Origin of the sequence: Caballeronia novacaledonica (genome assembly GCF_900258035.1) — a bacterium.
Lineage (GTDB): Bacteria > Pseudomonadota > Gammaproteobacteria > Burkholderiales > Burkholderiaceae > Caballeronia > Caballeronia novacaledonica.
Genome location: NZ_OGTP01000035.1, coordinates 1 through 51699, shown reverse-complemented (window position 1 = coordinate 51699; position 51699 = coordinate 1). Strand labels below are relative to the sequence as shown.

General features: G+C 62.9%; 50 protein-coding genes. 18 read left to right on the top strand and 32 right to left on the bottom strand.

Annotated elements, in window-relative coordinates; genetic code table 11:
• Positions 1–225 precede the first annotated feature (225 nt).
• Positions 226–1860 carry an NAD(P)/FAD-dependent oxidoreductase gene (locus NOV72_RS29930; protein WP_106858135.1) on the top strand — a complete coding sequence of 545 codons (1635 nt, stop codon included), beginning with the start codon at positions 226–228 and terminating at the stop codon, positions 1858–1860.
• 50 nt (positions 1861–1910) lie between these two features.
• On the opposite strand, the gene NOV72_RS29925 is transcribed toward NOV72_RS29930, so the two are convergent.
• The 3 genes from NOV72_RS29925 to NOV72_RS29915 all read right to left on the bottom strand — a co-directional run bounded on the left by NOV72_RS29925 (position 1911) and on the right by NOV72_RS29915 (position 5968).
• Positions 1911–3452, bottom strand: coding sequence for a UxaA family hydrolase (locus NOV72_RS29925; protein WP_106858134.1), 1542 nt, complete (start codon positions 3450–3452; stop codon positions 1911–1913).
• 10 nt (positions 3453–3462) lie between these two features.
• Positions 3463–4749: an MFS transporter gene (locus NOV72_RS29920; protein WP_106858133.1), complete on the bottom strand. Its 1287-nt coding sequence runs from the start codon at positions 4747–4749 to the stop codon at positions 3463–3465.
• Positions 4750–4843: 94 nt separating this feature from the next.
• Positions 4844–5968: a mannitol dehydrogenase family protein gene (locus NOV72_RS29915; RefSeq protein WP_106858132.1), complete on the bottom strand. Its 1125-nt coding sequence runs from the start codon at positions 5966–5968 to the stop codon at positions 4844–4846.
• A 218-nt stretch (positions 5969–6186) separates the two neighbouring features.
• Between NOV72_RS29915 and NOV72_RS29910 the strand changes: the two genes are divergently transcribed.
• Positions 6187–6885 carry a FadR/GntR family transcriptional regulator gene (locus NOV72_RS29910; RefSeq protein WP_106858131.1) on the top strand — a complete coding sequence of 233 codons (699 nt, stop codon included), beginning with the start codon at positions 6187–6189 and terminating at the stop codon, positions 6883–6885.
• Between the two features lie 48 nt (positions 6886–6933).
• On the opposite strand, the gene NOV72_RS29905 is transcribed toward NOV72_RS29910, so the two are convergent.
• On the bottom strand, positions 6934–7254 hold the full coding sequence (locus NOV72_RS29905) for a DNA-binding protein (protein WP_106858130.1): 321 nt from the start codon (positions 7252–7254) through the stop codon (positions 6934–6936).
• Positions 7255–7633: 379 nt separating this feature from the next.
• Here NOV72_RS29905 and NOV72_RS29900 point away from each other — a divergent pair, with 379 nt between their 5' ends.
• Positions 7634–8509 carry a class I SAM-dependent methyltransferase gene (locus NOV72_RS29900; RefSeq protein WP_106858129.1) on the top strand — a complete coding sequence of 292 codons (876 nt, stop codon included), beginning with the start codon at positions 7634–7636 and terminating at the stop codon, positions 8507–8509.
• Here the strand turns inward: NOV72_RS29900 and NOV72_RS29895 are convergent, their stop codons facing one another.
• Complete coding sequence (locus NOV72_RS29895; RefSeq protein WP_106858128.1) at positions 8510–9067, bottom strand: DUF1415 domain-containing protein; 558 nt, start codon at positions 9065–9067, stop codon at positions 8510–8512.
• Entirely contained in the window at positions 9060–9710 is a 651-nt protein-coding gene (locus NOV72_RS29890) for a TetR/AcrR family transcriptional regulator (RefSeq protein ID WP_106858127.1), read from the bottom strand. Before NOV72_RS29890 ends, NOV72_RS29895 begins: the two co-directional genes overlap by 8 nt.
• A gap of 122 nt (positions 9711–9832) precedes the next feature.
• On the opposite strand from NOV72_RS29890, the gene NOV72_RS29885 reads away from it, so the two are divergent.
• The gene (locus NOV72_RS29885) at positions 9833–11116 is read left to right on the top strand and encodes an MFS transporter (protein ID WP_106858126.1); all 1284 of its coding nucleotides are present in this window, start codon (positions 9833–9835) and stop codon (positions 11114–11116) included.
• Between the two features lie 68 nt (positions 11117–11184).
• On the top strand, positions 11185–11781 hold the full coding sequence (locus tag NOV72_RS29880; RefSeq protein WP_106858125.1) for a nitroreductase family protein: 597 nt from the start codon (positions 11185–11187) through the stop codon (positions 11779–11781).
• Positions 11782–11787: 6 nt separating this feature from the next.
• Here NOV72_RS29880 and NOV72_RS29875 read toward each other — a convergent pair whose 3' ends face one another.
• Positions 11788–13275 (bottom strand): MFS transporter, encoded by a 1488-nt coding sequence (locus NOV72_RS29875; protein WP_245933212.1) that lies wholly within the window; start codon positions 13273–13275, stop codon positions 11788–11790.
• Positions 13276–13477: 202 nt separating this feature from the next.
• On the opposite strand from NOV72_RS29875, the gene NOV72_RS29870 reads away from it, so the two are divergent.
• Entirely contained in the window at positions 13478–14728 is a 1251-nt protein-coding gene (locus tag NOV72_RS29870; protein ID WP_106858124.1) for an Hsp70 family protein, read from the top strand.
• A 75-nt stretch (positions 14729–14803) separates the two neighbouring features.
• On the opposite strand, the gene NOV72_RS29865 is transcribed toward NOV72_RS29870, so the two are convergent.
• Complete coding sequence (locus NOV72_RS29865) at positions 14804–15007, bottom strand: cold-shock protein (protein WP_007000074.1); 204 nt, start codon at positions 15005–15007, stop codon at positions 14804–14806.
• A 389-nt stretch (positions 15008–15396) separates the two neighbouring features.
• Between NOV72_RS29865 and NOV72_RS29860 the strand changes: the two genes are divergently transcribed.
• Positions 15397–16989 (top strand): APC family permease, encoded by a 1593-nt coding sequence (locus NOV72_RS29860; protein WP_106858123.1) that lies wholly within the window; start codon positions 15397–15399, stop codon positions 16987–16989.
• A 57-nt stretch (positions 16990–17046) separates the two neighbouring features.
• Here the strand turns inward: NOV72_RS29860 and NOV72_RS29855 are convergent, their stop codons facing one another.
• From NOV72_RS29855 to hemA, 6 genes are all read right to left on the bottom strand, one after another.
• Positions 17047–17832: a DODA-type extradiol aromatic ring-opening family dioxygenase gene (locus NOV72_RS29855; RefSeq protein WP_106858122.1), complete on the bottom strand. Its 786-nt coding sequence runs from the start codon at positions 17830–17832 to the stop codon at positions 17047–17049.
• 95 nt (positions 17833–17927) lie between these two features.
• A complete protein-coding gene (locus tag NOV72_RS29850; RefSeq protein ID WP_106858121.1) occupies positions 17928–18530 on the bottom strand; it encodes a UbiX family flavin prenyltransferase in 603 nt (200 codons plus the stop codon).
• 10 nt (positions 18531–18540) lie between these two features.
• Positions 18541–18852, bottom strand: coding sequence for a Grx4 family monothiol glutaredoxin (gene grxD, locus NOV72_RS29845; RefSeq protein WP_035509911.1), 312 nt, complete (start codon positions 18850–18852; stop codon positions 18541–18543).
• Positions 18853–18936: 84 nt separating this feature from the next.
• Positions 18937–19761, bottom strand: a complete 825-nt coding sequence (gene prmC, locus NOV72_RS29840; RefSeq protein ID WP_106858120.1) for a peptide chain release factor N(5)-glutamine methyltransferase — start codon at positions 19759–19761, stop codon at positions 18937–18939.
• A complete protein-coding gene (prfA, locus tag NOV72_RS29835; RefSeq protein ID WP_106858119.1) occupies positions 19758–20840 on the bottom strand; it encodes a peptide chain release factor 1 in 1083 nt (360 codons plus the stop codon). The genes prmC and prfA overlap by 4 nt, the downstream gene beginning before the upstream one ends.
• 96 nt (positions 20841–20936) lie before the next feature.
• Positions 20937–22232 carry a glutamyl-tRNA reductase gene (hemA, locus tag NOV72_RS29830; protein ID WP_106858118.1) on the bottom strand — a complete coding sequence of 432 codons (1296 nt, stop codon included), beginning with the start codon at positions 22230–22232 and terminating at the stop codon, positions 20937–20939.
• A 320-nt stretch (positions 22233–22552) separates the two neighbouring features.
• On the opposite strand from hemA, the gene NOV72_RS29825 reads away from it, so the two are divergent.
• The 3 genes from NOV72_RS29825 to NOV72_RS29815 all read left to right on the top strand — a co-directional run bounded on the left by NOV72_RS29825 (position 22553) and on the right by NOV72_RS29815 (position 25386).
• Positions 22553–22825, top strand: a complete 273-nt coding sequence (locus tag NOV72_RS29825) for a hypothetical protein (protein WP_106858117.1) — start codon at positions 22553–22555, stop codon at positions 22823–22825.
• A gap of 83 nt (positions 22826–22908) precedes the next feature.
• A complete protein-coding gene (locus tag NOV72_RS29820; RefSeq protein WP_106858116.1) occupies positions 22909–24738 on the top strand; it encodes an aminopeptidase P family protein in 1830 nt (609 codons plus the stop codon).
• Positions 24739–24762: 24 nt separating this feature from the next.
• Positions 24763–25386 carry an HAD family hydrolase gene (locus tag NOV72_RS29815; RefSeq protein ID WP_106858115.1) on the top strand — a complete coding sequence of 208 codons (624 nt, stop codon included), beginning with the start codon at positions 24763–24765 and terminating at the stop codon, positions 25384–25386.
• Between the two features lie 18 nt (positions 25387–25404).
• Here NOV72_RS29815 and NOV72_RS29810 read toward each other — a convergent pair whose 3' ends face one another.
• The 4 genes from NOV72_RS29810 to ychF all read right to left on the bottom strand — a co-directional run bounded on the left by NOV72_RS29810 (position 25405) and on the right by ychF (position 30032).
• Complete coding sequence (locus tag NOV72_RS29810; RefSeq protein ID WP_106858114.1) at positions 25405–26532, bottom strand: DUF748 domain-containing protein; 1128 nt, start codon at positions 26530–26532, stop codon at positions 25405–25407.
• Positions 26533–26677: 145 nt separating this feature from the next.
• Positions 26678–28345: an energy-dependent translational throttle protein EttA gene (gene ettA / locus NOV72_RS29805; RefSeq protein ID WP_106858113.1), complete on the bottom strand. Its 1668-nt coding sequence runs from the start codon at positions 28343–28345 to the stop codon at positions 26678–26680.
• A gap of 143 nt (positions 28346–28488) precedes the next feature.
• A complete protein-coding gene (locus NOV72_RS29800; protein WP_106858112.1) occupies positions 28489–28809 on the bottom strand; it encodes a DUF3761 domain-containing protein in 321 nt (106 codons plus the stop codon).
• 128 nt (positions 28810–28937) lie between these two features.
• Positions 28938–30032, bottom strand: a complete 1095-nt coding sequence (ychF, locus tag NOV72_RS29795) for a redox-regulated ATPase YchF (RefSeq protein WP_106858111.1) — start codon at positions 30030–30032, stop codon at positions 28938–28940.
• A 200-nt stretch (positions 30033–30232) separates the two neighbouring features.
• Here ychF and NOV72_RS29790 point away from each other — a divergent pair, with 200 nt between their 5' ends.
• The 4 genes from NOV72_RS29790 (at position 30233) to NOV72_RS29775 (ending at position 34883) form a co-directional block, all read left to right on the top strand.
• Positions 30233–31405 (top strand): UbiH/UbiF family hydroxylase, encoded by a 1173-nt coding sequence (locus tag NOV72_RS29790; protein WP_106858110.1) that lies wholly within the window; start codon positions 30233–30235, stop codon positions 31403–31405.
• A gap of 49 nt (positions 31406–31454) precedes the next feature.
• The gene (locus NOV72_RS29785; protein ID WP_106858109.1) at positions 31455–32186 is read left to right on the top strand and encodes a DsbC family protein; all 732 of its coding nucleotides are present in this window, start codon (positions 31455–31457) and stop codon (positions 32184–32186) included.
• Between the two features lie 158 nt (positions 32187–32344).
• Entirely contained in the window at positions 32345–34144 is a 1800-nt protein-coding gene (locus tag NOV72_RS29780; protein WP_106858136.1) for a M61 family metallopeptidase, read from the top strand.
• Between the two features lie 142 nt (positions 34145–34286).
• Complete coding sequence (locus NOV72_RS29775; protein ID WP_106858108.1) at positions 34287–34883, top strand: FMN-dependent NADH-azoreductase; 597 nt, start codon at positions 34287–34289, stop codon at positions 34881–34883.
• Between the two features lie 53 nt (positions 34884–34936).
• On the opposite strand, the gene NOV72_RS29770 is transcribed toward NOV72_RS29775, so the two are convergent.
• From NOV72_RS29770 to NOV72_RS29750, 5 genes are read right to left on the bottom strand one after another with little or no spacing between them, the layout of a single operon-like run.
• Positions 34937–35716 carry a uracil-DNA glycosylase gene (locus tag NOV72_RS29770; protein ID WP_106858107.1) on the bottom strand — a complete coding sequence of 260 codons (780 nt, stop codon included), beginning with the start codon at positions 35714–35716 and terminating at the stop codon, positions 34937–34939.
• Positions 35713–36363 carry a CYTH domain-containing protein gene (locus tag NOV72_RS29765; protein ID WP_106858106.1) on the bottom strand — a complete coding sequence of 217 codons (651 nt, stop codon included), beginning with the start codon at positions 36361–36363 and terminating at the stop codon, positions 35713–35715. The genes NOV72_RS29770 and NOV72_RS29765 overlap by 4 nt, the downstream gene beginning before the upstream one ends.
• A gap of 19 nt (positions 36364–36382) precedes the next feature.
• Positions 36383–37168, bottom strand: coding sequence for an indole-3-glycerol phosphate synthase TrpC (gene trpC, locus NOV72_RS29760; RefSeq protein ID WP_106858105.1), 786 nt, complete (start codon positions 37166–37168; stop codon positions 36383–36385).
• 11 nt (positions 37169–37179) lie between these two features.
• Positions 37180–38214 carry an anthranilate phosphoribosyltransferase gene (gene trpD / locus NOV72_RS29755; protein ID WP_106858104.1) on the bottom strand — a complete coding sequence of 345 codons (1035 nt, stop codon included), beginning with the start codon at positions 38212–38214 and terminating at the stop codon, positions 37180–37182.
• A gap of 4 nt (positions 38215–38218) precedes the next feature.
• Complete coding sequence (locus NOV72_RS29750) at positions 38219–38803, bottom strand: aminodeoxychorismate/anthranilate synthase component II (protein ID WP_106858103.1); 585 nt, start codon at positions 38801–38803, stop codon at positions 38219–38221.
• Here NOV72_RS29750 and NOV72_RS32485 point away from each other — a divergent pair.
• Positions 38784–38936, top strand: coding sequence for a hypothetical protein (locus NOV72_RS32485; RefSeq protein ID WP_181291192.1), 153 nt, complete (start codon positions 38784–38786; stop codon positions 38934–38936). The genes NOV72_RS29750 and NOV72_RS32485 overlap by 20 nt on opposite strands.
• Before the next feature lie 661 nt (positions 38937–39597).
• On the opposite strand, the gene NOV72_RS33170 is transcribed toward NOV72_RS32485, so the two are convergent.
• From NOV72_RS33170 to rpe, 4 genes are all read right to left on the bottom strand, one after another.
• A complete protein-coding gene (locus tag NOV72_RS33170; protein WP_106858102.1) occupies positions 39598–39861 on the bottom strand; it encodes a DUF5625 family protein in 264 nt (87 codons plus the stop codon).
• A gap of 905 nt (positions 39862–40766) precedes the next feature.
• On the bottom strand, positions 40767–42263 hold the full coding sequence (gene trpE, locus NOV72_RS29735; protein WP_106858101.1) for an anthranilate synthase component I: 1497 nt from the start codon (positions 42261–42263) through the stop codon (positions 40767–40769).
• Positions 42264–42611: 348 nt separating this feature from the next.
• Positions 42612–43352, bottom strand: a complete 741-nt coding sequence (locus NOV72_RS29730) for a phosphoglycolate phosphatase (RefSeq protein WP_106858100.1) — start codon at positions 43350–43352, stop codon at positions 42612–42614.
• A complete protein-coding gene (rpe, locus tag NOV72_RS29725; protein ID WP_106858099.1) occupies positions 43349–44044 on the bottom strand; it encodes a ribulose-phosphate 3-epimerase in 696 nt (231 codons plus the stop codon). Before rpe ends, NOV72_RS29730 begins: the two co-directional genes overlap by 4 nt.
• Before the next feature lie 221 nt (positions 44045–44265).
• On the opposite strand from rpe, the gene apaG reads away from it, so the two are divergent.
• Complete coding sequence (gene apaG / locus NOV72_RS29720) at positions 44266–44640, top strand: Co2+/Mg2+ efflux protein ApaG (RefSeq protein WP_035510926.1); 375 nt, start codon at positions 44266–44268, stop codon at positions 44638–44640.
• Positions 44641–44737: 97 nt separating this feature from the next.
• On the top strand, positions 44738–45982 hold the full coding sequence (gene mltA / locus NOV72_RS29715; protein ID WP_181291191.1) for a murein transglycosylase A: 1245 nt from the start codon (positions 44738–44740) through the stop codon (positions 45980–45982).
• Between the two features lie 63 nt (positions 45983–46045).
• On the opposite strand, the gene paaK is transcribed toward mltA, so the two are convergent.
• The 4 genes from paaK to paaN form a co-directional block, all read right to left on the bottom strand.
• Positions 46046–47350 carry a phenylacetate--CoA ligase PaaK gene (gene paaK / locus NOV72_RS29710; RefSeq protein WP_106858097.1) on the bottom strand — a complete coding sequence of 435 codons (1305 nt, stop codon included), beginning with the start codon at positions 47348–47350 and terminating at the stop codon, positions 46046–46048.
• Positions 47351–47419: 69 nt separating this feature from the next.
• Positions 47420–47806, bottom strand: coding sequence for a hydroxyphenylacetyl-CoA thioesterase PaaI (paaI, locus tag NOV72_RS29705; protein ID WP_245933213.1), 387 nt, complete (start codon positions 47804–47806; stop codon positions 47420–47422).
• A 64-nt stretch (positions 47807–47870) separates the two neighbouring features.
• A complete protein-coding gene (gene paaG, locus NOV72_RS29700; RefSeq protein ID WP_106858095.1) occupies positions 47871–48662 on the bottom strand; it encodes a 2-(1,2-epoxy-1,2-dihydrophenyl)acetyl-CoA isomerase PaaG in 792 nt (263 codons plus the stop codon).
• A 144-nt stretch (positions 48663–48806) separates the two neighbouring features.
• Entirely contained in the window at positions 48807–50516 is a 1710-nt protein-coding gene (paaN, locus tag NOV72_RS29695) for a phenylacetic acid degradation protein PaaN (RefSeq protein WP_106858094.1), read from the bottom strand.
• Between the two features lie 137 nt (positions 50517–50653).
• Here paaN and NOV72_RS29690 point away from each other — a divergent pair, with 137 nt between their 5' ends.
• The gene (locus tag NOV72_RS29690; protein ID WP_106858093.1) at positions 50654–51430 is read left to right on the top strand and encodes an enoyl-CoA hydratase; all 777 of its coding nucleotides are present in this window, start codon (positions 50654–50656) and stop codon (positions 51428–51430) included.
• Here the strand turns inward: NOV72_RS29690 and NOV72_RS32580 are convergent.
• Positions 51370–51699 (bottom strand): hypothetical protein (locus NOV72_RS32580; protein ID WP_216858900.1); only part of this gene is annotated, 330 nt, incomplete at its 5' end. The two genes, NOV72_RS29690 and NOV72_RS32580, sit on opposite strands and share 61 nt — an antisense overlap.

The following is a 51699-nucleotide window of genomic DNA, read 5'->3' as shown; positions in this document are numbered from 1 at the left end:
CGAACAGGACCGTGAAACGACTCCACGCCGATGATAGTGCGGATTCCCGTGTGAAAGTAGGTAATCGTCAGGCTCCTTATGCTGCAAACAAAAACCCCACCCCATAAAGGTGGGGTTTTTGCGTTGGAAACGCGCGATAACGAAGCGACTAAAGTCGCGTCTCCCAAGCGCTAGAATGCCCTCTACGTTTCCTCGAAAAGCACGGCCAGCGCCGTCGATGTCCCCATGCTACGTCTAAGCGAAATCAAGCTTCCGCTCGATCATCCCGAATCGGCTATTGAATCCGCTGTCCTCGCACGTCTCGCGGAGATTGGCGTAGCGGCAAACGAACTCGTCAGCTTCCACGTATTTCGCCGTGCGCACGATGCCCGCAAGCGGAGCGATATCAAGCTCACCTACATCATCGATGTCGAACTGCAAGATGAAGCATCGGTATTGACGCGCCTCGACGCACGTCCGCACCCGCAATGCAGCGTGACGCCCGATATGGCGTACCGTTTCGTGGCGAAGGCGCCTGCGCGCTCGACGTTACTGCGCCCCGTCGTCATCGGCATGGGGCCTTGCGGGCTTTTTGCAGGCTTGATCCTCGCGCAGATGGGCTTCCGCCCGATCATCCTCGAGCGCGGTAAGGCCGTCCGTGAGCGAACGAAAGACACGTGGGGTCTCTGGCGACGCAACGAGCTCAATCCGGAGTCGAATGTGCAATTCGGAGAAGGCGGCGCCGGCACGTTCTCAGACGGCAAGCTCTACAGTCAGATCAAGGATCCGAAGCACTACGGCCGCAAAGTGCTCGACGAATTCGTCAAAGCCGGCGCGCCGGAGGACATTCTGTTCCTGAGCCGCCCGCACATCGGCACGTTCCGGCTCGTGAGCATGGTCGAGAAGATGCGCGCGCAAATCCATCAGCTCGGCGGTGAAGTGCGATTCCAGCAACGGGTCGAGGATATCGACATCGATAACGGCAAGGTGCGCGCGCTCAAACTATCGACCGGCGAAACGCTGCGCTGCGATCACGTTGTGCTGGCCGTTGGCCACAGCGCGCGCGACACCTTCGAGATGCTGCACGAACGCGGCGTGTACATGGAAGCCAAGCCGTTCTCGCTGGGCTTTCGCATCGAACATCCGCAAGGCGTGATCGATCGAAGCCGCTTCGGCAATTTTGCCGGTCACGAAAAGCTCGGCGCGGCCGATTACAAAGTGGTCCACCATTGCAGCAACGGTCGCGCGGTGTATAGCTTCTGCATGTGCCCGGGCGGCACGGTTGTCGCGGCAACATCGGAGCCGGGGCGCGTCGTGACGAACGGCATGAGCCAGTATTCGCGCGCCGAGCGCAATGCGAACGCGGGCATCGTCGTGGGCATCACGCCGGACGACTTTCCGGGCGGCCCGCTCGCTGGCATCGCGTTTCAACGCAAATGGGAAGAGCGCGCGTTCGAGTTGGGCGGCGGGGATTACTCAGCACCAGGACAGCTCGTCGGCGATTTCATCGCGGGGCGCGCGTCGACTTCGCTTGGTTCTGTGGCGCCATCGTACAAACCGGGCGTCAAGCCGACCGACTTGAGCACCGTGCTGCCTGATTACGTGATCGAAGCGATCCGCGAAGCCTTGCCCGAACTCGACAAGAAGATCAAAGGATTCGCGATGCACGACGCCGTATTGACCGGCGTCGAGACGCGGACGTCTTCGCCGATCCGCGTGCGTCGCGGGGACGACTATCAGAGCGTCAATACCGAGGGCCTGTATCCGGCCGGTGAAGGTGCGGGCTACGCCGGCGGCATTTACTCGGCGGCGATCGATGGCATCGAAGTCGCGGAAGCCGTCGCGCTGAAGATGATGGCCGAGCACGCGGCAACGGTCTGAAGCAAAAAGGGCGCATCGGCCGGTCCGCTGCGCCCTTCGCAAAGCTCAGGTCAGGTCACCACACCGACCTGCCAGGGCACAAACTCGCTCTGCCCGTATCCATGCAGCTCGCTCTTCGAGGCCACGCCTGACGCGCAGTCGAGCATCATCTGAAAGATCTGCTCGCCGAGCTGTTCGATCGTCGCCGATCCGTCGATCACGCCGCCACAGTTGATATCCATGTCCTCTTCCTGCCGCTCCCACAAGGCGGTGTTCGTCGCGAGCTTGAGCGAAGGCGAGGGCGCGCAGCCATAAGCGGAACCGCGGCCCGTCGTGAAGCAGATCAGATTCGCGCCCGACGCAACCTGTCCCGTCGCGGACATCGGATCGTAGCCGGGCGAATCCATGAACACGAAGCCCTTCGCATCGATCCGCTGGGCGTACTCGTACACTTCGACGAGGTTCGTCGTCCCCCCTTTCGCAACCGCGCCGAGCGACTTTTCGAGGATCGTCGTGAGACCGCCGACCTTGTTGCCGGCCGACGGATTGTTGTCCATCGCCGCGCCGTTGCGCGCGCAGTATTCTTCCCACCACTTGATGCGCGTGAGCAGCTTTTCGCCGACTTCGCGGCTTACCGCGCGGCGCGTCAGCAGATGTTCCGCGCCGTAGACTTCGGGCGTCTCGGAAAGAATCGCGGTGCCGCCGTGCGCGACGAGCTTGTCGACGGCCGCGCCCAGCGCCGGATTTGCCGAAATGCCCGAATAGCCATCCGATCCGCCGCACTGCAATCCGACGACAAGATGCGACGCCGGCACCGGCTCACGCCGCACGCGATTCGCATCGGCGAGCATTTCCTCGATCATCGCGATGCCGCGCTCGATCGTCTTTCGCGTGCCGCCGCTGTCCTGAATCGTGAAGCTGCGCAGCTTTTCGCCGTCTTTCAGACCGCTCGATTCGAGCACGCCCGAAATCTGGTTCGTCTCGCATCCGAGCCCGACGAACAGCACGGAATGAAAGTTCGGATGCACCGCGTAGCCGGACAGTGTGCGGCGCAGAATGCCGAGGCCTTCGCCCTGCATGTCGATGCCGCAGCCGAGTCCATGCGTGAGCGCGATCACGCCATCCACGTTCGGGTAAGCCGCGAGCGCTTGCGGATGCACGTCGCGCCGGAAGTGATCGGCGATGGCGCGCGCGACCGTCGCCGAGCAGTTCACGCTCGTCAGCACGCCGACGAAATTGCGCGTCGCCACGCGGCCATCCTCGCGGCGGATGCCCATGAACGTCGCGGGCTTGTCGACGAACGGCGTAGCGTGCGAATCGACGCCGAACTCGTGCTCGCGCGCGAAATCGGCCATCGACAGATTGTGCGTGTGCACGTGCTGTCCGCGCGAAATCGCCTCGCGCGCCACGCCGATGATCTGGTTGTAGCGCTTGACCGGCGCGCCCGCGGCGATGTCGCGGGTCGCGATCTTGTGTCCCGGCGGAATCAGCCCCGCGACGACGAGATCCTCCGACGCGATGCGCGCGCCGGAGAGCAACTGGCGCGTCGCGATCACGACGTCGTCGTTCGGATGCAGCCGGATGACCGCATGGTCGGTGGATGTGGTGGACATGATGTTGTTCTCAGACCGTGGAAGGTGCGGGGCCGTCGAGCCGGGCCTGCTCTTCTTCGGCGCGATTGAGCGGCTCGATCTTGCCGACGATTACAAGATAGCTGAACGCGCCGAGGAAGCAGAAGCCGCCCGCGACACACAGCGGAATCACGAACGAGCCTTTGGTGATTGCGAGCATCACGCCGGTGAAGGTCGTGATGACGATGCCCGCCAGGTTCGACGCGAAGTTCTGAATGCCGCCGATCGACGCGACGTGATCCGGCGTCGGCGCGACGTCGCTCGGCAGCGACCAGATGCTCGCGGCCGCGAACGCGAGGCTGGCGTAAGCGATGCCGAAAAACGCGAGCATCAGATAAATGTTGGAAACGAACGCGCACAGCGTGATGACCGACGAAAGCAGCATGCCGCCGACCATGCAGGTCTTGCGCGCGGCGGTGAGGCTCCAGCCGCGCTTGAAGAGCGAGTCCGACACGACGCCGCCGAGCCAGCCGCCCGGGATCGACATCAGCGCGGGAATCGTGCCGAGCGTGCCGAGCGACTTCAGCGAGAAGCCGTGCGCCTGCACGAGATAGCTCGGGAACCAGGTGATGAAGAAGTAGATGACGAAGTTCAGGCAGAAGAAGCCGAGCATCATGCCCCACAGCGTGCGGTACTTGAACAGCGACGCCCACGACACCTTGGTTCGCGGCGCGACCGGCTGCACCGGCGCGGCGTTGGTTTCGCCCGTGAGATCGCCCTTCGACTTGTTACGGTAGATCAGGAACCAGCCGAGAATCCACACGAAGCCGATCACGCCGGTGATGACGAACGACGCTTCCCAGCCGAACGAGCTGATGATGAGCGCGACAACCGGAATCGACAGCGCCGAGCCCACGCGCGAGCCGCTATCGAAAATGCTGGTCGCGAACGCGCGCTGCTCCTTTTTGAACCATTGCGACACGAGCTTCGCGCACGACGGATACGCGCCCGCCTCGCCGATGCCCAGCATCAACCGGCAGCCGAACATGCCCACGACGCTCGTCGCGACGGCGGTGAGCGCCGTGAACACCGACCACCAGCCCACCGCGAGCGGCAACGCGATGCGCGCGCCGACGCGATCCACGAACCAGCCGAACGGCATCTGCATGAGCGCGTAGCTCCAGAAGAAGCCGCTCAGGATGAAGCCCATTTCCGCCGGGCCGATGCCGAGCGCCTTTTCGATCTGCGGCGCGGCGACCGCGAGGTTCGCGCGATCGATGTAATTGATCGCGATTGCCAGAAACGCCAGAAATATCACTACCCAACGCATTTTGCGCATCGTTTGTCTCCTCAATGGGCGGCACTTCATGTGTTCCGGCCCGGCCCGCGATGCCGGCGCGGTGAGCCGTGATTCGAAAGCTGGGTACCGCTCTTCAGGCGGTTTCGAGCGCGCCGCGCAGGCGCTTCTGTTCGATGTCGAGATTCAGTTCGCGCGCGAGATCGATGACGGGCCGAAAGCGTCGGACTTTCTTTTCGCCGTGATTGCGCGCGATGTCCGCGAGCCGATGCACGAGAAACGGGTTCTCGAAGCGCTCACGGACGCTCGCGAGATAATCCGTCGCGACATCGCGCTGGCCGAGCGCCGCGAACACGGGCAGCACTTCGTCGCGCCACGTCGCTTCGAGCGGCTCGCGATACGCGGAATCGCGCATCGCATCGAGCACGGTCATGTCGGGCGAGCCGTCGCGCGTGCGCCAGATATCCGCGAGCATCGTGTGGCCGAGATTCAGCAGCAGGAGCTTGAGACGTTCGTAGTGCGCGAGATCGTCGGTCACGACGATGTCCTCGTGCTCGCACGGCAGCACCATGCCCGCCTGTCGCTCGATCGCCCACAGCGCGTACGGCTCCGCGATCGCGCCGACCGGCTGGATCGGCTCCGACACGATCCGGTCCACGAGCGAATTCACCCACACGCAATCTTTCGCGAGATAGCCGACGAACGACTCGCCGACGTTCCAGCCGCGCGCGACGTCGATGACCAGATCGCGCAGCGTGTCGCCGTTGCGCGAAACCAGTTCGCAGGGCAGAAGCGTCATCGCCGCCGCGCCCGCTCGAAATCGCGCATGCAGCAGCACGGCGAGCTTCGCGGCGAAGCCGCGCGGCGTGCGCCGACCGTCGAGCAGATCGGCGGTGTCTTCGTCGAAAAGCGCGTAACCGGCGTCCGCCGTGTTCGAGACGATCACTTTCACGTCGCGCTTCACGCGCTCGATCAGCAAAGGCCAGTCGTCGTTCGCATGCAGCGCCTCGGTGATCGAATCGCACTCGACGAGCGTATCGACGGTTTCGTCGCCTCGACGGCCGCGAATGCGAACCGGATAGCGCCCGGCCGCTCGCAATGCCTCGACGCGCGCGCGGCTGTCGGCGCTGGACGTGGTCTGAACGACGGTGATCTTGCCGAGCGCTTTCGCCGGATCGCGGCCCGCCGCCTCGGCGACGAAGAAATCGACGTGCGCTTGCAGGAAACGGCTCGTGCCGAATTGAAGAATCGGATTGCTCATCGTCGGGAGCTTGGGAAGTGTCGAGTGGGAACGGTTCCAGATTGCCGTAAAAAAATTGGCCACCTGGCCTTACCGGATTGCATACTAGTGTCTTGAAATGGAATTGGTCAAGCCACTTGTAAGCGGTCTGTGAAGGGCGAAAGCTCACCGCGCGGTGCGTCAACCGTTCCGCTGATTACAATCCACGTTTTCCCCGAGACGAAAGCAGGAGCCAGCACGTGAGCGTGAAACCAGCCGAGACGCGACGCCTGTATCTACAGATCGCCGACAAGCTGCGCGGATTGATCGAGCAGCAGGATTTCGCTCCGAACGGCCGCTTGCCGTCGGAGCGCGAACTGGCGCTGACGCTCGGCGTGTCGCGGCCATCCGTGCGCGAGGCGCTCGTGGCGCTGGAACTCGAAGGGCGCGTCGAGATACGCATGGGGTCGGGCGTGTATATCGTCGCGACGCCCGCGAACAAGCCGCCGACGACCGAAGCGGAACTGGGCGAAAGCCCGATCGAGATCATGACCGCGCGCAGCGTGATCGAGGGCGCGATCGCGGCGAGCGTCGCACCGTTCGCGAAGCCGAAGGAGCTAAAGGCGTTGCGAGCGGTGTACGAGACGATGGCCCGCGAAGTCGAAAACGGGCAAGTGCCGATGGCCGCCGATCGCGCGTTTCACATCGCCATCGCGCAGATGACGGGCAACGACGTGCTCGTGCGGACGGTCGGAAGTTTGTACGACGAGCGGCACAGTCCGCTATCGTCGACGCTGCGTGGGCACTTCGAAGGGGAGGAAACGTGGGCGGCCGCGCTGGGCGAGCATCGCGAAATTCTGGAAGCGCTGGAGTCGCACGACGCAATACAGGCTCAGGCCGCGATGCAGCGGCACATGCGTCATTCCGCGGCGCGTCTGATGACGAAGCGCAAAAGCTGAACCCGGCGCGCGCCCGCAGCGCGCACCGGTGGCGAAAACGTGTCGGCGTCAGCCCGGATAGGCTTCATCGACCTTCAGACCCGCTAGCTTGAAGATCACGCGCAACGTTTGCGGCGCGATCTCCCGGCGTGAGGCGAGCGTCGTCAGGACGAAATCCATCACCTTTGCGTATTTGAGCATCGTCAGGCACGTTTCGATGTCGGTGGAGCCGTCGCGCATCGACTCGGCGATGCGCAGCATCTCCACGGAAATCTCTCGGGCCATCTCGAGTTCGAGCTGCTGCTTTTCACTCCACGCGGGCATCGCGGTCAGTGCCGCGAGCATTTCCTGAAACTGTTTCTCTGCTTTTTTGTCGGGGATCGCATCCATCGCCGTCCTCTCATGTTCATGGCGTCGGCGAGTCGCATTCGCCGCGCTGTGCGTTAGGTGTTACGTAACAAGGCCGGGCGCGGGTGACGACGCTTCGCGTGTCGAGACGCGGCTTTGTTACCAGCTTGTTGCTCCTGCTGCTGCATCGGTACGCGGCCGAAGGCCACGCTGTGTCGTCTCTTCCAATGGCCTCTTTGTCGGACGATGCACAATCTGTTCCATGCAGCCTTGCTGCCACGCTTTGGCCCATCAGCCAGCGACCGAAACACGAGCGTCTTCGCGCTTTTGGGTAAACTTCCTCTTTTGAGACGGCAGAACCAGCGGTTAGCGCACATACGGCGCGAACATCTCCGCATTTTTTATTGATCGAACCTTTACGATGACCAGGAAGTCCTCCGCGTCGGCTCCGGGCACACCCGACCCCTCCACCAAACACGAGATTCGTCCCGGACAGTCGGTCGAATTGCTGAAGGAACTCCATATCCTCACGCGCGACGGCAAGATGAACCAGGACAGCCGCCGCAAACTGAAGCAGGTCTATCACCTCTATCAGTTCATCGAACCGCTTCTCGCCGACGTGCATGCGCGTCAGGGGGCCGTATCACTCGTCGACCACGGTGCCGGAAAATCCTATCTCGGGTTCATTCTCTACGATCTCTTCTTCAAGACTCTGCGCGATCGGTCACACATTTTTGGAATCGAGACGCGTGAAGAGCTGGTAAAAAAATCCGAGGATTTGGCGCAGCGCCTCGGGTTTACAGGGATGTCGTTTCTGAACCTGTCGGTGGCCGAATCAATTGATTCGGATCGTCTGCCTGATTCCATCGACATCGTCACCGCGCTGCACGCGTGCAACACCGCCACCGACGACGCCATCCAGTTCGCTCTGCAGAAGAATGCGAAGTACATCGTCGTCGTGCCGTGCTGTCAGGCCGAGGTGGCTTCAGTGCTCCGAAAGAACAAGGGGCATTCACTTTCGAAGAACGTGCTGACGGAAATGTGGCGGCATCCTCTGCATACGCGCGAATTCGGCAGCCAGATCACTAACGTGCTGCGTTGCCTGCAACTCGAATCGCACGGATATCAGGTGAGCGTGACGGAACTCGTCGGCTGGGAACACTCGATGAAGAACGAACTCATCGTGGCGCAATTCAAGGACCTGCCGCGCGGCCGGCCTGCGCAAAGGCTCTCGGACGTGCTCGAAACGTTGGGACTCGACGAATTGCGCGAGCGATTCTTCACGCCCGCGCACTGATCAAAGTTTGTCTTTCATCCACGCGTCGAAGCCGTCGTGGCCGAGACGGCGCAGCGTTTCCATATTGCGTTCGTAAATGTCCGATGCATCGGGAAACGCGGCGACGGCGCGGTCGATGCTCGCTTCGCGAATCAGATGGAACGTCGGATACGGCGCGCGATTCGTGTAGTTCTCGATATCGTCGGGCGCGGTGCCTTCGAACCGGTACTGCGGATGAAAACTCGCGATCTGCAATTCGCCCGCAAGCCGCAACTGGACGAGCAGATTCTCGGCGAAATAGAGCGCGTCGTTGTAATCGGCGAAATCCGCGAACGCATGCGGCGTGATGAAGAGCGTCGTGTCGATGACCTCGGCGTCCGTATCGTGCAAGAGACGAAGTTCATCCGTCAGTTCTACGACGAGATCGTCCACGCCGCGCGCCTCGCTCACCACGTAGCGAATCTGGTTCTTGACATGCACGCTCTTCGCGAACGGGCACAGATTGAGTCCGATCACCGCGCGGGTGAGCCAGTGTCGAGTCGCCGCGATCACGTCGTCGCGGGTGCTGCCGTCAGTCATGAGAATCCTGTTTGCGATGCGCGGGACACGCCGCGGCGATCAACGTGCGCGCGATGCGCGGCGCCGCGCGCATCGGGCCCGAGCCGGGTCCGTAGGTCTGGCTCGTCGCGTAGATGCCATCGACGAGCAACGCGAGCGATTCCGCCAGTTCGACGGGATTATCCGCTCCGGCGGCCGTGCCAATCTCGACGAGACGCGTCATCAGGTAATTTTTGTTGCGCTCGACCGATTGTCGCGCGGAATGCGCCGGATCGCCGAATTCGCACGCGACGTTCAGGAACGGGCAGCCGCGATAATCCGGCGAGGACGCGCGTTTCACCAGATCTTCCAGCGCCTGAATCATCTGCATGGCCGGTTCGTCCGGATGTTTCGCGACGCTCGTCTCGAAACGCCGCCGAAAGCCTTCGTCCATGCGTTCCAGATACGCGACGACAAGCTCGTCCTTCGACGCGAAACGCCGGTACAGGCTCATCTTGTTGACGCCCGCGCGTTCGACGACTGCATCGACCCCGATCGCGCGGATGCCGTCGCGATAGAACAACTCCTGCGCCGCGTCGAGCAATTGCTCCTGCGCGGTCGCGCCGTCGGTGCGGACACTGCGGCGGGCATGGGTTTTCGGCTGGCCGGCGGTGGATCGTGTCACAGTCGTTTCCTCGAAGAATTCTGCTGCATGCTTGACATGTTACCGATCGGTAACTAAGCTCGCAACTCTGATGTGACAGAGCGGTAACTTCGCAGCGCGAAAATCAACGAAACGGAGTGGCGATGAACTGGGTAGCGAGACGGCTGAACGGCCGGATACATTACGGCTGGGTCGCGGTGGGCGTCGTGTTCTTCGTGCTGCTCGCGGCGGCCGGCACGCGCGCGACGCCGAGCGTCATGATGTTGCCGCTCGAAAAGCAGTTCGGCTGGTCGCGCGGCACGATTTCGCTCGCGATTTCGATCAACCTCGCGCTGTACGGCCTCGCCGGCCCGTTCGCGGCGGCGGCGATGCAGCGTTTCGGCGTGCGCCCGACGGTGCTCGCCGCGGTCGCGACACTGGCGGCGGGCGTCGGCATTTCGTCGATGATGACCGAGCCGTGGCAAATGGTGCTCGTCTGGGGCGTGATGGTCGGCAGCGCGACGGGCGTCGCGGCGCTCACGCTGTCGGCGACGATCGTGAATCGCTGGTTCACCACGCATCGCGGTCTCGCGATGGGCATTCTCACCGCAAGCTCCGCGACCGGCCAGCTCGTTTTCCTGCCGTTCCTCGCGTCGATTTCCGAGCGCTTCGGCTGGCGGCCGGTCGTGTTCGTCGTCGCGGCGGCGGCGGCGATCGTGCTGCCGCTTGTCGCGTGGCTGCTGCCCGAGCGTCCGGCGGATCTGTCGCTGCGGCCCATCGGAGAAACGGCGAATCTGCCGCCCGGCGCGATTCCGCCGCCGCGAAATCCGATCAAGGTCGCGTTCGGCACGCTGGCATCGGCGAGCAAGACGCGCGATTTCTGGCTGCTTTTCTTCAGCTTCTTCGTCTGCGGCGCGAGCACGAACGGTTACGTCGGCACGCATCTGATCGCAATGTGTTCCGACTACGGCATGACGCAAGTGCAGGGCGCGACGCTGCTCGCCGCAATGGGCATCTTCGATCTATTCGGCACGACGCTCTCCGGCTGGCTTTCCGACCGCTTCAACGCGCGCGTGCTGCTGTTCTGGTACTACGGTCTGCGCGGACTGTCGCTGATCTATTTGCCGTACGCGTTCGGCATCGATTTCTTCGGCCTGCCGCTCTTCGCCGTGTTCTACGGTCTCGACTGGATCGCCACCGTGCCGCCGACCGTCCGCCTCGCCACCGACGTCTACGGCAAGGAATCGGCGCCGATCGTGTTCGGCTGGGTCGTCGCGGGCCATCAGCTCGGCGCGGCGTTCGCGGCGCTCGGCGGCGGCATGCTGCGTTCGAGCCTCGGCAGCTACACCGTCGCGACGATGATCTCCGGCGGCCTGTGCCTCGTCGCGGCCGTGACGGTGCTGCGCATCAATCGCGCGGGCCGGTCGGTGAGCGTCGCCGCGACCTGACGATCTGCACGCGGGCGCGAGCTTGTTTATCCTTGTCGTTCGTTTATCCATCGACAAGGAAACACGCCATGTCAGTCAAGCCCGCTCCGACCGATGTCGACATCCACGAACTGATCGCCGGCCGCTGGAGCCCGCGCGCGTTTTCGGATGCGCCCATCGAGCGCGCGCAGTTGCATCGTCTGCTGGAAGCGGCGCGCTGGGCGCCGTCGTCGAACAATCTGCAGCCGTGGCGCTTTATCGTGTTCGACCGTCATCGCGACGAAGCCGCGTTCAAGCGCGCATTCGACACGCTCATGCCCGGCAATCAGAAGTGGAACGTGAACGTGCCGGTCCTCGTCTGCGTGACGGCATCGACGCTCACGCCGAAGGGCGACCCGAACCGCACCGCGACCTACGACACCGGCGCCGCCGCGATGGCGCTCGTGCTCCAGGCGCACGCGCTCGGGCTGGCGACGCATCAGATGGGCGGTTTCGATCGTGACGCGTTCCGTCAGGCGCTTTCGGTTCCGGCGGATGTCGAGATCGTCGCGATGATCGCGATCGGCCATCATGGCGACGCGAGCCAGCTCGACGAAGCGCTGCGCGAACGCGAAGCCGCGCCGCGCGCGCGCAAGACGCTGGCGGAAACGGCCTTCGACGGCGCGTGGGACAAGGCGTTCAAGTAATCGCGCTCAATGCTCGTCCGCCGCCGACAGCGGACGAGCGACATCTTCGAGCGATTTCCGCTCCGCCGCGACGCCCCAGATGCCCGCGACGACCGCCGCCGCGATCATCAGCAGCGAGCCGATCAGATAGCCGACGAACACGGCGCCGCGCTCGCGGGTATCGATCAACTGGCCGAAAAGCGTCGGCCCGATAATCCCGCCGAGCGCCGTTCCGAATGCGTAGAACACCGCGATGGCGAGCGCGCGAATCTCGAGCGGAAACGTCTCGCTCACCGTCAGATACGCCGAGCTGGCCGCCGCCGACGCGAAGAAGAAAATCACCATCCACGCGATGGTCTGCGTCGTCACGGTCAGCATGCCGTGCATGAACATCCAGCCGCTCACGGTGAGCAGCACGCCCGAAATCGCGTATGTGAACGCGATCATCTTGCGCCGGCCGAGCACGTCGAAGAGCTTGCCGAGCAGAAGCGGACCGAGGAAATTGCCCGCCGCGAAGGGCAATACGTACCAGCCGATGTGATCGCCCGGCACGTGATAGAAGTCGGTGAGCACGAGCGCGTAAGTGAAGAAGATCGCGTTGTAGAAGAACGCCTGCGCCGTCATCAACATGAGCCCGACCAGCGAGCGGCTCCGATGCGCGTTGAAAAGCGTATGCACGACTTCGCGCAACTGCGTCTCTTCGCGTGCATGCAGGCGCAGCGGCTTGAGGGGTGTATCGGGAATCGCGACGCCGTGCTGCCGGAAATGCGCCTCGATTTCCTCGACGATCTCCTTCGCTTCGTCCGCGCGATTGTGCGTGATGAGCCAGCGCGGGCTTTCCGGCACCCACATCCGCATGAACAGGATCGTGAGCCCGAGCGCCGCGCCGATCAGAAAGCACGCGCGCCATCCCCAGTCGGGCGGAAGCAGGCCGGGATCGAGCAGGACGATCGAACCCGCCGCGCCGATGCCCGCGCCGACCCAGAACGTGCCGTTGATCGCGAGATCGGTCCAGCCGCGCAGACGGGCGGGCGTGAATTCCTGAATCGTCGAATTGATGGCGGTGTACTCGCCGCCGATTCCCGCGCCCGTCAGGAAGCGGAACAGCACGAAGGTCGCGAGATTCCACGAAAACGCGGTTGCGGCGGTGGCGGCCACATAGAGAAAGAGCGTGATGAAGAACAGCTTGCGCCGGCCGAGCCGGTCCGTGAGCCAGCCGAATCCCAGCGCACCGAGCACCGCGCCCGCGATATACGCGCTGCCCGCGATGCCCACATCGGCATTCGAAAACTGTAGCGCCGGGCTCGTCTTGAGCGCGCTCGCGACCGCGCCGGCGAGCGTCACTTCGAGTCCGTCGAGCAGCCAGGTGATGCCGAGCGCGAGCACGATCAGCGTGTGAAAGCGGCCCCACGGCAGACGATCGAGGCGCGCAGGCAAATCGGTTTCGATGATCTCCGGACGATCGCTGGCTTTATCGCTCAAACGGTTCTCCTGCGGCGCGGCGGTTTCGTTCATGCGTGGCGGCGTGCGTTCCTTGAGAGTTCGCACGCAAGAAGCAAACAAATTGCCGCCAAGTGCGCAAGTTACATTCCACTTTTGATCGACTAAACTCAGTGGTTTAAAAATACCCGAAACGCGGTTGATGCGTCCGGCGGAACGTGTTAAAAACGCCGTCCATGTTTGAATGCGACGTCCTCACCCGGCGCCGCCGATGCCCATGACTTATTGCGCGATCGATTTCGGGACGTCGAATTCGGCCATCGCCTTGCCGAACGGTTTGTCGATCCGGCTGGCGCCCGTGGAAGGCGACGCGACCACGCTCCCTACCGCGGTCTTCTTCAATACCGACGAGAATAGCCAGTCCTACGGCCGCGCGGCGTTGGAAGCGTATATCGACGGCTTCGACGGCCGCCTGATGCGCTCGATGAAGAGCATCCTCGGCTCGCCGCTCGCGGACAACAGCACCGATCTCGGCGATGGCTCCGCGATCAAATACACCGACGTCATCACGCTCTTTCTGCAGCACCTGAAGCAGAAGGCGCAGGTGCTCGCCGCCGAACCGCTGACGCGCGCGGTGCTCGGCCGCCCGGTCTTTTTCGTCGACGACGATCCGCGCGCCGACCACCTCGCGCAAAAGCAGCTCGAAGCCTGCGCGCATTCGGTCGGCCTGCGCGAAATCCACTTCCAGTACGAACCGATCGCCGCGGCGTTCGACTACGAAGCGGGCCTGACGAAAGAAGGGCTCGTGCTGGTCGCGGATATCGGCGGCGGCACGTCGGACTTTTCACTCGTGCGCGTCGGCCCGGAGCGCGCGCGCCGTCTGGAGCGCAAGGACGACGTGCTCGCGCATCATGGCGTGCACGTCGCCGGAACGGATTTCGATCGCCGCGTGGAACTCGCGACCGTGCTGCGCGAGCTCGGCTACCAGTCGCTCGATTCCAAGGGGCGCGAGTTGCCGAGCCCCGTGTACTTCGACCTCGCGACGTGGCATCTGATCAACACGGTCTACACGCCGAAACGCGTGAGCGAATTGCAGTTGATGCGCCATCTCTTCACCGACGTGCGCCATCACGACCGCTTGATGCGCGTGGTGTATCGCCGGCTCGGTCACGCGCTGACGGCGCACGCCGAGGAAGCGAAGATCGACGTCGCGGCGGGCGGCACGACCGAAATCGATATGGAAGAGGTGGAAGAAGCGCTGCGCGTCGCGTTCGACGAATCGCAACTGATCGCATCCGGCGCCGACGAAACGCGGCGCATCGTCGAGGCAGCGCACGAAACGCTCAAACGGGCCGGCGTGGCGCCCGCCGACGTGGGCGCCGTCTATTTCACGGGCGGCACGACGGGGCTGCGATTTTTGTCGGAAGCGCTGTCGGCGGCGTTTCCCGCCGCACAGCCGGTGTTCGGCGACCGCCTTGCCAGCGTGGCGAAGGGGCTCGGCATCTATGCGCAGCGCATCTTCGCCTGACATCACGCGCGAACCGGCGCCGCAAAAAAGAAAACCCCGCCGAGGCGGGGTTTTTCATACGAATTCCAGCGGTACTTAGACCGGCTTGATGTTCGCTGCTTGCTTGCCCTTCGGGCCAGTCTTCACTTCGTAGGAAACCTTTTGGTTTTCCTGAAGCGTCTTGAAGCCTTCGATGCGGATTTCCGAGAAGTGCGCGAACAGATCTTCGCCGCCGCCATCCGGAGTGATGAAGCCAAAGCCCTTTGCGTCATTGAACCACTTGACGGTACCGGTTTCCATGTTACGTATTCCAAAAAATTGATGAATAAGGCCGAAGCCCGAGGGTGCGGAAAATCAAGGAAGGGGCAATGGGACCAACCGGAGTACCGTGATGGCGAACTCGAAAGAACCAATTCACTCGCCACTTGAAATCCTGCAAGAAGGTTTATACGGCGAAACGATTTCGCGGTCAATTAATATCCGACAACGCTGAAGGGACTTTTCTGAGACAAGTCAGAAAAAATTACAGAAAGCGTAATTTCGGGCCGGATCGTCCTTCATAAACGCCAGTTCGGGCAATTTCTTTCCAGTGGGCACTGCAAACGAAAGGTGCAACCGTTAAACTACGCGCCTTCGCAAGGGTTGCACCGTGATCGCAGGATCGTGCAGCGCGAGACACTGGAGATAACGTGAAGAGTTCGATACAAAGAAATATCGGCCCGATGGCGCTTTTGCTGACCGGCCTCGGTTCCATCATCGGTTCGGGCTGGCTGTTCGGCGCCTGGAAAGCCGCGAAGATCGCGGGACCGGCGGCGATCGCCGCATGGGTGATCGGCGCGGTCGTGATTCTGGCGATCGCACTGACCTACGCCGAACTCGGCGCGATGTTCCCCGAGTCGGGCGGCATGGTGCGCTACGCGCGCTACTCGCACGGCGCGCTCGTCGGCTTTATCAGCGCGTGGGCGAACTGGATCGCGATCGTGTCGGTGATTCCGATCGAAGCGGAAGCGTCGATTCAGTACATGAGCACGTGGCCGTACGACTGGGCGCACGCGCTCTTCGTCAACGAGTCGCTCACGCCGATGGGCCTCGCGCTCTCGGCGCTGCTCGTGATCGTCTACTTCATGCTGAACTACTGGGGTGTGAAAGTGTTCGCCCGCGCGAACACCGCGATCACGATCTTCAAGTTCCTGATTCCCGGCGCCACCATCGCGGGCCTCATGTTCACCGGCTTCCATGCGGAGAATTTCGGCACCACGTCGAGCTTCGCGCCGTATGGCTGGCCCGCCGTGCTGACGGCGGTCGCGACGAGCGGCATCGTCTTCAGCTTCAACGGCTTCCAGAGCCCGGTGAATCTCGCGGGCGAGGCGCGCAATCCGGCGCGCAGCGTGCCGTTCGCCGTGATCGGCTCGATCTTGCTCGCGCTCGTGATCTACGTGCTGCTGCAGGTCGCGTATATCGGCGCGGTGAATCCGGCCGATGTGATGAAGGGCTGGTCGCACTTCAACTTCGCGTCGCCGTTCGCGGAACTGGCGCTCGCGCTGAATCTGAACTGGCTCGCGTTCCTGCTTTACGTCGACGCATTCGTCAGCCCGAGCGGCACCGGCACGACCTACATGGCGACGACCACGCGCATGATCTACGCGATGCAGCGCAATAACACGATGCCGAAGATGTTCGGCATCGTGCATCCGTTCTACGGCGTGCCGCGCCCGGCGATGTGGTTCAACCTGATCGTCGCATTCATCTTCCTGTTCTTCTTCCGCGGCTGGAGTTCGCTCGCGGCGGTGATTTCGGTGGCGACGGTCATCTCGTATCTCACCGGCCCGGTCAGCCTGATGGCGCTGCGCCGCTCGGCGACCGATCTCGATCGCCCGCTCAAGCTGCCGATGATGGGCCTGATCGCGCCGTTCGCGTTCGTGTGCGCGTCGCTCGTGCTGTTCTGGGCAAAGTGGCCGCTTACCGGCGAAATCATTCTGCTGATGGTCGTCGCGCTTCCCGTCTATTTCTACTTTCAGAGCAAGACGGGCTTCGCGGGTTGGGGTAGTGATCTGAAGGCGGCGTGGTGGCTCGTGGCCTATTTGCCGTCGATGGCGGTGATGTCGCTGATCGGCAGCAAGGATTTCGGCGGCAGCGGGATTCTGCCGTACGGCTGGGACATGGCGGCGGTCGCCGTGCTCGCGCTGATTTTCTACTACTGGGGCGTGCACACGGGATATCGCACGAAGTATCTCGACGAACGCGAAAGCCGCGACGACATTCTTCACGAAGTCGGCGCCTGAGGGTTTCGGATCGACAAACGAAAGCCCGCCTGAGCGATCAGGCGGGCTTTTTTTCGCTTAATCGTCGGTGAACACGTAGTTGGTCATCGCGAGCGCGCGCTGGAACGTGCCGAGCGATTGAGTGCCGAGCCGATAATCATCCGCCGCCGCGCCGAGCGCGCTGAACACAGGCAGCAGATGTTCGTCGGTCGGATGCATCAGCGCCGCGTGCGGCGCGCGGGCGCGATAGTCGAGCAGGGCGTCGATATCGCGCTCGGCCATGCGCTGCTCGAACCAGTCGGTGAACTCGGCCACGCGCGGATCGGCGTCTTCCGGGCGCGCGCTGAAATCGGCCATGCGCAGATTGTGCGTGATCTGCCCCGAACCGACGATCATCACTCCGTCATCGCGCAGATCGCGCAGCGCCCGGCCGATGTGGAAATGATGCGCGGCATCGCGATGCGGCTGAATCGAAAGCTGCGCAACCGGAACGTCGGCGTCTGGAAACATCAAAAGCATCGGCACCCACGCGCCGTGATCGAGGCCGCGATCGGCCGTCGTTGCGGGAATGCCTTGCTCGCCGAGCAGCGCGGCAGCGTGTTTCGCCAGTTCGGGCGCGCCCGGCGCCGGATAGCGCAGCTCGTAGAGCGCGCGCGGGAAGCCGTAAAAATCGTGGATCGTCTCCGGGCGCTCGGCGACGCTCGCCGCCGGCTGCGCCGTGCCCCAATGCGCGGACAACATCAGAATCGCGCGCGGGCGCGGCAGCGTTTGTCCGAGCGAGGCGAACTCGGCGGACGGCATCGACGGATCGATCGGCAACGTCGGCGCGCCGTGGGAAATGAAAACGGTGGGCAGTCGGCTCATGGCAGCACATTCCTTTGGGATCTGCCATTGAATGTAAGGCCGCGAGCCGTGTTGATAAAGCGCACGCACGGCAACGAATTGTGTCGCCGGCGTTGTTAATCCAATGCTTCGCCGCGCAAGCCTTGCCAGGCAGGCGCCACGGGCTGCCCGAAGCCGAACAGGTCGATGACGCGCGCGACCGTGTGATCGACCATGTCGTCGATGGTCGCGGGCTTCTGATAGAAGGCGGGCAAGGGCGGGAAGATCACGCCGCCCATTTCGGTGACGGCCGTCATGTTGCGCAGATGCGCGAGATTGAACGGCGTTTCGCGCACGAGCAGCACGAGGCGGCGGCGCTCTTTCAGCACGACGTCGGCGGCGCGGGTGATGAGATTGTCGGAGAGACCGTGTGCGACGCTCGCGAGCGTGCGCATCGAACAGGGCGCGACGACCATGCCGTCGGTCGCGAAGGAACCCGAAGCGATGGTCGCCCCGACATCGCGCACGCTATGGACGACGTCGGCGAGCGCGTGGACCGTGGTTTTGTCGAGTTCGAGTTCGTGCAGGATATTGAGCCAGCCGGCGCTGGAAACGAGCAAATGCGTCTCGACGCCGCCGAGCCGGCGCAACGTTTCTAGCAGACGTACGCCGTAGATGGCGCCCGTTGCGCCGGTAATCGCGACGATAAGCCGTCGTTTTGCGGCAGCGGGCGCGCTCACGTGCGAAAGCTTAAGCTGCGGCGAAGAGCTGCTGCAGTTCGCCCGATTGATACATTTCCATCATGATGTCCGACCCGCCGATGAACTCGCCCTTCACGTAGAGCTGCGGAATGGTCGGCCAGTTGGAGAATTCCTTGATGCCCTGGCGGATCGCGTCGTCTTCGAGGACGTTCACGGTCATGATCTGGTCGGCGCCACATGCCTTCAGCACCTGGATCGCGCGGCCCGAGAAACCGCACATCGGGAATTGCGCCGTGCCTTTCATGAAAAGGACGACCGGGTTTTGATCGACGATCTGCTTGATGCGTTCTTGCGTATCCATGGCGTTCCTGCGCTTTGAAGTCGGTGGAATGATGGTTGAAATGATAGCGGATTTCGGTTTTCCGGGCTGACGGCGCCCCAGCGCTCAGGCTGTGAAAACGCCGCCGGAGCAGCGTTCGATGCCGGCGAGATCGCGCACGGAGCGGACATCGGTGAAGCCGCGCGCCGCGAGCAGTTCGCGCACGGATTGCGCCTGATCGTAGCCGTGCTCGATCCACAACGCGCCGTTCGCCGTGAGCAGAAACGGCGCCGTCCCGATGATCGCGCGGATCGCGGACAAGCCGTCGGCGTCGTCGGTGAGCGCGCCGCGCGGCTCGAAGCGCAAATCGCCTTGGGCGAGATGCGGATCGTCGCTTGCGATATACGGCGGATTGCTGACGATCGTCTCGAAGCGCAACGATGGATCGATGTTCGCGGTCCAGTCGCTTTCGACGAAGGTCACGGCATTCCTGTCGAGCAGGCGCGCGGCGTTCCCTCGGGCGACCGCGAGCGCTTCGACGGAACGATCCACCGCCCACACGCGCGCATCGTCACGCGCATGAGCGATCGAAATCGCGATTGCGCCGGTGCCGGTGCCAAGATCGAGCACGCGCGGATTCGGCGTGCCGGCGATTGCTTCGAGCGCGAGTTCCACGAGCAATTCGGTTTCCGGCCGCGGGATCAGGACATCCGGCGTCACGTCGAATTCGAGGCCGAAGAATTCGCGCGTGCCGGTCAATTGCGCGATGGGCTCGCCGTTCAGACGTCGCGCCGCGAGCGCTTCGAAACGCGCGACCGTGTCCGGATCGAGCGATTCGCAATCACGCGTGATGAGTTCGGTGCGCCGCCAGCCGAGCACGTGCATCAGCAGAATGCGCGCTTCGAGCTGCGGCAGTCCGGCCGCGCGCAGCAACTCGGCTGCCGTGCTCAATCGGCTTCTCCGAGCGCCGCAAGCTGTTCGGCCTGATGCTCGGAAACGAGCGAGGCGATCATTTCGTCGAGATCGCCGTCCATGATGTATTCGAGCTTGTAGAGCGTCAGATTGATGCGGTGATCCGTCATGCGCCCTTGCGGAAAGTTGTAAGTGCGGATGCGCTCCGAGCGGTCGCCCGAGCCGATCAGGCTCTTGCGCGTCGCCGCTTCCTTCGCGTGCTGCTCGTGATACTGCTTGTCCTTGATGCGCGCGGCGAGCACTTTCAGCGCGCGATCCTTGTTCTTGTGCTGCGAGCGGTCGTCCTGACATTCGACGACGATGCCCGTCGGCAAGTGCGTGACGCGCACGGCCGAATCCGTCTTGTTGATGTGCTGCCCGCCCGCGCCCGACGCGCGGAACGTATCGATGCGCAAATCGGCCGGATTGATGACGACTTCGCTGATTTCGTCGGCTTCCGGCATCACCGCGACCGTGCACGCGGACGTGTGGATGCGCCCTTGCGTTTCCGTCGCCGGGACGCGCTGTACGCGATGCCCGCCCGACTCGAACTTGAGCCGCGAGTACGCGCCTTGTCCCGCGATGCGCACGATCACTTCCTTATAGCCGCCGAGATCCGACACGCTCTCCGACATCGTCTCGACGGTCCAGCGGCTACGTTCCGCGTAGCGAAGATACATGCGCAGCAAATCGCCCGCGAACAGCGCGGATTCGTCGCCGCCCGCGCCCGCGCGGATTTCGATGAAGATGTTGCGATCGTCGTTCGGATCTTTCGGCAAGAGCATCATCTGCAAGTCGCCTTCGATCTTCGACATGCGCTCGCGCGCCTCGCCGATTTCCTCTTCGGCGAAATCGCGCATCGACGGATCGGAGAGCAGTTCCTGCGCGGTGGATTCGTCGGTCAGCGCCTGACGCCAGAGCGCGTATTGATCGACGATCGGGCTGATTTCCGCGTGCTCGCGCGTGAGCTTGCGATATTGATCCATATCGGCTGTCACGTCTTCGCGGCTCAACAGTTCGTTGAGATCGACCTGCCGTTTTGCAAGCTGGTCGAGCTTGCTTTGCATGCTCGTTTTCATCGGGCGGAATCGGCGCGTTCAGCGCCAGGAAATACAGCAATCAGGGAGCGCCGCGCTGGCTGCGCGGAACATTCGAGAATAGCAAAGAGAAGGCCGCTAACGTTCCGATGAATCGGACGACGGGCCGTGACGGTAGAAGCCGCTCATCAGGTCGATGAGCTGGCTGCGCTCCTCGCGGCTTGCGCGATTGAGCGCATGAGTCGGGCCGTGAATGAGCTTGTTCGTGAGCGACTGCGACAACGCTTCGAGCACGGCGGCGGGATCGTCGCCGCGCGCGAGCATCTTGCGCGCGCGCTCGACTTCGGCGCGGCGCAGCGTGTCCGCCTGCGTGTGCATGTGGCGGATGACCGGCACGATGCTGCGCGCATCGAGCCACTGCATGAAATTCGCCACCCGCGTTTCGATGATCGCTTCGGCCTGCGCGACCGCCGCCTGACGCGACGCGTTCCCTTCGCGCACGATCGCGCCCAGGTCGTCGACGGTATAGAGGAACACGTCGTGGAGATTGCCGACTTCGGGCTCGATATCGCGCGGCACGGCGAGATCGACCATGAAAATCGGACGATGGCGGCGCGCACGCACCGCACGCTCGACCGCGCCGAGACCGATGATCGGCAGCGTCGAAGCCGTGCAGGAAACGATGATGTCGAACTCGTGCATGCGCGCGGGCAGTTCGGAGAGCGGAATCGCGCGGCCGTTGAAACGCTCGGCGAGCTTTTCACCGCGCTCCGCCGTCCGGTTCGCGACGACCAGCTCGCGCGGATTCTGCGCGGCGAAGTGCGTCGCGCACAACTCGATCATTTCGCCCGCGCCGATGAACAGCACGCGCTGGCTCGAAATATTCTCGAAGATGCGCTGCGCGAGACGCACGGCGGCGGCGGCCATCGACACCGACTGCGCGCCGATTTCCGTCGTCGTGCGCACTTCCTTCGCGACGGCGAAGGTGCGCTGGAACAACTGATTGAGATACGTGCCGAGCGCGCCGGCTTCGGACGCCGTGCGCACGGCGTCTTTCATTTGTCCGACGATCTGCGTTTCGCCGAGCACCATCGAATCGAGCCCGGACGCGACGCGAAACGCGTGACGCACGGCTTCGGACTGCGGCAGCGCGTAGACGTGCGGCGCGAGTTCGGGAACCGGGAGATTGTGGTACTTCGAGAGCCACTGGATCGCGGCTTCGCGGGCGGCGGCGTCGTCGGTGGCGCAGTAGAGTTCGGTGCGGTTGCAGGTCGAGAGAATGGCCGCTTCCGGCGATACCTTCGCGAGCGGACCGAGCCAGATGTCCTTCAGCGCGCCCAGCGCAGGCTTGAGCTGTTCGAGCGGAAACGCCACGCGTTCGCGCAGGGCGACAGGCGCAGTGTGGTGGTTGATTCCGATCGTGAGGAGCTGCATTGTTTTGGACTGATGCTTTGGGCCTAAGCCAGTGGCCTTTCAGATAGCCCGATATTATAGCGTTTTGCGTATTTCTTCATTTATAGGCGGCATTTGGGGCGCGAGCATGGCTTCGGTGCCTTCACCTGAAGGCAGCACGGCCCTCGATATGGGCGAGCGGCATTTCGCCGCCGCCGGCTGCGGAATTGAGCGCCTTGCCATCGACAACCCGGCCCCCTAAACTCAGCCGCTACGCACGACGTCGACCTTTTCGCCATGATTTCCGAACGCAACACGCGGCCTTTTCCCGAGCATTCGATTCCACCGGAGCACCGCCGCTGATGGGCTGGATCGGACTGATTTTTCTCGGCGCGGTGATCGGCGCGGCCGGCTGGTGGCTGCATCCGCTGCGGCGTGCGGGACGCGGTGCGCACGGTCCGGCGGGACGCATCTGGACGGCCATCGCCGCTGGCATACTGGCGACGGTTGTTGCGCGCATGCTCGGCAATATCGTCGACGTGTATCACGACGGCGATACGCTCGAATGGCTCGCGTGCGCGGTCTTCGCGCTCTTCGTCGTGACGATGACCGTCGGGCTGGCGGCGCGCCGCTGATCCACTTTTTCTGACGCGCGACGGGTGATCCTCGCCGCGCCGTGCTCTTCGCGCCCTACGCGGGCTTTCACGCAGGTGACTTCATGAACGATCGCATTGCAGATTCAGCCATTCCCGAGCCCGCCATGTTCGCGGGGCGCATCGCGTCGTTGCGCGGGCAGATGGCGCTCGAAAAGCTCGCCGCCGTGCTCATTCCCTCCGCCGATCCGCATCTCTCCGAATATCTGCCGGAACGCTGGCAAGGACGCCAATGGCTCTCGGGCTTCACCGGATCGGTGGGCACGCTCGTCGTGACGGCGGATTTCGCGGGCGTCTGGGTCGACAGCCGCTACTGGATGCAGGCCGAAGCTCAACTCGCGGGCACCGGCATCGCGCTCGTGAAGATGATGGGCGGCCAGCAGACCGCGCCGCACGTCGAATGGCTGGCGGACAACGTGCCGCCGGGCGCGACCGTCGCCGTCGATGGCACCGTGCTCGGCGTCGCGGCGGCGCGCGCATTGTCCGAGGCGCTGACCGCGCGCGGCATCGTGCTGCGCACCGATCTCGACATGCTCGATTCCGTGTGGCCCGCGCGTCCCGGCTTGCCGGATGCGACCGTCTACGAGCACGCCGCGCCGCATGCGAGCGTCTCCCGCGCGGACAAGCTCGCGCAAGTGCGCGGCGCGATGCAAGCGAAAGGCGCGCAATGGCACTTCGTTTCCACGCTCGACGACCTCGCGTGGATCTTCAACCTGCGCGGCGGCGATGTCAGCTACAACCCGGTCTTCGTCGCGCATGCGCTGATCGGTCTCGATGACGCGACCATTTTCGTCGCCGACGGCAAGGTTCCGGCCGCGCTCGTCGAATCGCTTGCGCGCGACAACGTGCGCGTCGCGCCGTATCCCGCCGCGCTGGAATCGCTCGCTTCGTTGCCGGCCGGCTCGACGCTCCTGATCGACCCGCGCCGCATCACCCACGGCCTGCTGGAGAAAGTGCCCGCGTCGGTGAAGATCGTCGAGGCGGTGAATCCGTCGACGTTCGCCAAGTCGCGCAAGACCGCGGCGGAAGCGGAGCATATCCGCGCGACGATGGAGCAGGACGGCGCCGCGCTCGCCGAATTCTTCGCGTGGTTCGAAGACGCGCTTGGCCGCGAACGCATCACCGAACTGACGATCGACGAGAAACTGACCGCCGCGCGCGCGCGCCGTCCGGGCTTCGTCACGCTGAGTTTCGGCACCATCGCGGGCTTCAACGCGAACGGCGCGATGCCGCATTACCGCGCGACCGAGGCTTCGCATGCCGTGATCGAAGGCAACGGGCTGCTGCTGATCGATTCGGGCGGCCAGTATCTGAGCGGAACGACCGACATCACGCGCGTCGTGCCGATCGGCGAAATCAGCGCGGAGCACAAGCGCGATTTCACCGTCGTGCTGAAAGGCACGATGGCGCTTTCCCGCGCGCGCTTTCCGCGCGGCATCCGTTCGCCGATGCTCGATTCGATCGCCCGCGCGCCGATCTGGGAAGCGGGCGCGGACTACGGTCACGGCACGGGGCATGGCGTCGGCTACTTCCTGAACGTGCACGAAGGCCCGCAGGTGATTTCGCACTACGCGCCCGCCGAATCGTGGACGGCCATGGAAGAAGGCATGATCACGTCGATCGAGCCGGGCATCTATCGGCCGGGCAAGTGGGGCATCCGCATCGAAAATCTCGTGATGAACCGGGCGGCGGGCAAGACCGAGTTCGGCGATTTCCTCGAATTCGAAACGCTGACGCTGTGCCCGATCGATACGCGCTGCATCGACTTGACACTGTTGCGCGACGATGAACGCGCGTGGCTCAACGCGTATCACGAGACAGTGCGGACCCGCGTGTCGCCGCATGTGTCGGGCAAGGCGCTGGCGTGGCTCGAAGCACGCACGAAGGCAATCTGACGGACGGCACAGGAGCAGAGCGAGATGACCATCAAGGCAGTCGTGTTCGATTTCGGCGGCGTGCTGATCGACTGGAATCGCGATTATCTCTACAAGCATCTGATTCCGGATGAAACCGAGCGCCGCTGGTTTCTCGACAACGTCTGCAAGATGGAGTGGGTCGTGCAGCAGGACGGCGGGCAGACGATCGAGGAAGGCACGGCAGAGCTGATCGCGCTCTATCCGGAGCACGAAGCGTTGATCCGCGCGTTCTATGCGCGCTGGCCGGAAATGGTGTCGGGCGTGATGGAAGAGGGCGTCGCGCTCGTCGACCGGCTGGAGGCCGCGGGCGTGCCGCTCTTCGGCCTGACGAACTGGTCGGCGGAGACTTTTCCGTACGCGTGGGAGCGCTTCGACGTGCTGCGGAAGTTTCGCGAGATCGTCGTGTCGGGGCGCGTCGGACTCGTGAAACCGGATCCGCAGATTTTCGATCTGATGCGCGCGGAAATCGACAAGCAGTTGCCGGGCGTTCGGCCAGACGAACTCGTGTTCATCGACGACAATCTGAAGAACGCGCAAGCCGCGACCGCGCTCGGCTGGCACGGCGTTCACTACACCGGCGCGCTCGATACGGAAACGAAGCTGCGCGCGCTGAATCTGCCGATCTGAAAAAGCGCACGCAACGCGCTACTGCCCCAGCAGATTCTTGAGCGCGTTGCCGATTCCCCGCACCGTATCGCCCGCGCCGCGCGCGACGCCTTCCGCGCTCACGCCGAGCGCTTTCGCGAACCCGGCCGCGAGCTTCTTCGACAAACTCTCGCTAAGCGAAAACTTCGGATCGCGCAGATCGCCGTCGAGCACGAAATCGAGCTTGATCTGCTCCTTGCGGTCTTTCAGCGCGGCGATCGCGGCTTTGGTCGGAATCGAGAGAAAGGTGTCGAGCGGATTGCCGGCGTCGCTGATCTGCAAGTGATTCAGCGTGAGCGTGCCGGGCGCGTGAATGCGGTAATCCTTCACGGTCGAGTCGATCGTCAGGTCGATGGTGCCGCCCGTCACCGCCGCCCTCGCGCCGGCCTTCTTGAGCAGATACGGATCGAGCGTCGCGACATCGACGCTGCGCAAGGTCGCGCGCGTCTGCGAATCCTTGTTCGCGATGACCATCCAGCCGCCCCACGTCACCGTGCCCGTGTGCGACGGACCTTTGATCGAGCCGGCCATCGACAGCTCGGTGCGGTCGGTGAGCGCGGGCAGATGAATGTGATCGACGGTGGCGCGTGCATCGCCGATCAGCACGCGATACGGCGGGTCCTGCACGGAGCCGTCGAAGAACTCCATCGAACCGCGCTCGAACGACACGCGATCGATGAGCTTTTCCTCTTTCGCATGTTCGTCGCGCTCGCGGCTGTCGGGCGTGGCGTCGGCTTTCTGCGCGGTTTCCCGAAGCCCCGGCAGGATGCGCACGCGGCCATCGGCGGAGCGGACGATCGACAGATAGTAGTTGTCGACGCTCACGCTGCGCAGGTGGATCGGCCGCGAGATGAGCGAATGCATGTCGACATCGAGCACGATGCGTTCGGCGCGCATGGCGTCGCTCGCCGGCCAGTCTTTCGGGCCGCGCAGACGCACGCGCGAGAGCGTCACGTGACCGAAGCCGACGTCGATTTCCTCCACCGAACCGTTCGGGCCGAGTGTCTCGAGGATGCGCTCCTTCATCTGATGCACGACGAACAGCCAGCCGCCGACGCCTAAAACGACGAGCGCCGCGACGACTCCGACTGCCCAAAGCGCCCCCCGCCGCGCGCTCGATCTCGCCATCTGAGTGTGTCCCCCGTGCCGGCTTATCGAAAAGTGCCGCTCGAAAATGAAAGTGGCGACTGCGTCCTACACAGTCGCCACTTTTGTGCCTGACGTCGGTGCGCGCGCCCGCATTGGCGCGCGGAAAATCATCAGACGTATGCGCTCATCGCGTGATCGGCTTGTAGCGCAGACGCTTCGGCTTCGCGGCTTCTTCGCCGAGACGCTTGCGCTTGTCGGCTTCGTATTCCTGGTAATTGCCGTCGAAGAACTCGACATGCGAATCACCTTCGAACGCGAGGATGTGCGTCGCGATGCGGTCGAGGAACCAGCGATCGTGCGAGATCACCATCACCGAGCCGGCGAATTCGAGCAGCGCGTCTTCGAGCGCGCGCAGCGTTTCGACGTCGAGGTCGTTGGACGGTTCGTCGAGCAGCAGCACGTTGCCGCCGGCGATGAGCGTCTTCGCCAGATGCAGACGGCCGCGTTCGCCGCCCGACAGATTGCCGACGAGCTTCTGCTGATCGCTGCCCTTGAAGTTGAACCGGCCGATATACGCACGCGACGGCGTTTCGTACTTGCCGACCGTGAGCACGTCGGCGCCGCCGGAGATTTCCTCGAACACGGTCTTGTCGGCGCCGAGCGCGTCGCGACTTTGATCGACATAGGCGAGCTTGACGGTCGGCCCCTTGACGATCTCGCCCGAATCCGGCTGCTCCTTGCCGGTCAGCATGCGAAAAAGCGTCGACTTGCCGGCGCCGTTCGGCCCGATGATGCCGACGATCGCGCCCGCCGGAATCTTCATGTCGAGATTGTCGATGAGCAGGCGGTCGCCATAAGCCTTGCTGACGTTCTTGAACTCGATGACTTCATTGCCGAGACGATCGCCGACCGGAATGAAGATTTCCTGCGTTTCGTTGCGCTTCTGATATTCCTGGCTGTTGAGCTCTTCGAAACGCGCGATACGCGCCTTCGATTTCGCCTGACGGCCCTTCGGATTCTGGCGCACCCATTCGAGTTCCTTCTTGATCGCTTTTTGACGCGCGGATTCGCTCGATTCTTCCTGCTTCAGGCGGTCTTCCTTCTGGTCGAGCCAGCTCGAATAATTGCCCTTCCACGGAATGCCGTGGCCGCGGTCGAGTTCGAGAATCCATTCGGCGGCGTTATCGAGGAAGTAGCGATCGTGCGTCACCGCGACGACGGTGCCCGGATAGCGCGTGAGGAACTGCTCCAGCCATTCGACGGATTCGGCGTCGAGGTGGTTGGTCGGTTCGTCGAGCAGCAGCATGTCGGGCTTTTGCAGCAGCAGCTTGCACAGCGCGACGCGGCGCTTTTCGCCGCCCGACAGATGTTCGATTTTCGCGTCCCACGCGGGCAGGCGCAGCGCGTCGGCGGCGACTTCGAGCTGTTGCTCGGGGCTGCCGCCATCGCTTGTCGAGAGAATCGCTTCGTACTTCGCCTGTTCGGCGGCGAGGGCGTCGAAATCGGCGTCCGGTTCGGCGTATGCGGCGTAGATTTCGTCGAGCTTCTTTTGGGCCTGGAAGACGTCGCCGAGACCTTCCTCGACGGCCTGACGCACGGTCTGCTGCGGATCGAGCTGCGGCTCCTGCGGCAGATAACCGATGTTCAGATTCGGCATCGGCGTGGCTTCGCCTTCGATGTCCTTATCGACGCCCGCCATGATCCTGATGAGCGTCGACTTGCCGGAACCGTTCAGGCCGAGCAAGCCGATCTTCGCGCCGGGGAAGAACGAGAGGGAGATGTCTTTCAGGATCTGACGCTTCGGCGGGACGATCTTGCCGACGCGGTTCATGGTGAAGACGTATTGGGCCATGTTGTCAGTGAGTGATTGAGGGTATGAACGCGGCGCGCCCGAGTGGGCGCGCGAGGGTGTCCGGTCGCGCGGTTGAGCGCGTTCCTGCCGCAGCGCCTGGCGCGGGCGGGATCAAATCGCATTGTACTTCGCGGTGCGATTCGTCACTGCCAGCTCGCGACGCCGCCGTGCCGCGAGCACGTGCCGCTGTGATGCCGACTGAAGCTGTATGAACCGTCGCGGCATCGGGCCGTTGCTCCTGCGGGGACGGCGCCCGAGCGCGTGTGCGCGGGCGAGTGGACGACGTTGCCGTCGTGGTTGATGTAGTGGCCGTGGTTGTCGAGGTCGCTCTCGTCGGGTTGCGGCTGGTACTGATGTTGATCGCCGCGATAGCCGAAGGCACCGGGTGTCCACGCGACGCTCGCCGCGATCAGCGCAGTGACCGCGAACGCCCGCAACACGCTCGTTGACGCGTGTCTCTTCATTTTCTTTTCTCTCGTTGTTGTTATTTATCGCGCATCGCTGCGCTGCCTCATCCGCGCAAGAAAAAAGCGGAGTCCCTTTATCGGGTACTCCGCTTCTTGAGGCAAGCCGCTTTGACGGTTCTTGACGTTTACACGTTAAACAAGAAATTCATCACATCCCCGTCGTGCACGACGTACTCCTTCCCTTCCGCCCGCATCTTCCCGGCTTCCTTCGCTCCTTGCTCGCCCTTGTACTGAACGTAGTCATCGAACGAAATCGTCTGCGCGCGGATGAAGCCGCGCTCGAAATCCGTATGAATCGCGCCAGCGGCCTGAGGCGCCGTATCACCGATATGAATCGTCCACGCGCGCACTTCCTTCACGCCCGCCGTGAAGTACGTATGCAAACCGAGCAGTTTGAACCCCGCGCGAATCACGCGGTTCAAACCCGGCTCGTCCATGCCCATGTCGGTCAGGAATTCGATCTTGTCGGCATCGTCGAGATCGGCGATTTCCGCTTCGATCGCCGCGCACACCGCGACCACCGGCGCGTTCTCCGCTTCCGCGTGCTTGCGCACCGCGTCGAGATACGGGTTGTTCTCGAAGCCGTCGTCCTTCACGTTCGCGACGTACATCGTCGGCTTCGACGTGATCAGGCAAAGCGGCTTGATGGTCAGCAACTCTTCTTCGGTCAGCGAAAGGCCGCGCACCGGCTTCGCCTGATCCAGTTGCGCGCGCACCTTCTCGAGCACGGCGACGAGCTTCGCCGCTTCCTTGTCGTTGCCCGATTTCGCCGCCTTCGAATAGCGCGTGAACGCCTTCTCGACCGTCGCCAGATCGGCGAGCGCGAGTTCGGTGTTGATGACTTCGATATCCGCGATCGGGTCGATCTTGCCCGCGACGTGAATCACGTTCTCGTCTTCGAAGCAGCGCACGACGTGCGTGATCGCATCCGTCTCGCGGATGTTCGCGAGGAACTGGTTGCCGAGGCCTTCACCCTTCGACGCGCCCGCAACCAGCCCGGCGATATCGACGAACTCGACCACCGCCGGAAGAATGCGCTCGGGCTTCACGATCTCGGCGAGCGCGTTCAGACGCGAGTCGGGCACTTCGACCACGCCGACGTTCGGCTCGATCGTGCAGAACGGATAGTTCTCGGCGGCGATGCCCGCCTTGGTCAAAGCATTGAAAAGTGTGGACTTGCCGACGTTGGGCAAGCCGACGATGCCGCATTGGAGGCTCATGGGATCCTTCGAACTGGTGAGACGGCGCGGGCCGCGCGGGTTTCGTCAAAAATGGTGCGCAAAGAGCGGGCGAGAACCGTCCGCCACGCTGCGGCCGCGTCAGACGGCCGGGCAAACTGCTATTGTACCGCCGCGCCAGCGCGCACAAGCGGCCGCCTCCACCCGCAAACCCGCTCGAACCCCACGGCTATAATGCCCGCATGACTCCGCATCCCCTCAGATTTCACGCTGTCGTCGTTGGCGGCGGGCTCGTCGGCAAGACGGCCGCGCTCGCGCTCGCGCAATCCGGACTGCGCACCGCGCTCGTCGCGTCGCGTGCCGCCGGCCTGCCGCCGGGCGCGGCGTTCGATTCGCGCATCTACGCGCTGTCCTCGAGCTCGCAGGCGCTGCTGGAGCGGCTGCGCGTCTGGCAGGCGCTCGATCGTGCGCGTCTCGGTCCGGTGTTCGACATGCGTGTTTTCGGCGACGCCCACGCGGAACTCCACTTTTCGGCGTTCCAGGCGTCGGTGCCGCAGCTCGCGTGGATCGTGGAATCGTCGTTGATCGAACAATCGCTCGACGCCGCATTGCGCTTCCAGCCGAGCCTCTCGTGGTTCGAATCGCGCGCCCAAGGCATGACGGTCGAGGCCGACGCAGCGCATGTCGCGCTCGCGAGCGGCGAAATGCTCGAAACGGATCTGATCGTCGGCGCGGACGGCGCGCATTCCTGGGTGCGCGCGCAAATGGGCGCGAAGATGAATCGCCGCGATTATCGGCAGACGGGTGTCGTCGCCAATTTCCGGGCCGAACGGCCGCACGGCGAAACCGCGTATCAATGGTTCCGCGATACGGAAATCGTCGCGCTCCTGCCGTTGCCCGGCGATCACGTTTCGCTCGTGTGGTCGGCGCGCACGGAACACGCCGACGAACTGCTCGCGCTCGATCCGGCCCAACTCGCGGCTCAAGTCGAACAGGCGACGCAAAACATGCTCGGCACGCTCGATTGCGTGACGCCCGCGCAGGGTTTTCCGCTCGGGCTTCAGACCGTCGACAAGCTGATCGCGCCGCGCGTCGCGCTCGTGGGCGATGCCGCGCATCTGATTCACCCGCTCGCGGGACAGGGCATGAACCTCGGCCTGCGCGACGTGGCCGCGCTCGCGGATGTCATCGCGAACAAAGAGTCGTTCCGCGATCTCGGCGATCCGATTTTGCTGCGCCGCTACGAACGCGCGCGCCGCGAAGACATCCAGAAGCTCATGTTCGCGACCGACGGCCTGCAGCGGCTTTTTTCCGTGCCGGGCACGCTCGCGCGCGCGGTGCGAAACACGGGCATGGCATTCGTCGGCGCACAGCCGCTCATCAAGCGCTGGCTGGTGTCGGCGGCGCTCGGTTGAATTCACTCACTTTCGCGCGCGCGAGGCCGCGCGACATACAGGAAACCGCATGAAAACCACCATTCGTATCGCCCTCGCAACCGCCGCTGCGTTCGTCGTCGCGCTCGGCATCGGCGGTTCGGCGCAGGCCGATGAAATCACCGACAAGATCAAGTCGGCGCTCGAATCGCGCATGGGCAACGCCACCATCAAAAGCATTCAGAAGACGCCCGTGCCGGGGCTCTACGAAGTGAATCTCGGCTCGCAGATCGTCTACAGCGATGCGACCGGCAACTACGTGCTGATCGGCGATCTCGTCGATACGCGCAGCAGCAAGAATCTCACCGAAGCGCGGCTCTCGGAAACCAACAAGATCGACTTCGCGAAACTGCCGTTCGAGAACGCGGTGAAGGTCGTGAAGGGCAACGGCAAGCGCAAGATCGCGGTGTTCTCCGATCCGAACTGCCCGTACTGCAAGCAGCTCGAATCGACGCTCAAGTCGATCGACAACGTGACGGTCTACACCTTCCTGTACCCCGTGCTCTCGCCCGATTCGACGGCCAAGTCGAAGTCGATCTGGTGCTCGCAGGATCGCGCGAACGCGTGGGAAAGCTGGATGCTCGACCGCAAGGCGCCGACGATGGCCGCATCGTGCGATACGACCGCCATCGACAAGAATCTGAAGCTCGGCCGCTCGATGAACGTCAGCGGCACGCCGACCGTGTTTCTCACCGATGGCCGGCGTCTGCCGGGCGCCGTGCCCGCCGACCGGCTCGAAAAGGAACTGTCCGCCGTGCGCTGAGCGCGGTTCGAACGAGGAAGGGAGGCGCGTCAGGCGCCTCTTCTGTTTTTACGGTCTTGCTTTTGCGAAAGCGCATCGTAAACAAGCAAGGCGACGGGCGCGGCCCAGCGCCCAGAACAAGAACAAAGGACATCGAGATGACTACGCTCATGCAAACGATGCAGCCCGTCCGCTACCGCATCGTTCCAAAAAATCCCGCCGCGCATCTCTTCGAAGTGACGCTCACCGTCGCGGCGCCGGACCCCGCCGGACAGCGTTTCATGTTGCCGGTATGGATTCCGGGCAGCTACATGATCCGCGAATTCGCACGCAATATCGTGACGCTCCAGGCGTTCAACGCGGCGGGCCGCAAGATCGCGATCGAAAAGATCGACAAGCACGCGTGGCAAGCCGCGCCGGTCGACGGCCCGATCACGCTGCGCTACGAGGTCTACGCGTGGGACATGTCCGTGCGCGCCGCGCATCTGGACGACACCATCGGGTTCTTCAACGGCACGAGCACGTTCCTCGCCGTGGAAGGGCAGTCGGCGGCGCGGTGCATCGTCGATATCGAGCCGCCGCAGGGCGGCGCGTATCGCAACTGGCGCGTCGCGACGGCGCTCGCCGAAGCGCGCGGCACGAAGCGCTACGGCTTCGGCAGCTATGAAGCGGCGAATTACGACGAACTTGTCGATCAACCTGTCACGCTCGGCGAATTCGCGCTCGGCAGCTTCACCGCGCACGGCGTGAAGCATGACATCGTGATCTCGGGGCGCGTCGTCAATCTCGACATGAACCGGCTCGCCGCCGACCTGAAGCGCGTATGCGAAGCGCAGATCGCGCTCTTCGAGCCGCGCACGAAGAAAGCGCCGGTGGAACGCTATGTGTTCATGACCGTCGCCGTGAGTGACGGCTATGGCGGGCTCGAGCACCGCGCATCGACGGCGCTGATCTGCAATCGCACCGATCTTCCGGTACAGGGCCGCCCGGAAACGACCGAAGGTTATCGCACCTATCTCGGCCTGTGCAGCCATGAGTACTTCCATACGTGGAACGTTAAGCGCATCAAGCCGGCGGCGTTCGCGCCGTACGATCTGTCGCAGGAGAATTACACGACGCTGCTGTGGCTCTTCGAAGGCTTCACGTCCTACTACGACGATCTGATGCTCGTGCGCAGCGGCCTCATTTCGACGAGCGACTACTTCACGCTGCTCGGCAAGACGATCGGCGGCGTGCTGCGCGGCACGGGGCGCCTCAAGCAGTCCGTCGCGCAAAGCTCGTTCGATGCGTGGGTGAAGTACTACCGCGCCGACGAAAACGCGTCCAACGCGATCGTCAGCTATTACCAGAAAGGCTCGCTCGTCGCGCTGGCGTTCGATCTGTCGATTCGCGCGCAAACCGGCAACCGCAAGTCGCTCGACGACGTGATGCGTCTGCTGTGGCAGCGCTACGGGCGCGACTTCTACCAAGGCAAGGCGCGCGGCATTCTGGAGGAGGACGTCGAGGCGCTCTTCGCCGAAGCGACCGGCGCGGACCTGCGTTCGCTCTTCCGCGACGGCGTGCGCGGCACGCGCGATCTGCCGCTCGATACGCTGTTCGAGCCGTTCGGCATCGCGATGGCGCCCGATTTGCCGGGCAACGGCGCATCGGTCAAGCCCTCGTTCGGTGTGCGCGTGCGCGGCGGCGCGGACTGTACGCTGGCCGTCGTCCATGAAGGCAGCGCGGCGCAGAAGGCGGGATTGTCGGCGGGTGACGTGCTCGTCGCGATCGACGGACTGCGCGTGACCGGCTCCAATCTCGACGCGCTGATGTCGCGTTATCTGCCGGGCGCGAAGGTGGAGGTGCACGCGTTCCGCCGCGACGAGCTGCGCCGCACCGAGGTCAGGCTCGACGGGCCGGAAGCCGCGCGCTACGTGCTGACGGCCATCGACGGACGCGGGCCGTCGAAACAATGGCGGGAGCGCTGGCTGAAAGGGTGATTGCGGCACCGGCGGCGGATTGTTCTACCGTTGCAACAATCCGTCACGACCGGATGGCTTTTTCCCGAGGGTCGAAATGAGAAGAATGCTTACCTGACGGACGCAGAGCGCGCCCGAAACCTGACAGAGATAGGAAGCCATCATGACGACGATTCTGCAAATCAACTCCGCCGCCCGTTCGCAAGGTGCTCAATCGACGCTGCTCGCCGACGAACTGACCGCGAAACTGCAACAAAGCAATCCGGGCGCAAAGCGCGTCGTGCGCAATCTGCTGGGCGACAGCCTGCCGCACCTCGACGACGCCACGCTCGGCGCGTTCTTCACGCCCGCCGATCAGCGCAACGCGGAACAAGCGGCGATCAACGCGAAGAGCGAAGCGCTGATCGCCGAGTTGCAAGCGGCGGATATCGTCGTGATCGCGGCGCCGCTGTACAACTTCGGCATCTCGTCGCAACTGAAGACGTATTTCGACTGGATCGCGCGTGCCGGCATCACGTTCGCCTACACGGCGAACGGTCCGGAAGGTCTCGTGAAGGGCAAGAAGGTGTACGTGGTGTCGGCGCGCGGCGGCAAGTACGCGGGCACGCCGAACGATTCGCAGACGCCGTTCCTCAAGACGTTCCTCGGTTTCCTCGGCATGACCGACGTGAGCTTCATCTACGCCGAAGGCCTGAACATGGGTCCGGACGCGGCTGGCGCGGCGCTGGCATCGGCTCGCGAGGCGATCGCCGCTGTCTAAGCGCTTGTGCTTCTGTTTCAACGAAAACCCCGCGCGGCGGGGTTTTTGCTTTTCTACGCCAGCAATTCCGGCACTTCGGGCAAGCGCCAGTCGATCGCCGCGCGCCCGTGCTGCGTCAGATATTCGTTCGCGCGCGCGAAATGTCCGCAGCCGAAAAATCCGCGATACGCCGACAACGGCGACGGATGCGCCGCTTCCAGCACGCAATGCGACTTCCCCGTGCCTTCGATCAAACCGCGCTTCGCCTGCGCGTGCGCGCCCCACAGCATGAACACGAGGCCGTCGTGACGCTGCGCCATTTCGTGGATCAGCGTGTCGGTGCATTGCTCCCAGCCGCGCTTCGCGTGACTGCCGGCTTTGTCGCGCTCGACGGTCAGCGACGTGTTGAGCAGCAGCACGCCTTGCTTCGCCCATGAATCGAGACAACCGTGCGCGGGCGCGGGAAAACCGAAACTCGCGTGAATTTCCTTGAAGATGTTGCGCAACGACGGCGGCGGACGCACCGGCGCGGGCACCGAAAACGCCAGGCCGTGCGCCTGCGGCGCGCCCTTGTCCTCGCCGTGATAGGGGTCTTGCCCGAGAATCACGACCTTGACGTCGCCGGGACTCGTGAGCCGCAGCGCGCGAAAGACATCGGCGGGATAAACCGTCTTGCCGGCGGCGCGCTCGGCATCGACGAACGCGCACAACGCCGCATAGTGCTTGCCGCCGATAAACGGCTTCAGATGCGTGCGCCAGCCGGCGGGCAGCGCTTCGAACTGGCTTTCGAGCGTCAGGAAAGCCGACGCAGCCGCGGTTTCGTTATCCGCAAAAAGGGAAGGCTGTTGGCTCATGCTCGGACGTTGCGGACTTTTTCGGGCTGTTCGCGCAGGAAATATCCGCGCTGGGCCTTGCTGAGATCCTCGGGGACGATTTCGGGAAATGCGCCGCGCAGTTCCGCGGCGAGCATCGAAAGCGCGGTCTCGTCGCCGGATTTCAGTTCCAGCTCCAGCTCGCTGATGTCCGCGCGACGCGTTTCGCCGTCGACTTCGGCGGTGATCTCGCCGAGATCGAGCGCGACTTCGATCTGCGAACCTTCACGCTCGATGTTCCACACGATGCGCCTGAAGTCGGTCTTGAACAGCGCGATGAGATCGGGCGCCGCGCGTTCCAGCGCTTCGCGCGAGGCTTCGTTGTCGCAATCGGCGATCAGCGCTTCGATTTCGAGCGCTTCGCCTTTCACAGGCAGTTCCCACTCGTGACGGTTGCTCAGGCCCGCGACCGATTTGCCGAGCGTCTTGAACGTCTGCAGCCATTGTTCCGGCGTGCGGCGCAGGCGCAGCGCGGACTTCGCTTTCGCGAGCGCGCAGTCCGGCGTATCGAAATAGACGTTGGCCAGGTCGAGCGGCTTGCCCGCGCCGGTGCGCTCGTCGAAGAAGCGCGCGACGTCGTCGTGTTGCGACGGCGCGAGCGCGAGTTTGAGTTCCCGTTCGATGCCCATGCGGTTCCTGTCGGTGAGTTCAGAAGAACATGCGCGCGAGTTCCGCGCCGGGATCGTCGGCGCGCATGAACGCCTCGCCGACGAGGAATGTATGCACGCGCATCGCGCGCAGCCTGTCGACGTCGAGTCGCGACAGAATGCCCGATTCCGTCACGACGATGCGGTCATCCGGCACCGATTCCAGCATGCCGATGGTCGTGTCGATTGTGGTCTCGAACGTGCGCAGATTGCGATTGTTGATGCCGATGAGCGGCGTCTTCAGCGTGAGCGCGTCGCGCAGTTCGTCGGCGTCGTGCACTTCGACCAGCACCGCGAGCCCGAGCGAATGCGCGTAGGCTTCGAGATCCTGCATGTGCGAGAGTTCGAGCGCGGCGGCGATCAGCAGGATGCAGTCCGCGCCCATCGCGCGTGCTTCCAAGATCTGATACGGATCGATGATGAAGTCCTTGCGCAACACCGGCAAGCTGCACGCGGCGCGCGCCTCTTCGAGATACGCGACGCTGCCCTTGAAGAACTGCACGTCGGTGAGCACGGAAAGGCAGGCGGCGCCGCCTTTTTCGTACGAACGCGCGATTTCGGCGGGCACGAAGTGCTCACGCAGCACGCCTTTCGACGGGCTCGCTTTCTTGACCTCGGCAATGACCGCCGCCTGATTCGCCGCATGTTTCGCCCGCAATGCGCCGACGAAATCGCGCAGGTCGCGCGCGCCGGCTTCGAGCTTCAGCGCTTCGAGCGGCGCGCTCTGTTCGGCGGCGCGAATTTCCTCGCGCTTGACCGCGATGATGCGATCCAGAATGTCACTCATATTGGCTTCCGTTATTTCTTCGCGAACTGCTGCGTGAATTTCACGAGCGTATCGATCTTCTCGCGCGCCGCGCCGCTCTCGATCGCTTCGCGCGCGGCGGCCATGCCCGCTTCGATCGAATCGACGACATCCGCAGCATAAAGCGCCGTACCGGCATTCAATGTGACGATCTCGCGCGCGACGCCCGCCTTGTTGTTCAGCGCGCCGAGCAGCATCGCCTTCGATTCCTGCGCGTCCTGCACCTTCAACGAGCGATTCGACACCATCTGCAGGCCGAAATCCTCCGGATGAATCTCGTACTCGGTCACCTCGCCGTTCTTCAGTTCGCCGACTTTCGTCGCGGCGCCGAGCGACACTTCGTCCATGCCGTCCTTGCCATACACCACGAGCACGTGTTTTGCGCCGAGACGCTGCATCACGCGAACCTGAATGCCGACGAGGTCTTCGTGAAACACGCCCTGAAGCTGGTTCGGCGCGCCGGCCGGATTCGTCAGCGGCCCGAGAATATTGAAGATGGTCCGCACGCCGAGTTCGCGGCGCACGGGCGCGATGTTCTTCATCGCCGGATGATGATTCGGCGCGAACATGAAGCCCATGCCGGTTTCGGCAATCGACGCGGCCACTTGTTCCGGTGTCAGATCGATGTTCACGCCGAGCGCTTCGAGCACGTCCGCGCTGCCCGACTTGCTCGACACGCCGCGGTTGCCGTGCTTCGCGACCTTCGCGCCCGCGGCTGCGGCGACGAACATCGACGCGGTGGAAATGTTGAACGTGTGCGAGCCGTCGCCGCCCGTGCCGACGATATCGACGAAATTCGAGTTGTCCTCGACTTCGACATGATTCGCGAACTCGCGCATGACGGTCGCGGCGGCGGCGATCTCGCCGATGGTTTCCTTCTTCACGCGCAAGCCGGTGATGATCGCGGCGGCCATGACGGGCGACATCTCGCCGCGCATGATCTGGCGCATGAGGTGCAGCATTTCGTCGTGAAAGATCTCGCGATGCTCGATCGTGCGTTGCAGCGCTTCCTGTGCGGTGATGGTCATGTTCTTACGCCCGCCTGCCGGTCGAGGAGCTTTTCACGAAGTTTTCCAGCAGCGCGTGGCCGTGCTCGGAAAGAATCGATTCCGGATGGAACTGCACGCCTTCCACTTCCAGTTCCTTGTGGCGCACGCCCATGATTTCGCCGTCCGGCGTCCAGGCGGACACTTCGAGACAGTCGGGCAAAGACTCGCGCTCAATTGCCAGCGAGTGATAGCGCGTCACGTTGAAGTGTTTGGGCAGATCGGCGAACACGCCTTTACAGTCCGTCTCGATCTGACTGACCTTGCCGTGCATGATGGTCTGCGCGCGCACGACGCGCCCGCCGAATGCCTCGCCGATCGCCTGATGGCCGAGGCATACGCCGAGAATCGGCAGCTTGCCGGAGAATTCGCGCAGCACGTCGAGCGTGATGCCCGCGTGCTGCGGATTGCTCGGTCCCGGCGACAGGCAGATGCGCTCGGGATTGAGCTTCGCGATATCGTCGAGCGTGATTTCGTCGTTCCGATACGTGCGCACGTCTTCACCGAGTTCGCCGAAGTACTGGACCAGGTTGTAGGTGAAGGAATCGTAGTTGTCGATCATCAGCAGCATGGTCGCTCCTAATCTATTGAAAGATAAGGGGAAATTAAAAAGTTCTTTTGGCGATTCTGGAGATTTGCACCCCAAATTCACCCCGTTCTTCAGTCGTCGCAACAAAGAAGCGGTGCGTTGGGGCGTGCGGTGACTTGATCGGCTTATCGCCAACCAAAGAGAAGAAGTACAGAGGGGAAACGGCTGCTGTATCGCATGGCTTCGATTTTACCAGTTGGTCATCCAAGACGGTGCGGTCGGAGCCGCATGAACGTTTGTGTTTCGCCGAGAGACGAGAGGAGCGAGCTATACCGTTCCGATGACCGGGTGCCGACGAGGAAAAGGCCGTGCAGTTAAGTCACCGAGCCCGACCACCCCGGTACAAGCGGCATGTTCAGTCCATCCTTCAAGCGGAGGGTAGGGGAGCCGATGAGGCGAGGGCAGGTATCCATCCCGATGTCCGGCGTAACTATTGCGATCGCCCGAGCCCTTCTTTAGCATTGTCGACCTATCGTCGTATAGCTGATCGCCACGTGCCGCTATCTATCAGTCTGTGGGATAGGGCCGGGTCGGTATACATGTTTTCTCGTGTAATACGTCGCCGTATAGTCTGCGGTGTCTGTTGAATAAACTTTCCCTGGAGCGACTGGCGATCCGTGATGCGCCGGATCGGGGCAAACCTATAACTGTACGACCCACTGCCATTGCCTTCACTAATGGAATATCACATATGTCCGACCGCCGACGTCCCTCCTCCTGCTAAAGGGGTTCCAGCGTTCGCGATATTGACTGTTATTGTCGGCATCAGAATTCTCTTATTCGTTATTTTTGATAACGCTTGCTTTGGGATAAAAACCAATATGTAGGTATGTACCAATCCCCTCTGGAAGCTTTGTTTCCCTTAAAGTCGCGACGGTAACCTCGTACATCCCCGGCTTTAATTTCACGCTGATGATCTTTCGACTTATTACACGCCCACCCTGCGTCAGGGATTGCGTGTCGACCGAGCTAACGGCCATCACCGTAGATTTCTCCGTCGAGTCAATTTTTTTAATCTCAATGTGCACTGGAACAATCACCCCGACTCTGAGGCACCAAACATCCGTCCTCCAATGAAATTCCAGGCAAGCTGATCTTTTCGCCACTCTTGGTGATTCTTGTCATCCCAGGCAACGGGGCTTCCAAAGCCAATATTGAAATCATAAGCACGATATTCGCTAACGAGGAATTCTTGCTTGATACTGCTATCTTTCGGACCAATGTCCCATCTAAAATATCGACTGGGCGGGACCGTTGGGACGTCAGAATTGGAATCAGAGAACCAACTCCCGGCCGCCATGTTTGTGCGCCAAAGTAAAACTGCCAAACACCCCGAAGAAATGAGTCTTCGTCGCAAAAGACTTTCAGAGGTTGAATTCATATAGATTTTTTCGACAAGTACTAGTTAGCGGTGTCATTTATTTCGTAAATTTCTGCAGCCCGGCCTCGCTCAAAAAACACTCGGAACTTTTTTCTCCCCGCCCCCGGAAACTGAGTCTCAGTCTCGAATGTCATCCAGATCTTGCTTTCGTCCGGCGCGACCGACTGCTTATCAATTACTCTAAGTGGGTCCGCATTGGCGGCCATACTTTTTGGTCTGCTTCTACCTTGTAATAGAATGCACCACCAGCAAGCTTGGCTTCGTGGGGAGACATCCCAATAGTTACTCGTTGTTCTAGGATATTTTTTTGAGCTTGCTCCGGTATTTGGTCACTTATACGGCTTGTCCCTAGACTTGGCGGCATTGATAGCCGTAGCGGTGAGCGCCTTCGATGACTTCATGGGGTGAAGTCATCAGAATTTCACCCCATTTTACTGGATACGATTCGAAGACGTTGGATGGGTATGCTTGGATCGCCTGTAGCTCATGGTGTATTTGCAAGGATTTGCGCCGGCTTGGGCATCAATGCTGGTTGTCGATCATTAGCAGCATGGTCTTGTCTCCTCAGAAGTCGCTGTCGAGGCCGTCTTGCACTTGCTCGGCGGCGCGCAGCACGGCGCGCGCCTTGTTCTCCGTTTCCAGCCATTCGGATTCGGGCACCGAATCGGCAACGACACCCGCCGCCGCCTGGACGTAGAGATTGCCTTTGTGGATCAGGCCGGTGCGAATCGCGATCGCGAGATCCATTTCGCCGCTGAACGACAGATAACCGACTGCGCCGCCGTACAGACCGCGCTTGACCGGCTCCAGTTCATCGATGAGTTCCATCGCGCGGACCTTCGGCGCGCCTGAAAGCGTGCCGGCGGGAAAGGTCGCGCGCAGCACGTCGTAGTTATTCATGCCGTCTTTGAGCTTGCCCTCGACCGAACTCACGATGTGCTGCACGTGCGAATACTTTTCGATGATCATCTTGTCCGTCACGGACACCGAGCCCGTTTGCGCGATGCGGCCGACATCGTTGCGCGCGAGATCGATCAGCATCACGTGCTCGGCGACTTCCTTCGGATCGTTCAGCAGTTCGGTGGCGAGTTCGGCATCGCGCTCGGGCGTGTTGCCGCGCGGACGGGTGCCTGCGAGCGGACGAATCGTCACGATGCGATCGTCCGCGCGCTTTTCCTGCCGCACCAGAATTTCCGGCGACGCGCCGACCACGTGCACTTCGCCGCCGAAGTTGTAGTAATACATGTACGGCGACGGATTCAGCGAACGCAGCGCGCGATACAGCGAAAGCGGATTGTCGCGGAACGGCTTGATGAGACGCTGGCCGACCTGCACCTGCATCAGCTCGCCAGCGGCGATGTATTCCTTCGCCTTGCGCACGGCGTTCAGATAGTCGTCCTTCTTGAACTCGCGGAACGTTTCCGTGCGCACGCTCGCCGACGTCACAGGCGGCTGAACCGTCATACGCAGACGCGCGCGCAGTTCGCGCAGACGATGCTTCGCCTTCGCATACGCTTCGGGGCGCGTCGGGTCGGCGTAGACGATCAGATAGAGCTTGCCCGCGAGATTGTCGATGACCGCGACTTCTTCCGTCAGCAGCAACTGGATGTCGGGCAGGTTGAGATCGTCGGGCGGCGCGGTGTGCGCGAGCTTCTTCTCGATGTAGCGCACCGCGTCATAACCGAAGTAGCCGGCGAGACCGCCGCAGAAACGCGGCAGGCCCGGGCGCGTCGCGACCTTGAAGCGCTTTTGAAATTGCTCGATGAACGCGAGCGGATCGCCTTCGTCCGTCTCGACGACGTTGCCGTCCGTGACGACTTTCGTCTCGCCGTTCTGCACGCTCACGGTCGTGCGTGCGGGCAACCCGATGAACGAGTAGCGCCCGAAGCGCTCGCCGCCCACGACGGATTCCAGCAGGAACGAGTTCGCGCCGTTGCGCTCGGTCTGCGCGAGCTTGAGGTAGAGCGAGAGCGGCGTTTCGAGGTCGGCGAGGGCTTCGGCGATGAGCGGAATGCGGTTATAGCCTTCGTTCGCCAGCGATTGGAATTCGAGTTCGGTCATGTTGCGATCCTTGAGCGACGCGCGCTTTCTGGGTGGCGCGGCATCGGGGAGTGCAGGGCGCTGCGGTCGGTCGAATCTCGTGATGATCGCACACGACGGCTCCGCCGCTTCGAATCAGCGTTGTGATCGAAGCGAAGCGGCGCACGCGAGCCAGGCTCGACGCAATGCGATAGACGGAAACGGCGCGGAGATGCGCAGCGAAACAAAAAACGGATGCTGAAGCGCGATCGGGAAGATGGCTTCAGCGAACCTCGGGCGAGGTTAGCGCGACCAGCGACGCCAGGGCCAGGCTCCCCGGTCGATGCTGCTCAGACTCCGTTTTCTGTTGAGAAACATGAATGGATGGACTTATTCGGTAAGTGTGGCATCCGGCGGCGCCAAGGTGGCTGCGATCGCCAGTGCTGCGGTGCGCAGCGAGGAAACTATACCATCGGATTTCACCGATTGCACTGGTTTCCCGTGGTTGTAGCCGTACGGAACGGTCAAGGTTGCGAGGCCCGCCGCACGGCCCGCAAGCGCATCGTTCTCCGAATCGCCGACCGCCACGGTTTCGCGCGGCAGGACGTCGAGGCGTTCGCATGCGGTGAGCATCGGCAGCGGATCGGGCTTTTTTGCAGCAAGGGAATCGCCGCCGAGAATCACCTTGAAGAAATCCGCGATGCCGAAGTGCGCGAGCAATTCCACGGCGAACCGATGCGGCTTGTTGGTCACGCACGCGAGCACGACGCCGCTTTCGCGCATCGCTTCGAGGCCTTCCTTCACTTCCGGGAAGAGCGTCGAATGCTTGCCGTTGACCTTCGCGTATTCGCTTTGATAGATCGCGAGCGCGTCGTCGAATTGCGCGACCGCTTGCACCGGCGACAGGCGCACCGCGAGCACGCTGCGAATCAGATTCTCCGAGCCCTTGCCGACGTAACCCGTGACTTCGTCGCGCGTAACCGGCTGTTCGATGTTGATGCGCGCGAGCATCGCGTTCAGTGCGGCGACGAAGTCATCGGCGGTGTCGACCATCGTGCCGTCGAGGTCGATGATCGCGGCGCGGATCGGCCGGTTCACGAAAGGCGCCTGCGCCGCTGCGATCTCGCTCATGCCTTCGCTCCGGATTCGACCTTGGCCAGTTCCGCGCGCATCGCGTCGATGACCTGCTTGTAGTCGGGTTTGCCGAAAATGGCCGAGCCCGCGACGAACGAATCGGCGCCGGCCTCGGCGATTTCCGCGATGTTGTCGATCTTCACGCCGCCGTCGACTTCCAGATGAATCTCGCGGCCCGTGCGCTCGCGATACGCATCGATGCGCGCGCGCGCCTCACGCACCTTCTTGAGCGCCTCGGGAATGAACGATTGCCCGCCGAAGCCCGGATTCACGGACATGATCAGCACGAGATCGAGCTTGTCCATCACGTGGTCGAGGTAAATCAGCGGCGTCGCGGGATTGAACACGAGACCCGCCTTGCATCCGTGATCGCGGATCAGCGACAGCGTACGGTCGATGTGATCCGAACCTTCCGGGTGAAAACTGATCACATTGGCGCCGGCTTTCGCGAAATCGGGCACGATGCGGTCGACCGGGCGCACCATCAGATGCACGTCGATGGGCACGTCCACATGCGGGCGGATGGCTTCGCACACCAGCGGGCCGATCGTCAGATTCGGCACGTAGTGATTGTCCATGACGTCGAAGTGGATCCAGTCGGCGCCGGCGGCGACGACGTTGCGGACTTCCTCGCCAAGGCGGGAAAAGTCGGCGGAAAGGATACTGGGAGCGATGTGAAATTGCGCCATGGACGTGTGCGGGTAGCGGCCTAAAGTAGTGATTTTAACTCGCGTTTTCCTTCGAGTCCCTCGTCCGAATGGCCAATGAATCGCGAGCGGAGGCGAGCGCCGGACACCAATCGTGTTGCGGGCGCCGCTCGCATCAAGCAGAATGCCAGACCAATAGCGGCGCACCCGCGCGCCATTCTTCCGGCGCTGCGGCGAACCGTTGAACTGGAATTGGAACTACGATGAGCCAGTACGAATTCAGCGTTTCCGTGGAGACGCGGTATTTGCCCGAGCAGTCCGACCCGGATAGCAGACAGTACGCATTCGCCTACACGCTGACGATTCGCAACACCGGCCAGGTCGCGGCGCAACTCATTTCGCGACACTGGATCATCACCGACAGCAACGATCACGTGCAGGAAGTGAAGGGGCTGGGCGTCGTCGGGCATCAGCCGCTTTTGCCACCGGGCGAGCAGTTCGAGTACACGAGCTGGGCCGTGATCGCGACGCCGGTCGGCACAATGCGCGGCGAGTATTTCTGCGTGGCCGAGGATGGCGAGCGTTTCGAGGCGCCTGTAGCGGAATTTGCATTGCATATGCCGCGCACGCTCCATTGAGCAGGAACCGGCGACACGTGACGCGTATCAGCGCCGTTTCGCCGAATCGTTCGAGCGATTCTGGTTTTTCTTCTTGCCCGATGCCGTCCACACGACGATGAAGATCAGCAAGGCGAGCGCCACGAGCGACTCGAGCGCAAAAATAAGCATTGGATATTCGTCGAACAGATCAGACATGGCGGTTCCCATCAAGAACGAGCATTGTATGCGTTTCGTGCGGCCGACCGCGCGAGCAGCGGCCTGGGCCGCATCGATTGCAACCGCGGTCCTGCTCGCCTCGTGCGGCGGCGGAAATTACGTGAAACCGGGCGCGAGCACGGCGGCGACCGGCACGCCGATCGTGCCCGGACAGCGTGCCGCGTCGCGGCTGACCGCGGTGAGTTGGCAGCAGGTGCCGGGCTGGCAGGACGATTCGCTGATCGGCGCGACCGCCGCGCTGCGTCAGAACTGCAGCCGGCTCGCGCGCCAGGCCAACTGGCAGAAGGCGTGCACGGCGGCGTCGGGTCTCGACGACCTCGACATGTCGGCGGCGCGCAGTTTCTTCGAAACCTATTTCACGCCATTCCAGCTCGCCAATACCGACGGCACGCTCGACGGTCTCGTGACCGGCTACTACGAGCCGCTGCTACGCGGCGCGCGCACGCGGCACGGGCCGTATCAGTACGCGCTGTATCGCTGGCCGTATCGCTACAAGCCCGGCTCGGCGCTGCCGACGCGCGCACAGCTCGAACGTTCGGGCGTATTGAGCGGCAACGAACTCGTGTGGGTCGACGATCCGATCGAAGTGTTCTTCCTGCAAGTTCAGGGCTCGGGACGCGTCACGATGGAAGATGGCAGCGTGATGCGCGTCGGCTTCGGCGGCACGAACAATCAGCCGTACCGGTCGATCGGCAAGGAACTGCTCGATCGCGGCGAACTCACGCCCGCGCAAGCGACGATGCAAGGCATCAAGGCATGGGCGAAGGCGAACCCGGCACGCGTCGACGCGCTGCTGGACGTGAATCCGCGCTTCGTCTTCTTCCGCGAAATGCCCGCGAACGAAACCATGCCCGCGAGCATGGGCGACGGTCCCGTCGGCGCGCTCGGCGTGCCCTTGACGCCTGAACGATCGATCGCGGTCGATCCCTCGGCGATCCCGCTCGGCACGCCCGTTTTCCTTCAGACGACGCGTCCGCTCAGCAACCAGCCGATGAACCGCCTCGTGTTTGCACAGGACACCGGCACGGCAATCAAGGGCGGCGTGCGCGCGGATTACTTCTGGGGTCTGGGCGACAATGCGGGCGATCTCGCCGGACGCATGAAGCAGGGCGGCAGAATGTGGCTGCTGCTGCCGAATTCCTGATTCCGCGTTCGGTTCCGCCGATAAAAAAAGCTCGCGGCTTCAAGGCTCGCGAGCTTTTTTACGTCATGCCGTCATGTTGCGCCGATCGATCACGCGCCGCGCCTTGCCGACCGAACGTTCGATGCCGTTCACAGCGAGCACGTTGACCACGGCGCTCACGCCGATCAGCGCCTTGATGTCGTACGCGAGCGCGGCCTTCGCGCTATCAAGTGCCACGGCGTCCGGCGCCGATTCCGGACAGGGCTCCACGTTCAGCGTGAGAACGTCGAGCGGGCCTTCCTTGGTGAGCACGATCTGATAGTGCGGCGCGAGCACCGGACGCTTGAGCAGCAACTCTTCGATTTGCGTCGGGAAAACGTTCACGCCTCGCACGATCATCATGTCGTCCGAACGGCCCGTGATTTTCTCCATGCGACGCATCGTGCGAGCGGTGCCCGGCAAGAGGCGCGTCAGATCGCGCGTGCGATAGCGAATGATCGGCAGCGCTTCTTTCGTGAGCGACGTGAACACGAGTTCGCCGAATTCGCCATCGGGCAGCACTTCGCCGGTTTCCGGATCGATGATTTCGGGATAAAAGTGGTCTTCCCAGATCGTCGGGCCGTCCTTGGTCTCCGCGCATTCGGACGCCACGCCCGGCCCCATGACTTCCGAGAGCCCGTAAATGTCGACGGCGTCGATGCCCATGCGCGTCTCGATCGCGCGACGCATGTCGTTTGTCCACGGCTCGGCGCCGAAGATGCCGATGCGCAGCGAGCAGCTTGCCGGATCGATGCCCTGGCGCTCGAGTTCATCGGCGATCGAGAGCATGTAGCTCGGCGTGACCATGATGATGTCAGGCCGGAAGTCCTGAATCAGTTGCACCTGCTTTTCGGTCTGGCCGCCGCCAAAGGGAATCACGGTGAGGCCCGCGCGCTCCGCGCCGTAATGCGCGCCGAGCCCGCCTGTGAACAGTCCGTAACCGTAGCTCACATGAACCTTGTCGCCCCGCCGCGCGCCGGCTGCGCGAATCGAGCGCGCGACGAGGTTCGCCCAGTGGTCGAGATCCTGCGCCGTATAGCCGACGACCGTCGGCTTGCCAGTCGTGCCGGACGAGGCGTGAATGCGCGAGATGCGCTCCTGCGGCACGGCGAACATGCCGAACGGATAGTTGTCGCGCAGATCCTTCTTCGTCGTGAAGGGAAACCGCGCGAGGTCGGATAGCGAAGCGATGTCATCCGGATGCACGCCGGCTTCGTCGAACTTGCGCCGATAGACCGGGGAATTATCGTAAGCGTGTTTGAGCGTCCATTTGAGGCGCTCGAGTTGCAGCGCCGCGAGTTCGTCGCGGCTCGCCTTCTCGATCGGTTCGAGCGGCAGCGGGGTGGTCATTGCTGTCTCCTTGATGCTGGCTGTGCGGCGCGGCTTTTCATGCCACGTCCGTCGTATGAACGAGGCGCGTCACGCGGGGATCACGTTGCCTTTGATCTGCGCCGACTTGCCGCGAAACATCGCAACTGCTTCGCCTTCCCGATTCGTGACCCGGATGTCGTAGATTCCCGTGCGGCCGCTCAAGGTCTGCTCGATCGCCTCGGCAGTCAAACGGTCGCCGCCTTTTACTGGACGTAGAAACTCGATCGAACAACCCGCGGCGACCGTGCTGATGTTGTACGAATTGCAGGCGAAAGCGAATGCGGAGTCCGCCAGCGTGAACATCAGGCCGCCGTGGCAAATCGCGTGACCGTTCAGAAAATCGGGGCGCACGTTCATTTGCAGCCGCGCATAGCCGGGTCGCACTTCCATCAACTCGATGCCGAGTGCGCGCGTGCATGCGTCCGCTTCGTACATCGCTTTGGCTGTGGCTTCCGCGAGTTGTTGTGGCGTCACAGGTGTCTCCAGATTGATTCGGTTCTCACAGACCTTCGAAGCGCGGCGCGCGCTTTTCCTTGAAAGCGGCGACACCCTCGATGTAATCGGGCGACGCACCCAGCTCGCGCTGCAAATCGCGTTCGAGGTCGAGTTGCTGGTCGAAGGTCTTGTTCGCGCTCGCGCGGATCGCCTGCTTGATCGCGACGACCGCACGCGCCGGCTGCTGCGCGAGTTGCGCGCCCAGTTGCGCCGCCGCCTGCTGCAACTCGGCGTCTTCGACGACGCGCCACACGATGCCCCAGGCCTCCGCTTTTTCCGCGCTGAGCTTTTCGCCCGTCAGCGCGAGACCAAGTGCGCGCGCTTCGCCGATGCGGCGTGGCAAGAGCCATGTTCCGCCCGAGTCCGGCACGAGCCCGATCTTCACGAATGCCTGGATGAAGCTCGCCGATCGCGCCGCGACGACGAGATCGCACGCCATCGCGAGATTCGCGCCCGCGCCCGCGGCCGTGCCGTTCACAGCGGCGATGACCGGCAGCGGCATGGCCTGCAGTCTGCGCACCAGCGGATTGAAGTACTCGTCGATCAGGTCGCCGAGATCCGACATCGAGCCGGGCGTGAAATCCAGATCCGCGAGATCCTGGCCCGCGCAAAATCCGCGGCCGGCGCCAGTGATAACCAACGCGCGTGCGTTGCTCGCCTCGACTTCAGTGAGCGCCTGACTCAGTTCGCGATGCATCTCGCGTGTGAAGCTGTTCAGCTTGTCGGGTCGATTGAGCGTCAACGTTGCGACGCGCGTTTCGCCATCGACTTGATGCAACACGGACTTTTCTGCCATCGTTTCTCCTCTCTCGCCGAATCTGGCCACAGCGGTTTTCCCTTACATGCCGATACTAGCCGCGCGGCCCGCCGCTTTCCATTAGGCCGAATGGCATAAGCCGTTTGCACGGCGATTCGGCCTTTGTGCGGTGTGTAATCCGGCTTATGCCGTTTGGCCGACTTCCGCTTGCGCGGCCTTCGGAGCAACATGAACCCGACTTTGCACCACGCGGAAGCGATTCGCGACAAAAGCGGCGTCGGAGAGCGCGGCGTTGGCTGCCGGATTGGCGCCGGTTCCATGGAAGTCCGAGAACGCAGCCGTCTGATTGACGAACACGCCGCCCGTGAGGTTGATCGAGAGCGCAACGCCGCCTTCGATGGCTGCTTCGTGCGCCGCTTCGATCACCTTGTCGTCGGTGCTGTAGACCGACAACGTCAGCGCGCCGTGCGTGCGTGCGATCGAGCCGGCGAGTTCGAGCGACTGCGCCGTCGAGTCGGTGGCGACGACGAACGAGATCGGACCGAACCATTCCTTGGTGAATTTGGCTTCGTCGGTGCGCGCGTCGAACTTGAGCATGAGCGGGGTGTGAACCCGCGCGTCAGGAAACGCCGGGTGCGCGATCGATTGGCTGTCGAGCAGAACGTCGCCGAGCTTGCTCGCTTCACCGATGCGTTCCACGACGCCTTCGTTCTGAATCGCGCCCGTGAGTTCGACAGCGCGTGCCGGATCGGACGCGAGCTTTGCGACGGCGCCCGCGAGGGCGTTCGCGACGTCGTCGAAGCTCATTTGGCCGTCGGGAATGCGGATGCCATCGCGCGGTACGTAGATGTTCTGCGGCGCCGTGCACATTTGGCCCGAATAGAGGGCGAGCGAAAAGGCGATGTTGCGCGCGGCGGCCTTCAGATCGTCCACGGAATCGATGACGATCTGATTCACGCCCGCCTTTTCGGTGTAAACCTGCGCCTGATGCGCGTTGCGTTCGAGCCAGGTGCCGTTTTGCGTGCTGCCCGTGAAATCGATCAGCTTGATTTCGGGACGCACGGCCAGCTCTTGAACCAATGCGCCGTCATTCGGTTCGGTCGCGAGCAGGGTGACGACGTTCGGATCGAATCCGGCCTCGCGAAGGACTTCACGTGCGATGCGCACGGTGATGGCGAGCGGCAGGATCGCGCCGGGGTGCGGTTTGACAATGACGGTGTTGCCGGTCGCGAGATCGGCGAACAGGCCGGGATAGCCGTTCCACGTCGGGAAAGTGCAGCAGCCGAGCACGAGGCCCGTGCCGCGCGGGACGATGGAAAAGCGCTTTTGCATCGCAAGCGGCGGATTCTTGCCCTGTGGCTTTTCCCAGTGCGCTTCGGCGGGAAGGCGGCGCAACTGGTCCCATGCGTAGACCACGGCTTCGAGCGCGCGGTCTTGCGCGTGCGGGCCGCCGGCTTGGAAAGCCATCATGAATGCCTGGCCGGTCGTGTGCATCACGCTATACGCGATCTCGAAGCTGGCGCGGTTCAGGCGCGACAGGATTTCGAGGCTCACGCCGACCCACGCTTGCGGGCCGGCGACGCGCCATTTCGATTGCGCGTCGGCTGCGGCGCGGATCAGCGCGTCCGGATCGGCTTTCGGATAGCGGATGTCAAGCGCAACGCCGAATGGCGAGCGCTCTTTGCCGACCGTCTCGCCCGTCGAAGGCTGGTCGAGCTCGAAAGTCTTGCCGAAGTGGGCTTTGAACGCGGCCTCTCCATCGGCGCTGGCCGTTTCCCCGTACACTTTGGGACTCGGCACTTCGGCAAACGGGCTCCAGTAGCCGCGCGTTTCGATGGCTGCGAGCGCTTTGTCGAGCGTCGCTTCGTGCTTCGTGAATAGCGGATGTGTCATGGTCGCGAGAGGAGAACGAGGGAAAGGTGCCGAGCCGAATAATTAACCGACCGGTTGGTTGGTGATGTTAGCATTATCGAGATGAAGTGACGACGTCTTTTCATTAGGGCTTACCTGAGGATCCCAAGGAGGAGCGAATGGCTTACGAGAATCTGCTGGTCGAAACGCGCGGTCGGGTTGGGCTGATCACGCTGAACCGTCCGAAAGCGCTCAATGCGCTGAACGACGCGCTGATGGACGAATTGGGCGCTGCGCTAAAGGCCTTCGACGCCGACGAGAGCATCGGCGCAATCGTCTTGACCGGCAGCGAGAAGGCGTTTGCCGCCGGCGCGGATATCGGCATGATGGCCAGCTATTCCTATATGGATGTGTATAAGGGCGACTACATCACGCGCAACTGGGAAACGATCCGCACCGTTCGCAAGCCGATCATTGCGGCGGTCGCCGGCTTCGCGCTCGGTGGCGGGTGCGAACTCGCGATGATGTGCGACATCGTCATCGCCGCCGATACGGCCAAATTCGGTCAGCCCGAGATCAAGCTCGGCGTGATTCCCGGCGCGGGCGGCACTCAGCGCCTGCCGCGCGCCGTCTCCAAAGCCAAGGCGATGGATCTCTGCCTGACCGCGCGCATGATGGATGCGAGCGAGGCCGAGCGTGCGGGATTGGTGTCGCGGGTCGTCGGGGCGGATCGCCTGCTCGATGAGGCCGTCGAAGCTGCGACCATCATCGCCGGCTTCTCGCTCCCCGCCGTGATGATGGCCAAGGAGGCTGTCAACCGGGCTTACGAGACGACGCTCGCCGAGGGCGTGCACTTCGAAAGGCGCTTGTTCCATTCGCTGTTCGCGACGGAAGATCAGAAAGAGGGCATGGCGGCGTTTGTCGAGAAGCGAAAGCCAGCCTTCAGGCATCGGTGATCGTGTTCAAAAAAGCGCTTGCGCTTCTCGATCTCACTCACTAGAATTCCGTTCCTTCGCGATTCGATGAACGCGAAGGAAGCGGGAGTGACGGTATCGGCGGTGTGCTCGGAGTGGGTTGTAGAAGGGTTTCGAGCGCGGTCGGCAAGAAAAGAAAGCTTGAAATCTTGTTGACACGAACCGAAGCGTTGTTCATAATCTCGTTTCTCTGCTGCTGATGCAGCGACGCAAGACGGAAGTGATGGTTTGAGTGTCTTGCGATGTGCTCT

What these genes read in the sequence shown, in the direction of transcription:
- ychF (WP_106858111.1), bottom strand. Translation starts at nt 30,032, where the DNA reads ATGAGCCTCCAATGCGGCATCGTCGGCTTGCCCAACGTCGGCAAGTCC.
- prfA (WP_106858119.1), bottom strand. Translation starts at nt 20,840, where the DNA reads ATGAAAACGAGCATGCAAAGCAAGCTCGACCAGCTTGCAAAACGGCAG.
- ettA (WP_106858113.1), bottom strand. Translation starts at nt 28,345, where the DNA reads ATGGCCCAATACGTCTTCACCATGAACCGCGTCGGCAAGATCGTCCCG.
- trpC (WP_106858105.1), bottom strand. Translation starts at nt 37,168, where the DNA reads ATGAGTGACATTCTGGATCGCATCATCGCGGTCAAGCGCGAGGAAATT.
- grxD (WP_035509911.1), bottom strand. Translation starts at nt 18,852, where the DNA reads ATGGATACGCAAGAACGCATCAAGCAGATCGTCGATCAAAACCCGGTC.
- NOV72_RS29815 (WP_106858115.1), top strand. Translation starts at nt 24,763, where the DNA reads ATGACCATCAAGGCAGTCGTGTTCGATTTCGGCGGCGTGCTGATCGAC.
- NOV72_RS29875 (WP_245933212.1), bottom strand. Translation starts at nt 13,275, where the DNA reads ATGAACGAAACCGCCGCGCCGCAGGAGAACCGTTTGAGCGATAAAGCC.
- NOV72_RS29765 (WP_106858106.1), bottom strand. Translation starts at nt 36,363, where the DNA reads ATGGGCATCGAACGGGAACTCAAACTCGCGCTCGCGCCGTCGCAACAC.
- NOV72_RS29730 (WP_106858100.1), bottom strand. Translation starts at nt 43,352, where the DNA reads ATGAGCGAGATCGCAGCGGCGCAGGCGCCTTTCGTGAACCGGCCGATC.
- apaG (WP_035510926.1), top strand. Translation starts at nt 44,266, where the DNA reads ATGAGCCAGTACGAATTCAGCGTTTCCGTGGAGACGCGGTATTTGCCC.
- NOV72_RS29825 (WP_106858117.1), top strand. Translation starts at nt 22,553, where the DNA reads ATGGGCTGGATCGGACTGATTTTTCTCGGCGCGGTGATCGGCGCGGCC.
- NOV72_RS29865 (WP_007000074.1), bottom strand. Translation starts at nt 15,007, where the DNA reads ATGGAAACCGGTACCGTCAAGTGGTTCAATGACGCAAAGGGCTTTGGC.
- NOV72_RS29785 (WP_106858109.1), top strand. Translation starts at nt 31,455, where the DNA reads ATGAAAACCACCATTCGTATCGCCCTCGCAACCGCCGCTGCGTTCGTC.
- paaK (WP_106858097.1), bottom strand. Translation starts at nt 47,350, where the DNA reads ATGACCACCCCGCTGCCGCTCGAACCGATCGAGAAGGCGAGCCGCGAC.
- NOV72_RS29790 (WP_106858110.1), top strand. Translation starts at nt 30,233, where the DNA reads ATGACTCCGCATCCCCTCAGATTTCACGCTGTCGTCGTTGGCGGCGGG.
- paaN (WP_106858094.1), bottom strand. Translation starts at nt 50,516, where the DNA reads ATGACACATCCGCTATTCACGAAGCACGAAGCGACGCTCGACAAAGCG.
- NOV72_RS29895 (WP_106858128.1), bottom strand. Translation starts at nt 9,067, where the DNA reads ATGACTGACGGCAGCACCCGCGACGACGTGATCGCGGCGACTCGACAC.
- trpD (WP_106858104.1), bottom strand. Translation starts at nt 38,214, where the DNA reads ATGACCATCACCGCACAGGAAGCGCTGCAACGCACGATCGAGCATCGC.
- NOV72_RS29930 (WP_106858135.1), top strand. Translation starts at nt 226, where the DNA reads ATGCTACGTCTAAGCGAAATCAAGCTTCCGCTCGATCATCCCGAATCG.
- NOV72_RS29900 (WP_106858129.1), top strand. Translation starts at nt 7,634, where the DNA reads ATGACCAGGAAGTCCTCCGCGTCGGCTCCGGGCACACCCGACCCCTCC.
- NOV72_RS29820 (WP_106858116.1), top strand. Translation starts at nt 22,909, where the DNA reads ATGAACGATCGCATTGCAGATTCAGCCATTCCCGAGCCCGCCATGTTC.
- NOV72_RS29770 (WP_106858107.1), bottom strand. Translation starts at nt 35,716, where the DNA reads ATGAGCCAACAGCCTTCCCTTTTTGCGGATAACGAAACCGCGGCTGCG.
- NOV72_RS29915 (WP_106858132.1), bottom strand. Translation starts at nt 5,968, where the DNA reads ATGAGCAATCCGATTCTTCAATTCGGCACGAGCCGTTTCCTGCAAGCG.
- NOV72_RS29780 (WP_106858136.1), top strand. Translation starts at nt 32,345, where the DNA reads ATGCAGCCCGTCCGCTACCGCATCGTTCCAAAAAATCCCGCCGCGCAT.
- NOV72_RS29775 (WP_106858108.1), top strand. Translation starts at nt 34,287, where the DNA reads ATGACGACGATTCTGCAAATCAACTCCGCCGCCCGTTCGCAAGGTGCT.
- rpe (WP_106858099.1), bottom strand. Translation starts at nt 44,044, where the DNA reads ATGGCGCAATTTCACATCGCTCCCAGTATCCTTTCCGCCGACTTTTCC.
- NOV72_RS29810 (WP_106858114.1), bottom strand. Translation starts at nt 26,532, where the DNA reads ATGGCGAGATCGAGCGCGCGGCGGGGGGCGCTTTGGGCAGTCGGAGTC.
- paaI (WP_245933213.1), bottom strand. Translation starts at nt 47,806, where the DNA reads ATGTACGAAGCGGACGCATGCACGCGCGCACTCGGCATCGAGTTGATG.
- NOV72_RS29880 (WP_106858125.1), top strand. Translation starts at nt 11,185, where the DNA reads ATGTCAGTCAAGCCCGCTCCGACCGATGTCGACATCCACGAACTGATC.
- NOV72_RS29885 (WP_106858126.1), top strand. Translation starts at nt 9,833, where the DNA reads ATGAACTGGGTAGCGAGACGGCTGAACGGCCGGATACATTACGGCTGG.
- hemA (WP_106858118.1), bottom strand. Translation starts at nt 22,232, where the DNA reads ATGCAGCTCCTCACGATCGGAATCAACCACCACACTGCGCCTGTCGCC.
- NOV72_RS29800 (WP_106858112.1), bottom strand. Translation starts at nt 28,809, where the DNA reads ATGAAGAGACACGCGTCAACGAGCGTGTTGCGGGCGTTCGCGGTCACT.
- NOV72_RS29750 (WP_106858103.1), bottom strand. Translation starts at nt 38,803, where the DNA reads ATGCTGCTGATGATCGACAACTACGATTCCTTCACCTACAACCTGGTC.
- NOV72_RS29925 (WP_106858134.1), bottom strand. Translation starts at nt 3,452, where the DNA reads ATGTCCACCACATCCACCGACCATGCGGTCATCCGGCTGCATCCGAAC.
- NOV72_RS29905 (WP_106858130.1), bottom strand. Translation starts at nt 7,254, where the DNA reads ATGGATGCGATCCCCGACAAAAAAGCAGAGAAACAGTTTCAGGAAATG.
- NOV72_RS29870 (WP_106858124.1), top strand. Translation starts at nt 13,478, where the DNA reads ATGACTTATTGCGCGATCGATTTCGGGACGTCGAATTCGGCCATCGCC.
- trpE (WP_106858101.1), bottom strand. Translation starts at nt 42,263, where the DNA reads ATGACCGAACTCGAATTCCAATCGCTGGCGAACGAAGGCTATAACCGC.
- NOV72_RS29690 (WP_106858093.1), top strand. Translation starts at nt 50,654, where the DNA reads ATGGCTTACGAGAATCTGCTGGTCGAAACGCGCGGTCGGGTTGGGCTG.
- NOV72_RS29855 (WP_106858122.1), bottom strand. Translation starts at nt 17,832, where the DNA reads ATGAGCCGACTGCCCACCGTTTTCATTTCCCACGGCGCGCCGACGTTG.
- paaG (WP_106858095.1), bottom strand. Translation starts at nt 48,662, where the DNA reads ATGGCAGAAAAGTCCGTGTTGCATCAAGTCGATGGCGAAACGCGCGTC.
- NOV72_RS29920 (WP_106858133.1), bottom strand. Translation starts at nt 4,749, where the DNA reads ATGCGCAAAATGCGTTGGGTAGTGATATTTCTGGCGTTTCTGGCAATC.
- mltA (WP_181291191.1), top strand. Translation starts at nt 44,738, where the DNA reads ATGAAGATCAGCAAGGCGAGCGCCACGAGCGACTCGAGCGCAAAAATA.